Source organism: Zoogloea sp., assembly GCF_041908905.1.
Classification (GTDB): domain Bacteria; phylum Pseudomonadota; class Gammaproteobacteria; order Burkholderiales; family Rhodocyclaceae; genus Zoogloea.
Genome location: NZ_JAYREK010000024.1, coordinates 1 through 54,417, shown reverse-complemented (window position 1 = coordinate 54,417; position 54,417 = coordinate 1). Strand labels below are relative to the sequence as shown.

At 69.1% G+C, this 54,417-nt stretch carries 51 protein-coding genes, 4 tRNA genes and 1 pseudogene; 34 read left to right on the top strand and 22 right to left on the bottom strand.

Translation table 11 applies throughout. The annotated features are described in order from the left end of the window. Window positions 1–190: 190 nt before the first annotated feature. The 3 genes from infA to ACE3OU_RS13170 all read right to left on the bottom strand — a co-directional run bounded on the left by infA (window position 191) and on the right by ACE3OU_RS13170 (window position 1,764). Window positions 191–454, bottom strand: a complete 264-nt coding sequence (infA, locus tag ACE3OU_RS13180; RefSeq protein ID WP_374242014.1) for a translation initiation factor IF-1 — start codon at window positions 452–454, stop codon at window positions 191–193. Between the two features lie 180 nt (window positions 455–634). Beyond that, window positions 635–709: transfer RNA gene (locus ACE3OU_RS13175), tRNA-Thr, on the bottom strand. A 239-nt stretch (window positions 710–948) separates the two neighbouring features. Then, entirely contained in the window at window positions 949–1,764 is an 816-nt protein-coding gene (locus ACE3OU_RS13170; protein ID WP_374242013.1) for a class I SAM-dependent methyltransferase, read from the bottom strand. A 364-nt stretch (window positions 1,765–2,128) separates the two neighbouring features. Here ACE3OU_RS13170 and ACE3OU_RS13165 point away from each other — a divergent pair, with 364 nt between their 5' ends. The 4 genes from ACE3OU_RS13165 to ACE3OU_RS13150 are packed head-to-tail and all read left to right on the top strand — an operon-like array spanning window position 2,129 to window position 10,341. Then, on the top strand, window positions 2,129–3,097 hold the full coding sequence (locus ACE3OU_RS13165) for a filamentous hemagglutinin N-terminal domain-containing protein (protein ID WP_374242012.1): 969 nt from the start codon (window positions 2,129–2,131) through the stop codon (window positions 3,095–3,097). Between the two features lie 20 nt (window positions 3,098–3,117). Then, window positions 3,118–7,698, top strand: a complete 4,581-nt coding sequence (locus tag ACE3OU_RS13160; protein WP_374242011.1) for a beta strand repeat-containing protein — start codon at window positions 3,118–3,120, stop codon at window positions 7,696–7,698. An 8-nt stretch (window positions 7,699–7,706) separates the two neighbouring features. Beyond that, window positions 7,707–9,350: a ShlB/FhaC/HecB family hemolysin secretion/activation protein gene (locus ACE3OU_RS13155; protein ID WP_374242010.1), complete on the top strand. Its 1,644-nt coding sequence runs from the start codon at window positions 7,707–7,709 to the stop codon at window positions 9,348–9,350. Between the two features lie 58 nt (window positions 9,351–9,408). Next, window positions 9,409–10,341, top strand: coding sequence for a LysR family transcriptional regulator (locus ACE3OU_RS13150; protein WP_374242009.1), 933 nt, complete (start codon window positions 9,409–9,411; stop codon window positions 10,339–10,341). 9 nt (window positions 10,342–10,350) lie between these two features. Here ACE3OU_RS13150 and ACE3OU_RS13145 read toward each other — a convergent pair whose 3' ends face one another. Continuing rightward, on the bottom strand, window positions 10,351–12,003 hold the full coding sequence (locus tag ACE3OU_RS13145) for a thiamine pyrophosphate-binding protein (protein WP_374242008.1): 1,653 nt from the start codon (window positions 12,001–12,003) through the stop codon (window positions 10,351–10,353). A gap of 708 nt (window positions 12,004–12,711) precedes the next feature. Here ACE3OU_RS13145 and ACE3OU_RS13140 point away from each other — a divergent pair. The 3 genes and pseudogenes from ACE3OU_RS13140 to ACE3OU_RS13130 all read left to right on the top strand — a co-directional run. Next, window positions 12,712–12,966, top strand: coding sequence for a type II toxin-antitoxin system Phd/YefM family antitoxin (locus ACE3OU_RS13140; RefSeq protein ID WP_374242007.1), 255 nt, complete (start codon window positions 12,712–12,714; stop codon window positions 12,964–12,966). Then, on the top strand, window positions 12,966–13,373 hold the full coding sequence (locus ACE3OU_RS13135) for a type II toxin-antitoxin system VapC family toxin (RefSeq protein WP_374242006.1): 408 nt from the start codon (window positions 12,966–12,968) through the stop codon (window positions 13,371–13,373). Before ACE3OU_RS13140 ends, ACE3OU_RS13135 begins: the two co-directional genes overlap by 1 nt. A gap of 214 nt (window positions 13,374–13,587) precedes the next feature. Continuing rightward, window positions 13,588–13,905: pseudogene (locus ACE3OU_RS13130) on the top strand (transposase); the annotation flags it as partial. A gap of 233 nt (window positions 13,906–14,138) precedes the next feature. Here ACE3OU_RS13130 and ACE3OU_RS13125 read toward each other — a convergent pair. The 13 genes from ACE3OU_RS13125 to ybgC form a co-directional block, all read right to left on the bottom strand. Then, window positions 14,139–14,214 (bottom strand) — tRNA-Lys (locus ACE3OU_RS13125). Window positions 14,215–14,270: 56 nt separating this feature from the next. Beyond that, window positions 14,271–14,346, bottom strand: a tRNA-Lys gene (locus ACE3OU_RS13120). Window positions 14,347–14,353: 7 nt separating this feature from the next. Further along, a tRNA-Lys gene (locus ACE3OU_RS13115) sits at window positions 14,354–14,429 on the bottom strand. Between the two features lie 41 nt (window positions 14,430–14,470). Further along, window positions 14,471–15,562: a YeeE/YedE family protein gene (locus ACE3OU_RS13110; protein ID WP_374242005.1), complete on the bottom strand. Its 1,092-nt coding sequence runs from the start codon at window positions 15,560–15,562 to the stop codon at window positions 14,471–14,473. 14 nt (window positions 15,563–15,576) lie between these two features. Beyond that, window positions 15,577–16,254 (bottom strand): 7-cyano-7-deazaguanine synthase QueC, encoded by a 678-nt coding sequence (gene queC, locus ACE3OU_RS13105; RefSeq protein WP_374242004.1) that lies wholly within the window; start codon window positions 16,252–16,254, stop codon window positions 15,577–15,579. A 31-nt stretch (window positions 16,255–16,285) separates the two neighbouring features. Beyond that, complete coding sequence (queE, locus tag ACE3OU_RS13100) at window positions 16,286–16,945, bottom strand: 7-carboxy-7-deazaguanine synthase QueE (RefSeq protein ID WP_374242003.1); 660 nt, start codon at window positions 16,943–16,945, stop codon at window positions 16,286–16,288. A 74-nt stretch (window positions 16,946–17,019) separates the two neighbouring features. Next, window positions 17,020–17,817 (bottom strand): tol-pal system protein YbgF, encoded by a 798-nt coding sequence (gene ybgF, locus ACE3OU_RS13095; protein WP_374242002.1) that lies wholly within the window; start codon window positions 17,815–17,817, stop codon window positions 17,020–17,022. Beyond that, window positions 17,817–18,368 carry a peptidoglycan-associated lipoprotein Pal gene (gene pal, locus ACE3OU_RS13090; protein ID WP_374242001.1) on the bottom strand — a complete coding sequence of 184 codons (552 nt, stop codon included), beginning with the start codon at window positions 18,366–18,368 and terminating at the stop codon, window positions 17,817–17,819. The genes ybgF and pal overlap by 1 nt, the downstream gene beginning before the upstream one ends. Before the next feature lie 63 nt (window positions 18,369–18,431). Continuing rightward, window positions 18,432–19,715, bottom strand: coding sequence for a Tol-Pal system beta propeller repeat protein TolB (tolB, locus tag ACE3OU_RS13085; RefSeq protein ID WP_374242000.1), 1,284 nt, complete (start codon window positions 19,713–19,715; stop codon window positions 18,432–18,434). A gap of 20 nt (window positions 19,716–19,735) precedes the next feature. Then, window positions 19,736–20,785, bottom strand: coding sequence for an energy transducer TonB (locus tag ACE3OU_RS13080; RefSeq protein ID WP_374241999.1), 1,050 nt, complete (start codon window positions 20,783–20,785; stop codon window positions 19,736–19,738). After that, on the bottom strand, window positions 20,782–21,195 hold the full coding sequence (gene tolR / locus ACE3OU_RS13075; protein WP_374241998.1) for a protein TolR: 414 nt from the start codon (window positions 21,193–21,195) through the stop codon (window positions 20,782–20,784). Before tolR ends, ACE3OU_RS13080 begins: the two co-directional genes overlap by 4 nt. Window positions 21,196–21,211: 16 nt before the next feature. Beyond that, window positions 21,212–21,886 carry a protein TolQ gene (gene tolQ / locus ACE3OU_RS13070; RefSeq protein WP_374241997.1) on the bottom strand — a complete coding sequence of 225 codons (675 nt, stop codon included), beginning with the start codon at window positions 21,884–21,886 and terminating at the stop codon, window positions 21,212–21,214. A 4-nt stretch (window positions 21,887–21,890) separates the two neighbouring features. Next, a complete protein-coding gene (gene ybgC / locus ACE3OU_RS13065) occupies window positions 21,891–22,331 on the bottom strand; it encodes a tol-pal system-associated acyl-CoA thioesterase (protein ID WP_374241996.1) in 441 nt (146 codons plus the stop codon). A gap of 309 nt (window positions 22,332–22,640) precedes the next feature. Here ybgC and dksA point away from each other — a divergent pair, with 309 nt between their 5' ends. From dksA to ACE3OU_RS13010, 11 genes are all read left to right on the top strand, one after another. Further along, window positions 22,641–23,072 carry an RNA polymerase-binding protein DksA gene (gene dksA, locus ACE3OU_RS13060; protein WP_374241995.1) on the top strand — a complete coding sequence of 144 codons (432 nt, stop codon included), beginning with the start codon at window positions 22,641–22,643 and terminating at the stop codon, window positions 23,070–23,072. Window positions 23,073–23,107: 35 nt separating this feature from the next. Further along, entirely contained in the window at window positions 23,108–24,187 is a 1,080-nt protein-coding gene (locus ACE3OU_RS13055; RefSeq protein WP_374241994.1) for a GTP-binding protein, read from the top strand. Continuing rightward, the gene (locus ACE3OU_RS13050) at window positions 24,184–24,543 is read left to right on the top strand and encodes a hypothetical protein (protein ID WP_374241993.1); all 360 of its coding nucleotides are present in this window, start codon (window positions 24,184–24,186) and stop codon (window positions 24,541–24,543) included. The genes ACE3OU_RS13055 and ACE3OU_RS13050 overlap by 4 nt, the downstream gene beginning before the upstream one ends. 84 nt (window positions 24,544–24,627) lie before the next feature. After that, window positions 24,628–26,073 (top strand): TonB-dependent receptor, encoded by a 1,446-nt coding sequence (locus ACE3OU_RS13045; protein ID WP_374241992.1) that lies wholly within the window; start codon window positions 24,628–24,630, stop codon window positions 26,071–26,073. A 10-nt stretch (window positions 26,074–26,083) separates the two neighbouring features. After that, window positions 26,084–26,992 (top strand): metal ABC transporter substrate-binding protein, encoded by a 909-nt coding sequence (locus ACE3OU_RS13040; RefSeq protein WP_374241991.1) that lies wholly within the window; start codon window positions 26,084–26,086, stop codon window positions 26,990–26,992. Between the two features lie 3 nt (window positions 26,993–26,995). Beyond that, a complete protein-coding gene (locus ACE3OU_RS13035) occupies window positions 26,996–27,565 on the top strand; it encodes an ATP-binding cassette domain-containing protein (protein WP_374241990.1) in 570 nt (189 codons plus the stop codon). Then, complete coding sequence (locus ACE3OU_RS13030) at window positions 27,562–28,353, top strand: metal ABC transporter permease (RefSeq protein WP_374241989.1); 792 nt, start codon at window positions 27,562–27,564, stop codon at window positions 28,351–28,353. Before ACE3OU_RS13035 ends, ACE3OU_RS13030 begins: the two co-directional genes overlap by 4 nt. Before the next feature lie 181 nt (window positions 28,354–28,534). Further along, window positions 28,535–29,620 (top strand): STAS domain-containing protein, encoded by a 1,086-nt coding sequence (locus ACE3OU_RS13025; protein ID WP_374241988.1) that lies wholly within the window; start codon window positions 28,535–28,537, stop codon window positions 29,618–29,620. 160 nt (window positions 29,621–29,780) lie between these two features. Then, window positions 29,781–30,320, top strand: a complete 540-nt coding sequence (gene hslV / locus ACE3OU_RS13020; RefSeq protein WP_374241987.1) for an ATP-dependent protease subunit HslV — start codon at window positions 29,781–29,783, stop codon at window positions 30,318–30,320. Further along, a complete protein-coding gene (gene hslU / locus ACE3OU_RS13015) occupies window positions 30,317–31,654 on the top strand; it encodes an ATP-dependent protease ATPase subunit HslU (protein WP_374241986.1) in 1,338 nt (445 codons plus the stop codon). Before hslV ends, hslU begins: the two co-directional genes overlap by 4 nt. A 143-nt stretch (window positions 31,655–31,797) precedes the next feature. Then, a complete protein-coding gene (locus ACE3OU_RS13010; RefSeq protein ID WP_374242015.1) occupies window positions 31,798–32,670 on the top strand; it encodes an AEC family transporter in 873 nt (290 codons plus the stop codon). 6 nt (window positions 32,671–32,676) lie between these two features. Here the strand turns inward: ACE3OU_RS13010 and ACE3OU_RS13005 are convergent, their stop codons facing one another. From ACE3OU_RS13005 to ACE3OU_RS12995, 3 genes are read right to left on the bottom strand one after another with little or no spacing between them, the layout of a single operon-like run. Next, window positions 32,677–33,081: an RNA-binding S4 domain-containing protein gene (locus ACE3OU_RS13005; RefSeq protein WP_374241985.1), complete on the bottom strand. Its 405-nt coding sequence runs from the start codon at window positions 33,079–33,081 to the stop codon at window positions 32,677–32,679. Next, on the bottom strand, window positions 33,078–33,620 hold the full coding sequence (locus ACE3OU_RS13000) for a response regulator transcription factor (RefSeq protein WP_374241984.1): 543 nt from the start codon (window positions 33,618–33,620) through the stop codon (window positions 33,078–33,080). Before ACE3OU_RS13000 ends, ACE3OU_RS13005 begins: the two co-directional genes overlap by 4 nt. Continuing rightward, window positions 33,617–34,876 (bottom strand): ATP-binding protein, encoded by a 1,260-nt coding sequence (locus tag ACE3OU_RS12995; protein ID WP_374241983.1) that lies wholly within the window; start codon window positions 34,874–34,876, stop codon window positions 33,617–33,619. The genes ACE3OU_RS13000 and ACE3OU_RS12995 overlap by 4 nt, the downstream gene beginning before the upstream one ends. Before the next feature lie 364 nt (window positions 34,877–35,240). Between ACE3OU_RS12995 and ACE3OU_RS12990 the strand changes: the two genes are divergently transcribed. Next, complete coding sequence (locus ACE3OU_RS12990; RefSeq protein WP_374241982.1) at window positions 35,241–35,447, top strand: cold-shock protein; 207 nt, start codon at window positions 35,241–35,243, stop codon at window positions 35,445–35,447. A gap of 183 nt (window positions 35,448–35,630) precedes the next feature. Here ACE3OU_RS12990 and ACE3OU_RS12985 read toward each other — a convergent pair whose 3' ends face one another. Continuing rightward, window positions 35,631–36,290 carry a DVUA0089 family protein gene (locus ACE3OU_RS12985; protein ID WP_374241981.1) on the bottom strand — a complete coding sequence of 220 codons (660 nt, stop codon included), beginning with the start codon at window positions 36,288–36,290 and terminating at the stop codon, window positions 35,631–35,633. A gap of 266 nt (window positions 36,291–36,556) precedes the next feature. Here ACE3OU_RS12985 and ACE3OU_RS12980 point away from each other — a divergent pair, with 266 nt between their 5' ends. From ACE3OU_RS12980 to ACE3OU_RS12955, 6 genes are all read left to right on the top strand, one after another. Continuing rightward, entirely contained in the window at window positions 36,557–37,024 is a 468-nt protein-coding gene (locus ACE3OU_RS12980) for a copper chaperone PCu(A)C (protein WP_374241980.1), read from the top strand. Window positions 37,025–37,198: 174 nt separating this feature from the next. Then, the gene (locus tag ACE3OU_RS12975) at window positions 37,199–39,424 is read left to right on the top strand and encodes an EAL domain-containing protein (protein ID WP_374241979.1); all 2,226 of its coding nucleotides are present in this window, start codon (window positions 37,199–37,201) and stop codon (window positions 39,422–39,424) included. Further along, window positions 39,421–40,515 carry an ABC transporter substrate-binding protein gene (locus tag ACE3OU_RS12970; protein WP_374241978.1) on the top strand — a complete coding sequence of 365 codons (1,095 nt, stop codon included), beginning with the start codon at window positions 39,421–39,423 and terminating at the stop codon, window positions 40,513–40,515. Before ACE3OU_RS12975 ends, ACE3OU_RS12970 begins: the two co-directional genes overlap by 4 nt. After that, window positions 40,515–41,813, top strand: a complete 1,299-nt coding sequence (locus ACE3OU_RS12965) for a PAS domain-containing protein (protein WP_374241977.1) — start codon at window positions 40,515–40,517, stop codon at window positions 41,811–41,813. Before ACE3OU_RS12970 ends, ACE3OU_RS12965 begins: the two co-directional genes overlap by 1 nt. 145 nt (window positions 41,814–41,958) lie before the next feature. Next, on the top strand, window positions 41,959–42,903 hold the full coding sequence (locus ACE3OU_RS12960) for a sensor histidine kinase (protein ID WP_374241976.1): 945 nt from the start codon (window positions 41,959–41,961) through the stop codon (window positions 42,901–42,903). A gap of 45 nt (window positions 42,904–42,948) precedes the next feature. Continuing rightward, window positions 42,949–43,845 (top strand): DMT family transporter, encoded by an 897-nt coding sequence (locus ACE3OU_RS12955; RefSeq protein ID WP_374241975.1) that lies wholly within the window; start codon window positions 42,949–42,951, stop codon window positions 43,843–43,845. Between the two features lie 4 nt (window positions 43,846–43,849). Here ACE3OU_RS12955 and ACE3OU_RS12950 read toward each other — a convergent pair whose 3' ends face one another. Continuing rightward, entirely contained in the window at window positions 43,850–44,233 is a 384-nt protein-coding gene (locus ACE3OU_RS12950) for a hypothetical protein (RefSeq protein WP_374241974.1), read from the bottom strand. Between the two features lie 189 nt (window positions 44,234–44,422). Between ACE3OU_RS12950 and ACE3OU_RS12945 the strand changes: the two genes are divergently transcribed. The 9 genes from ACE3OU_RS12945 (at window position 44,423) to ACE3OU_RS12905 (ending at window position 54,296) form a co-directional block, all read left to right on the top strand. Then, the gene (locus ACE3OU_RS12945; RefSeq protein ID WP_374241973.1) at window positions 44,423–44,722 is read left to right on the top strand and encodes a DUF2818 family protein; all 300 of its coding nucleotides are present in this window, start codon (window positions 44,423–44,425) and stop codon (window positions 44,720–44,722) included. Between the two features lie 320 nt (window positions 44,723–45,042). Continuing rightward, window positions 45,043–47,013, top strand: a complete 1,971-nt coding sequence (locus ACE3OU_RS12940) for a long-chain fatty acid--CoA ligase (protein ID WP_374241972.1) — start codon at window positions 45,043–45,045, stop codon at window positions 47,011–47,013. A gap of 13 nt (window positions 47,014–47,026) precedes the next feature. Beyond that, the gene (locus tag ACE3OU_RS12935) at window positions 47,027–47,809 is read left to right on the top strand and encodes an ABC transporter ATP-binding protein (RefSeq protein ID WP_374241971.1); all 783 of its coding nucleotides are present in this window, start codon (window positions 47,027–47,029) and stop codon (window positions 47,807–47,809) included. Window positions 47,810–47,824: 15 nt separating this feature from the next. After that, window positions 47,825–48,751, top strand: a complete 927-nt coding sequence (locus ACE3OU_RS12930; protein WP_374241970.1) for a branched-chain amino acid ABC transporter permease — start codon at window positions 47,825–47,827, stop codon at window positions 48,749–48,751. 86 nt (window positions 48,752–48,837) lie between these two features. Next, on the top strand, window positions 48,838–49,905 hold the full coding sequence (locus ACE3OU_RS12925) for a branched-chain amino acid ABC transporter permease (protein WP_374241969.1): 1,068 nt from the start codon (window positions 48,838–48,840) through the stop codon (window positions 49,903–49,905). A 79-nt stretch (window positions 49,906–49,984) separates the two neighbouring features. Further along, window positions 49,985–51,307, top strand: coding sequence for an ABC transporter substrate-binding protein (locus ACE3OU_RS12920; RefSeq protein ID WP_374241968.1), 1,323 nt, complete (start codon window positions 49,985–49,987; stop codon window positions 51,305–51,307). Window positions 51,308–51,420: 113 nt separating this feature from the next. Beyond that, complete coding sequence (locus tag ACE3OU_RS12915) at window positions 51,421–52,221, top strand: ABC transporter ATP-binding protein (protein ID WP_374241967.1); 801 nt, start codon at window positions 51,421–51,423, stop codon at window positions 52,219–52,221. Window positions 52,222–52,381: 160 nt separating this feature from the next. Further along, complete coding sequence (locus tag ACE3OU_RS12910; protein ID WP_374241966.1) at window positions 52,382–53,617, top strand: phenylacetate--CoA ligase family protein; 1,236 nt, start codon at window positions 52,382–52,384, stop codon at window positions 53,615–53,617. Window positions 53,618–53,729: 112 nt separating this feature from the next. Beyond that, the gene (locus ACE3OU_RS12905) at window positions 53,730–54,296 is read left to right on the top strand and encodes a DUF3455 domain-containing protein (protein ID WP_374241965.1); all 567 of its coding nucleotides are present in this window, start codon (window positions 53,730–53,732) and stop codon (window positions 54,294–54,296) included. Window positions 54,297–54,417: the final 121 nt, after the last annotated feature.

The window sequence follows — 54,417 nt, the reverse complement described above, 5'->3', positions numbered from 1 at the left end:
CACCAGCGATTGCAGGATATGTTTGAAATCAAGCGGTTTCATCGCCACCCTCCTGATTGCAGCAAAACTGTATATTCAGACAGATTGCAGGGGGTACGGTTCCACAGGCAACGGTGACATAGCCAAACAAAAGGCCCTTGCCGATGGCAAGGGCCTGGTGTCGCGTGGCGGGCGTCGGCGCTGGCCTGGCTCAGTAGCGGCGGGCGGGCGGCGGCGGCATGTTGGACGACTTGGCCGGCAGGTGGCGGAAGGTGATCCGGCCCTTGGTCAGGTCGTAGGGGGACATCTCGAGGGTCACCTCGTCGCCCGCGATGATGCGGATGTGGTTCTTCTTGAGCTTGCCGCCGGCGTAGGCGATCAGGTTGTGGCCGTTTTCCAGGGTGACGCGGTAGCGGCCGTCCGGCAGCACTTCCGTGACGCTGCCGTGCATTTCGATGAGTTCTTCCTTGGCCATGTTCGGGCTCCTTGAGGATGGCCGCGATGTCCCGGATGGTTCGGGAGGGGGACGGCCGAGGCCCGCCACCGCCTTGGTGGGCCAGGTTTCACTGCGGCTGGAGCCGCGGTGATCGGGTTACTGCGCTGGAATTGGCGGACCTGCGCGCTGCCCGCGACGTGGCGCAGACATATTGGAAAGTGGTGCTCATGGGCAGGATTGAACTGCCGACCTCTCCCTTACCAAGGGAGTGCTCTGCCACTGAGCTACATGAGCGAAAACCGTTTGCCGTTTTCCCGGCCCCGCGGCGTGGCGCCGCAACGCTGACCAAGAACATCGAGCCGATTGAGGCAGACCCAAGTCTTGAAATCCGGGTGGCTGTCGAGACGCTGCCGGTGCTGACCGCAGCATTTCTGGGCGACCAAAAGCAAATGCCGGCGCGCATTGTGGGCGAGCCGGCGGCGCAAGTCAAGGGGAAACGCGGGTGCGCCTTGCGGATTGTCGCCCCGGAGGGCTCAGCGGGGTGCAATCTTTACAAATTTGAGGGTGAACTTGTCGCTTTCGCCGATCGCCAGGTAGCGCGCCCGGTCCACGTCCTTCAGCCGCAGGCTGGGCGGGAGCGTCCACACGCCCTGGGGGTGGTCCTTGGTGTCCCGGGGGTTGGCGGCGATCTCGGCACGGGCCACCAGCCGGAAGCCGGCCTTCTCGAACAGGGCGATCACGTCGTCCTCGCGCAGGTAGCCGGCCTTGAGCTGCTCGGCGGCCGGGCGGTCGGGGTCGGCGCGGTGGTCCACCACCCCGAGCACGCCGCCGGGTTTGAGCACCTTGTGGAACTCGGCGATCACCGCGTCGGCGTTGCCGTCGGTGACCCAGTTGTGCAGGTTCATGAAGGTCAGCAGCAGGTCGGCCGAGTCGGGCGCGAGGGTGTCCGGCAGGCCGGGGCTGTGGGCGATGCGGACCTTGCCGTAGAGCTCGGGCTGGCGGGCGATGCGCCCCTCGATGGCCTCGTGCTCGGCCCGGGCGGCCGGCGGGTTGTGGGCGCCGGCATGCAGGGCGCCGATGTACTGCCCCCGGTCGCGCAGGTAGGGGGCGAGGATCTCGAACCACCAGGCGCCGACGCTGGGCCAGATCTCGATCACCGTCAGCTCGGGGCGCAGGCCGAAGAAGGCCAGCGTCTCGGCCGGCTTGCGCGCCGCGTCGCGGGCGCGGTTGGCTTCGCTGCGCTGGGGGCCGTCCAGCCAGCGCTGCAGCTCGCCGTCGGCGGCACGGACGGGCCCGACGAGGGGCAGGCACAGGAGGGCGGGGAGGAGGAGGCGGGTGAGGATGCGCACGGTTCGTTTTTCGTCATGAAGGCGGCGGGGCCGGGGCCGCTAATTGTAGTGCGCCGTCGTGCGGGCTGCGGGCCTTCCGCCGAGTGCGGCGGCGGCGGAATCTTAAAGTTCTCGAAGCACTGTTCGTTAATGACGTAACAAATTGTGTTTATGGGGCCGCCTCTTCATGCGGCCCTGCTGTTGTGTCGAGTCATCGCATCGCAAAATCGAATTTAATAAATTTATTAAATTTTTTATGAGATGTGCCGATTCAGCTCAAGAAAATTTTTTGAGTGATGGGTCGGTGCGTTTCGCGCATCCCCGGATTTGACGGGCAGGAACCCTAACGGCTGCGGCAACGCATTGTTTTAAAAGAGGTAATTTCGTGAATCATATTTATCGCGTCGTCTGGAATTCGGCCGTCGGGGCCTGGCAGGCCGTAGCGGAGTGTGCCCGCGGCCGTGGCAAGAGCAAGTCCGCGAAGCCGTTGCTCGTTGTCGCGACCCTCGCGCTGGCCGGCGCTGGCCAGAGTTGGGCGGCAGGCACCCTCCCGACGGGGGGCAGCATCGTCGCCGGCAACGGCAGCATCAGCCAGAGCGGCAGCGCCATGACCATCAACCAGGCCTCGAACAGGCTGGCGATCGACTGGCAGGGCTTCTCGGTGGGCAAGGGCAACACGGTGAACTTCGTCCAGCCGGGCGCCAGCGCCGTCGCGCTCAACCGCGTGCTCGGTTCCGACGTGTCGGTCATCCAGGGCGCGATCACGGCCAACGGCCAGATCTTCCTGATCAACCCGAACGGGGTGCTGTTCTCGCCGACCAGCCAGGTGAATGTCGGCAGCCTCGTGGCCTCGACGCTCAACATGCGCACCGCCGACTTCATGGCCGGCCGTTATACGTTCGAGGGTGCCGGCAGCAACGCGGTGGTCAACCAGGGCAACATCACCGCCGTCGGTGAAGGCGGCAAGGGCGGCAGCATCGCGCTGATCGCCGCCCGGGTCAGCAACGAAGGCAGCCTGAACGCCAATGCCGGCAATGTGCTCCTGGCTGCGGGCGGCGGCGTGACCCTCGATCTCGGCGGCCCGGTCAAGCTGCAGGTCAGCCAGGGGGCGCTCGACGCGCAGGTGGACAACGGCGGCGCCATCAAGGCCGACGGAGGCCTGGTCTACCTGACGGCCCGGGCCGTCAATGAACTGACCCGCGCGACGGTCAACAATACCGGCACCATCCGGGCGCAAACCCTGGCCAGCGGTGAAACGGGCGAGATCCGCCTGATCGCCGACATGCAGCATGGCGTGCTGAACGCCGGCGGCAGCCTCGATGCCAGCGCGCCCAAGGGGGTGACGGGGGCCTGATCGAGACCTCCGGGGCGCGGGTGAACACCCTGCCCGATCTCCGGGTTAACGCCGGCGCGGCCACCGGCAAGGGCGGCGAGTGGCTGATCGACCCGTACGACTACACCATCGGGGCATCCCAGGCGAGCACCATCGTCGATGCGCTCAACAACGGCTCCAGCGTCACCGTGTCGACGGAGACGCCTAGCGGGATCGCCGGTTACACCGCGCCCGCGGGCTCGGGCGACATCACCGTCAGCAGCGCGATCGCCAAGACGGCGGGCGGCAATGCCTCCCTGACCCTGCGCGCCGATCGCAACATCCTGGTCAACCAGAACATCACCTCTAGCAGCGGTGCCCTCAACCTGACCCTGAGCGCCGCCAACAGCGCCACCGGCACGCTGGGCGGCATCAAGCTCGCCGATGGGGTGACCCTCAACTCGAACGGTGGCACTGTCCTGCTCGGCGGGGCGGGCGGCAGCGTTGCCGGCGCCAAGACCAGCGTTCATGGCATCGCCTATGCCCTGAACGCCTCGAGCATCCTGCCTGCCATCTCCATCGGTGCCGGCTCGAAGATCCTGTCGCGCGGTGGTGACATCACCATCAACGGCTATTCGACCCAGCCCGTCTCGGGCAGCAATGATACCAGTGGCATACTTTTCGCCGCAGGGGCCCTCGTCGACAGCGGTTACTATGCACCCGGCGCCAGCTACGCGTCCTCCGGTGGCTACATCAACATCACGGGCAAGTACGTCGGCGGCGTCGGCGGCAACACCAACAAGGTGTTCGGGGTGTTCGTCGATTACCCGAGCGGCGGAGCCGGGCAGACGACCTTCTCGGCCTCGACCACCTCGGGCGGCATCCGCATCGACGGCAGCAGCACCTACGACGCGGGTGGCGCCTACGCCCTGAGCATGGCGACCGGCGGCCTGGCCGGCAACATCTACTTCAATGCGTATTCGGTTGCCGACCTCATCTTCGTCCTGAACGGGGGTCTCAAGGGGGTCACGTTCACCTACAGTCCGCCCAACTCGGGTTGTCGCACCGGGTATCCCAACTGTGGCACGCTGATGGTGAATGCGGGCGCGAACAGCTCTTACCTGTGGGGCACCTACAACGCGGTGAACATGGCGACCCTGCCGATCTACGTCTCGGCCACCATCACCGGCTCCAAGACCTACGACAGCACCAACACCGCCTCCAACCTCACCTTCAGCGGCATCACCATTCTCGATCCCGGCGCGTCGGGCTACACCAGTTCCAGCGTCACCTCGGCCACCTACATCACGCCCAGCGCCAACGTCGGCGATTACTCGAATCTGAGCGCCAATTCGCTCTCGCGCAACTACACTGCCGGCGGCAAGAACTACGTGGTGGGCTACAACTTCTCGGTCTCCCCCGCCTACCAGATCTCGCCCGCCGTGGCATCGCTGGCGGCCGTCAAGACCTATGATGGGGACGCCACCTTCACCAGCGACCGGATCACCGTGTCCGGCGTTAACGGCGAGACCCTCTCGCTCGCTGGAGCCGGCACGGCAACCGCAAACTCCCTCAACGTCGAGAGCAACGGCGCCAACTACCTGACCTCCCTGGGCGGCCTGACCCTCGCCAACGGCGTGTCCGGTACGCAGGGGCTGGCCAGCAACTACGTGCTGCCGTCCTTCACCGCCCGCAGTGTCAACAACGTCGTCACCATCAACCCCTTCGGTCTCACCGTGCTGGGCGTCGGAGGCAGCCGCGCCTATGACGGCACGACCCTTTTCTCCGCCGGCAACCTCAGCCTGGGTGCGGGTGTGGTCGATGGTGATCAGGTCCTGTTGTCGGGCAGCGCCAACGTGGCGAGCAAGAATGTCGGCACCTACACCGAGTGGGCCTCCTCCAGCCTGACGCTGGGCGGTAGCGGCGCATCGAACTACACGCTGACGGGCGGCGCGGTCCTGGCACAGATCACGCCCGCTCCGCTGGGCGTCGCGCTCAGCGCGGTCTACAACGGCACCACCCGCTTCACCAGCACCGGTGGCGCCACCAACGCCGCGGCGGGCAGCCTCACCACCGGCGGCAGCCTCCAGGTCGCCGGCCTGATGGGCAGCGAGCGGCTCACCGAAGTCACCGTCTCCGACGCCAACGCCGACGTGGTCACCGCCGGCAAGTCCGTGACGGCGGCCGCCGGCAGCAACGGCTTCGTCGCCAGCAACTACGCGCTCCGCGTCGGCGCGAACAGCAGCGTTGCAGGCGGCGCCATCACCAGCGCCAACAACACCGTCGCGATCACCCCGGCCCCGCTGGGCGTGGCCGCTGCGCCGACCTACAACGGCTCGACCGACTTCACCGCCACCGCGGGCGTCGCCAGCGGCACCACCGGCAGCCTCACCACCGGCGGCAGCGTCAGCGTGGCGGGGCTGGTCAATGGCCAGACCCTGGGCGGCTTCAGCCTTGACAGCGCCAACGTGGTCGGCGCCAGCAAGGTCACCGGTGTCAGCCTCACCGGCGGCATCGACGCCCGCAACTACGTGCTGAACGGCAGCGCCTTCGGCTCCGCCGCATCGGTGACCGCCGGCGCCAACCCGGACGGCACGGCCGCCACCAACGTGGCCGCGGTGGCCGCGGCGCCGCTGGGCGTCGCGCTCGACGCGGTCTACAACGGCACCACCCGCTTCACCAGCACCGGCGGCGCCACCAACGCCGCGGCGGGCACGGTCAGCACCGGCGGCAGCCTCCAGGTCGCCGGCCTGATGGGCAGCGAGCGGCTCACCGAAGTCACCGTCTCCGACGCCAACGCCGACGTGGTCACCGGCGGCAAGTCCGTGACGGCGGCCGCCGGCAGCAACGGCTTCGTTGCCAGCAACTATGCGCTCCGCGTCGGCGCGAACTCCAGCGTCGCAGGCGGCGCCATCACCAGCGCCAACAACACCGTCGCGATCACCCCGGCCCCGCTGGGCGTGGCGGCGGCGCCGACCTACAACGGCTCGACCGACTTCACCGCGACGGCCGGGGTTGCCCACGGCACCACCGGCAGCCTCACCACCGGCGGCAGCGTCAGCGTGGCGGGTCTGGTCAATGGCCAGACCCTGGGCGGCTTCAGCCTCGACAGCGCCAACGTGGTCGGCGCCAGCAAGGTCACCGGGGTCAGCCTCACGGGCGGCATCGACGCCCGCAACTACGTGCTGAACGGCAGCGCCTTCGGCTCCGCCGCGGCGGTGACCGCCGGCGCCAACCCGGACGGCACGGCCGCCACCAACGTGGCCGCCATCGCAGCGGCGCCGCTGGGCGTCGCCCTCGACGCGGTCTACAACGGCACCACCCGCTTCACCAGCACCGGCGGCGCCACCAACGCCGCGGCGGGCACGGTCAGCACCGGCGGCAGCCTCCAGGTCGCCGGCCTGATGGGCAGCGAGCGGCTCACCGAAGTCACCGTCTCCGACGCCAACGTAGACGCCGTCACCGGCGGCAAGTATGTGACGGCCGCCGCCGGCAGCAACGGCTTCGTCGCCAGCAACTACGCGCTCCGCGTCGGCGCCAACAGCAGTGTCGCAGGCGGCGCCATCACCAGCGCCAACAACACCGTCGCGATCACCCCGGCCCCGCTGGGCGTGGCGGTGACCGGCACCTATGACGGCTCGACGACTTACAGCCTCGGCCAGGGCGACACGCGGATCGCCGCGTTTGGTCTGGTGGGCCGGGACGCCAGCGTGCAGCTGACGACCGCGACCCTGGCGTCCAGAAACGCGGGCACCAACCGGGTGGTGTCGATCGCCGGTCCGGCGGGCTTCAACCCGGCCAACTACGTGCTCAACGGCTCGCTCAACATCACGCCGGAGACGGCGGGCACGGCGGCCGATGGTTCCGGCGCGACCAACGCGGCGGTCATCGCGCAGCGCAGGATCACCGTTCTGGCGGACGACAAGTCGAAGACCTTCGGGCGGCCTGATCCCGAGTTCACCTATCGGGTGAGCGAAGGCTCGCTGGTGGCCGGCGACAGCCTGAGCGGCGAACTTTCGCGGACACCGGGTGAAGCCCTCGGCACCCGCCCGATCTCCGCCGCCGGGCTGACCAACGGCAACTACGCCATCACGGCACTCGACGGCCAGCTGACCATCGTCGCGCCGGTCCAGCCGCCGCCTCCGCCGACGCCGATCATCGTCCCGGCCTTCATCGACAACGGCTCGTCGGTGCTCGGCAGCGCTGTCCAGCCGCCTTCCTTCGGCGGGCTGAATTATGTCCGTGAAGGCGGAAGCCAGGGGGGCGCGCCGATCGCCCCGCAAGGCGCGCGGCCGAACGCCGGCGCCGAGCAGACGCCCGGGGGGCGCTCGTCGCTCAATTTCGTCTCCGGCGCGCCGGCAGACGCGGACGGCCCGGACAACCGGGCCGGTGCTGCCGCGCCCGGTGCGGCGGGTGGCGAGCAGACCGGCACGGGCCGGTCGACGCTGAACTTCGTCTCGAGCAGTTCGACCGAGAACGCGCCGGCCACCGGCGGCGAAGGCGGCAAGCGCAAGGCCGCCCAGGAACTCAACGTCAATAACGTGACCGTTCCGAGTTCGAGCGGCCCGCTCGACGTGTTCGTGATCGATTCCGGCATCAACGCCAGCGGCGTGGGCACCCTCAACTCGCTGAATACCCAATAGGAAGTTTCATGAAGACGAACGTACTCAGTCGCTGTCTGGCGCTGGCCCTCGGCGCCTTTGCGGTCCAGGCGAACGCCCAGGGCCAGGCCTTGCAGGGGCCGCTGCCCCCGCAGCCGCAACCCTCGGATGCCGCGGTGCTGCCGGCCATTCCGGCGGCCCCTCCGGCCCAGCCGGTCCGCAGCGGGCCCAGCGTGGTGCTCAAGGCGGTGGAGATTTCCGGCAACACGCTCGTCGACAGCGACAGCCTGCTCGCCGAGCTCGGCGAAGTTGCCGGCAAGTCCTTCGACATGGCCGGCCTCAACGCGCTGACCGACCGCATCGAGGCGCGCTACCGTCTTGCCGGCTACCCCTTCACCCAGGCTTTCCTGCCGCCCCAGGACCTGAAGGAGGGCGTGCTGCGGATCGCGGTCATCGAAGGCCGCTTCGGCGCGGTCCGCGCGGTGGGCAAGGGCGCGCTGCCGGCCGGCGCCCAGCCCTTCCTGGATCACGCCCTCAAGCCGGGCGAGCCCATCGCCAACAAGATCCTCGAGCGCACCCTGCTGATCCTCGACGACCAGCCGGGGATGAAGGTCCGGCCCCTGATCCGGCCCGGCGCCAGGCAGGGCGAGGCCGATCTGGAGGTGAATGTCGAGCGCGTGTCCTACGTGAGCGGCGAGTTCGGCCTCGACAACACCGGCGCCCGCAGCACCGGCGAATACCGGGCGCGGACCGCGGTGTTCATCAACAGCCCCTTCCAGTATGGCGACAAGATTTCGCTGAATGCCCTGTACACCAACGAGGACATGTGGCTGGGTTCGGTGGACTACGAGACCCCGCTCGGGGCCTCCGGCCTGCGCGGCCAGATCGGCCTGGCCCACACCAACTACCAGCTCGGGGCGCAGTTCTCATCCCTCGACGCCAAGGGCTACGCCGACATCGCCACCGCCCGCCTGAGCTACCCCCTGGTGCGCTCCCTGGCGACCAACGTGCTGCTCTCGGTGGCCTATCAGCACAAGGAACTCGAGGACCGTTATGCCAGCACCGGCACGATCCGCAAGAAGCGCAGCGAAGGGGTGCCCGTGGCGATCCAGTTCGACCGGCGCGACACCTTCTTCGGCGGCGGCGTCACCTATGGTTCGCTGACCTGGCTGCCCGGCTACATGAACCTCGATGGCGACACGGCGGCGCTGGACCGCATCACCGCCCGCACCGAGGGGCGTTTCAACAAGACCAACCTCGACATCGCCCGCATCCAGGATCTCTCCGGCCCGCTCACCGCCTACGTGCGCTACTCCGGCCAGTGGACGACCAAGAACCTGGACTCCTCCGAGAAGTTCAACCTCGGTGGTTTCTACGGCGTACGCGCCTATCCGCTGGGCGAGGGCGTCGGCGATACCGGCTGGTTCGCCCAGCTCGAGCTGCGCTACGCCGTGGGGGCGGTGACCCCCTTCGTCTTCCACGACCTGGGCCGCTCGGACATCAACGCCAACCCGTGGGATGCCCGCTCCAGCGCCCGGCGCAAGATCGCCGGCACCGGTGTCGGGGTGCGCTCCTATGTGGATCAGTGGAGCTTCGACGCAACCATCGCCTGGGCGTCCCAGGGTGGGCAGGCCACCTCTGAAGACGTCGATCGCAATCCGCGCATTTTCGCTATGCTTGGCCGGCGTTTCTGACCCGGCACTGCGGGGCTCCGGGTGAGGAGCCTGGGCCGGCTGGCCATGGGCTCCTCACATGAACTCGGACGATCTCGACCTCTTTGCCCGCATCGTCAAGGCGGGCAGCATCTCCCGGGCGGCCATCGAAATGGGCGTCGATCAGTCCACCCTCAGCCGCCGCCTCGGCCAGCTCGAGGCCGGGCTGGGGACACGCCTGTTGCACCGCAGCGGGCGGGGCGTGGCGGCCACCGAGCGCGGCCAGCGACTGCTGGAATACGCGGCCACCGTCGCCGGCCTGCTCGCCGAGGCAGAGCAGTCTCTGCAGGCGGGCGCCGACCAGGGGCCGGCCCAGCTCCACATCGCCGCCCAGCCGACCCTCGCCCGGATGCTCTTCGCGCCGCTGGCGCAGGCGCTGCGGCAGCGTTACCCCCGCGTCCGGCTGCGCCTCGTCGAGGGGCTGGCCAGCCAGCTCCTCGAGCAACTCTCCGACGGCGGGCTCGATCTCGCCATCCTCTACGTGCCGGAGCACCCCGGCCCGCTGCGCTTCGACCCGCTGCTGAGCGAAGGCGTGCGCCTGATCGCCCCCGCCGACTGCCCGCTGCCGGGGAGCACCGTGGCGGTGGGCGGGCTGGGCGGCATCCCGCTGATCCTGCCCAGCACCCACCACGGCCTGCGGGTGCTCGCCGAGGCGCTGGCGGCCCGCCACGGCTTCGGCCTCGATGTGGCCCTCGAATGCGACGGCTCGATCGCCCTGACCCGGCGCCTGGTGATGGACGGCTGCGGGTGCACCCTGCTGCCCCTGGCGGCGGTTGCCGACGAGGTGGCCGCCGGGCGCCTCAAGGCTTACCGGCTGGTCGAGCCGGAGGTGCGGCGCAGCGTGGGGCTGGTGCTCGGTCGCACCCGCACCCCGCCTGCCGCCCTGTGGGAGGCGGCGCGGCTGGTGCGGGCGCAGGCGGCCGCGTTGGTGCAGTCCGGCGCCTGGCCCGACGCGCGCCTTGCCGATGGCTGAGCCGGGCCGTCAGATTTCGCGGAGCCGCGCCTGGGGCGTGATCTGGCGCGGGTCGACGCGCAGCTCGATCAGCGCCGGGACGCCGACAGCGGTGGCCCGCGCGAAGGCCGCCGGGAAGTCCTCGCTGCGCTCGACCCGCTCGGCGTGGGCGCCGAAGGCCTGCGCGAGGGCGACGAAGTCGGGGTTGAGCAGGGGCGTCGCGGCGACCCGGCCGGGGAACTCCCGCTCCTGGTGCATCCGGATGGTCCCCAGCATGCCGTTGTTCACCACGATCACCACCACCGGCGCGCCGAACTGCATGGCGGTGGCCAGCTCCTGGGGGTACATCATGAAGCAGCCGTCGCCGGCAAAGCACACCACGGTGCGCTCCGGATGCTCGAGCTTGGCGCAGATCGCCGCCGGCAGGCCGTAGCCCATCGCGCCGTTGGTCGGGGCGAGCTCGGTGGCGGGCTGCCGGTAGCGGTAGAAGCGATGCACCCACACGGTGTAGTTGCCGGCGCCGTTGGCAATGATGGCGTCGTCGGGCAGCACCGTGTCGAGGTGGCCCATGACCCGGGCGAAGTCCACGCCGGAGAGCGCCGGATGGCTGGCGGGCGGCGTCGAGTGGTCCAGGTAATCGGTGCGGGCCTCGGCGGTCCATGCCCGCCAGGCCGGGTCGGCGACGGGCGGCAGCGCGGCCAGGGCCTCGGCGGCGCAGGCCGGGCTGGCGTTGATCGGCAGGGTGGCCGGGTAGACCCGCCCCAGCTCGTCGGGGTCGGCGTGGATGTGGATCAGCGGCTGCCCGCCAAACAGGCTGTAGCCCGACGAGGTGGCCTCGGCCAGCCGGCTGCCGACCACCAGCAGCAGGTCGGCCTGGCGTACCCGCTCGGCGAGGCGCGGCGAGACGCCGAGGCCGAGCTGGCCGACGTAGTGCTCGTCCCGGTTGTCGAACAGGTCCTGGCGGCGGAAGGAGGCCGCCACCGGCAGCCCGTTGGCGTGGACGAAGCGCTTCAGCGTGGCGACCGCAGCGGCGTCCCAGCCGCTGCCGCCAGCGATCAGCAGCGGCCGTTGGGCAGCGGCCAGCAGGGTGCGAAGCTGCACCATCGCAGCAGCCGGTGGCGCGGCCCGGGCCGGCCGCGGCGGGGGCAGGTCGGCGGCCTCCCCGGCGCCGAACAGCACATCCTCCGGCAGCGCCACCACCACCGGCCCGGGCCGGCCGGCCACCGCGACGGCGAAGGCGCGGGCGACGATCTCGGGGAGGCGCTCGAGGCGGTCCGCCTGGGCCACCCACTTGGCCATGCCGCCGAACATCTGTTGATAGTCCACCTCCTGGAAGGCGCCGCGGCCGAGGAAGCCGCTGTCCACCTGGCCGATGAAGAGGATCATCGGCGTGGAGTCCTCGCTGGCGGTGTGCACCCCGTTTGCGGCGTGGGTGGCGCCGGGGCCGCGGGTGACGAAGCAGATGCCCGGGCGGCCGGTGAGCTTGCCGTAGGCGTCGGCCATGTTGGCGGCGGCGCCCTCGTGGCGGGTGACGATGGTGCGGATGTCCGGCGTGGCGTGCAGCGCGTCGAGCACCGGCAGGTAGCTCTCGCCGGGGACGCAGAAGACCTTGTCGACGCCGTTGCGGCGCAGGGCCTCGACGAGGATCTGTCCGCCGTTGCGGACGGGGCTGGGAGCTGACATGGGCGGGTCTCCGGGTGGGCCGTGGGGCAATGCCGCCAGTATGACCAGGATCCCGCCCCGGCCCATGGCGCCGGATGCATGGCTGCTATGGGCTGCGGGCCCGATGAAAAAATCCACCGGGAGAAGACCGGCCGGGGATGGTCCGAACCACGGACCAAAGGTCCACGCAAAAAGACTCAGGCCACCCGAAGGTGGCCTGAGTCTTTGCGATGCTGGTGGGTTGTGAGTGGCTCGAACACTCGGCCTACGGATTAAGAGTCCGAAAACTTCGTTTCGGACCGGGTGTCGCGGGGTTTGAACGCCGTTCCAGGCGTCATGCAAGGCGGGCTGCGTGGGGCGTCCCGGGCATGGACTCTATCTCCAGGCCGAATTCGCCGCGCCGCTATAAGTATCTGTCCCCGCGAGGTTTTTTGTGATGGGTGTGATGCGCAATGACGTCGCACATTCCCTGATTCGACCCCCGATGGATCGGGGAAGGACCGGGCATTCCCCGGTCCGATGCCGGGCGTCTCCGGTTGGGAGAGAACGCCCGATCGGATTTTGCGGAGCCAGTTCTGGCGCGGGTTTCCCCCCGGTTCGGACCGGGTAATGACCGGGGAGTCCGGAACGGTGTCGGTACGACGACCGAAAAGTCCTTAGTTCAGGATGGGCCTCATGGTCGGCGCCCGGCCTATAATCTAGCTAACCAACTCCGTCAGGATTCCCGCGATGAAAACCGTTCCCGTCTACGAGGCTAAAACCCGGCTCTCCGAGTTGCTGGCCGCCGTCGAACTTGGCGAGGAGGTCACCATCACCCGGCGCGGCCGGCCCGTTGCCCGGATCGTTGCGGCGGTGGAGTCTCCCGAGGCTGCCCTGACCCAGCAGGCGCGGGTCGCCGGCACCTTTGCGCGCCTGCGAGAGATGCGCCAGGGGCGGACGCTGGGCGTGAGCCTCCGTGAAGCCATGGAGGATGGCCGCGACTGATGCGTTTTGTCCTCGATAACTCGGTGGTCGTTGGGTGGTTTCTGGAGGACCAAGCCACCCCTTACACCGATGTGGTCAGCGTTCTGCTCGAACAGGATCAAGCCGTCGTGCCCGCCTTGTGGGAACTGGAGTTTGCAAACGTGCTCCGGACGGCATGCCGCAAGGAGCGGCTTACGGCGGATGAGGCGCATCAGATCATTGAGCAGATCTGCGCATTGCCCATTCTGATCGACCGGGAAACGCCCGGTCCCGCGGAATTGCTGGCCTTGGCGCTGCGCTACAACCTGAGCAGTTACGACGCGGCCTACCTGGAACTCGCGCTGCGGCTCCAGATTCGCATTGCCACCAAGGACGAGCCCTTGCGGGCTGCAGCCGAAGCCGCGGGTGTCGGGGTCGTGCGCTGCTGAGAATAGGGATTGTTAGTACTATCCTGTGATGCCATTTGCGGCAAATAAATAGTTGGATAGCGCCAGCGCGCTGCATACCCAAATCACATACTTCGCCAAGAGCCACGGTATGTAGGTGATTCCCTGACCGCTAGCAACTTCGTCGAATCTTCGTTGTGGAGCCTGTCAGAATTTTTGTGTTTGAGGCATAACGTAAGTCCCGAAAGGAAGAGTTATGCCAAGGAAGAAACCGAAACAGCCCCTGCCGCCCGTTGCGGCGTTGCCTGAGGGCGCGCAGGAGTGGCTCGATCAGGTGGTGACCGGACCGATGACGGCGGGTGCTGTCGAGGACGTGATGCGCGGGATCAAGAAGGCCTTGATCGAGCGGGCGCTGCAGGCCGAGCTGAGCCATCACCTGGGCTACGCAGCGGGCGGGGAGAAGCCCGAAGCGAGCACCAACCAGAGGAACGGCACGAGCGGCAAGACCGTGCTCACCGACGACGGGCCGCTGCGCATCGACGTGCCGCGGGACCGGGCCGGGCAGTTCGAACCGTCTCCACCGATGCGCTCTCCGGCGGCAACAACCGGGCTACTGCTTTGTCCTTGAATGCTTGTCCGTATCTCGCCACTTCGTTCTTCCGTTATCGCCCTCGGGTTTCAGATTCTATCGAGGCGACAACTATTCTGACCCAGAGGGGCCTCGTCCGGGAATGGACCGAACCGCTGACTGAAAACCCGTCAGGCAAAACAAAGGCCACCCGAAGGTGGCCTGAGTCTTTGCGATGCTGGTGGGTTGTGAGTGGCTCGAACACTCGACCTACGGATTAAGAGTCCGCTGCTCTACCAACTGAGCTAACAACCCGGATACTGCAAAACTTTTGCTGCACCGGAAGCGCATGCGCTACCGTCGTGAATTCTTGGTGGGTTGTGAGTGGCTCGAACACTCGACCTACGGATTAAGAGTCCGCTGCTCTACCAACTGAGCTAACAACCCATTTCGATGGTAGGTCGGGGGAGGCTCGAACTCCCGACCAACGGATTAAAAGTCCGCTGCTCTACCGACTGAGCTACCGACCCATCAAAACGAAGCGCGCATTTTAGCGGTTTCGACGGGGATGTCAAGCGTTGCGCAGCTCGATCTTGAGGGTGAGCGTTGCCCCGGCGATGATGCCTGTCACGGTGAGCGCGGCGCCCGCCGACAGGGTGGACAGGCCGCTGAGGCCCTGGCCGATGGTGCAGCCGAGGGCGGTGACGCCACCGAAGCCCATCAGGGTGGCGCCGGCCAGGTGGCGGACGAGGTCGGCGGTGTCGCGGAAGCCTTCGAGGCGGAAGCTGCCGCTGGCGACGGCGGCGAGGGCCGCACCGGCGATGACGCCGGCGGTGGTGGCGATGCCGATGCTGACGTGGCGGCTGGCGTCGGTCCACAGCATCAGCAGCTCGAGGCTGTAGGCGTAGGGGGCGACGAAGCTGAGGGATTCCATGCGCCCGCTGTTGGTGGCGAGGAAGGCGGGGGCGAGGGTCTCGGGGTCTTCGGCGACGAAGGCGAGCTGGCCGCTGAGGTACCAGCCGGCGACCACGCACAGGCCGATGGCGAGGCCGCCGAGGAGCGGGCCGGGCTGCCAGCTGTCGCGGCTGGAGAGGGCGAACAGGGCGAGGCTGCCGGCGCCCACGCCGGCGCAGGCGAGCAGCGCGCTGTCGGTGGCCAGGCCGGAATGGGCGGCGATCAGGGAGGGCAGATCCTGGGGCGCAGGCAGCTGGAGCGCCACGGCGCCGAGCAGCCCACGGGGGCCGGCGAGGATGCCGCGCAGGCTCATGTAGGCCGCGAGGCCGAGGACGATGAAGACGACCAGCGACTTGAGGTTGCCGCCGCCGAGGCGGACCAGGGTCTTGGCGCCACAGCCGGAAGCCAGGACCATGCCGACGCCGAACAGCAGGCCGCCCGCCAGGTGGCCCAGCCATTGCAGGCGCTGGCCGGTGTAGATGGACTCATGCACGTCGATCAGGCCGGCGAGCTGCAGCCCGCTGGTGCCGGCGATGGCGACCGCCGCGGCGAGGGCCCACATGCGCAGCCGGGTCCAGTCGCCCATCAGCACGATGTCGGCGACTGCGCCCATGGTGCAGAAGTTGCTGCGCTGGGCGGCCGCGCCGAACGCGGCGCCGATCGCGAAGGCGACCCAGGCGATGGCCGGCAGGGCGAGGGGCGTGTCCATGGCGGGGGCCGGGCTCAGCGGTAGCGGGTGGGATCGGCCAGGCCGGCGGCCTCGAAGCCGGCGCGGCGCAGGCGGCAGGCGTCGCACAGGCCGCAGGCGTGACCGTCGTCGCTGGCCTGGTAGCAGGACACGGTGAGGCCGTAGTCGACGCCGAGTTCGGTGCCGCGCTGGATGATCTGGGCCTTGCTGAGGTCGATCAGCGGCGCGTGGATGGTCAGGCGTTGCCCCTCGACGCCGGCCTTGGTGGCGAGGTTGGCCATGGTCTCGAAGGCTTCGATGAAGGCCGGCCGGCAGTCCGGGTAGCCGGAGTAGTCGACGGCATTGACGCCCACGTAGATGTGCTGGGCGCCCAGCACCTCGGCCCAGGCCATCGCGATGGACAGCATGATGGTGTTGCGGGCCGGCACGTAGGTGATCGGGATGCTGCCGTCCACGCCGCCGGTGGGCACTTCGAGGCTGGGGTCGGTGAGGGCCGAGCCGCCGAACTGGCCGAGGTCCACGTGGGCGACCCGGTGGGCGACGGCGCCGAGGGCGGCGGCCACGCGCTTGGCGGCGGCCAGCTCGGCGGCGTGGCGCTGGCCGTATTCGACCGACAGGGCGTAGGTTTCGAAGCCGGCGTCGCGGGCGATGGCGAGGCAGGTGGCGGAGTCGAGCCCGCCCGACAGCAGGACGAGGGCGCGCGGTGTGGTCATGGCGATTCCTGTGGTTCGACGGGGTGCGGGCCTAGCGCCCGGGCTCGTTGCCCCAGATGACTTTGTGCAGCTGCACCTGCATGCGCACCGGCAGCCGGTCGCGGAGGATCCAGGCGGCCAGGTCGGCGGGCTTGAGCTGGCCCTGGACGGGTGCCAGCAGCACCGGGCAGCGTTCGGTGAGGTGGTATTCGGCGATCCTGGCTTTGGCCCACTCGTAGTCGGCTTCGCTGGCGAGCACCAGCTTGAGCTCGTCGCGCAGGGTGAGCAGCGGGATGTTGGAGAGCAGGTTGCGGGCTTCCTCGCCGGAGCCGGGGGCCTTGAGGTCGACGATCCGCGAGACGCGCGGGTCGACATCGGCGATGTCGAGGGCGCCGCTGGTCTCGAGGGACACCGAGTAGCCAGCGTCGCAGAGGGCGGTGAGCAGCGCCAGGCAACCCTTCTGGGCGAGGGGCTCGCCGCCGGTGACGCAGACGGTGGGGCAGTGGTAGCCGGCGACTTCGGCGAGGATGTCGTCGAGCGCCCGCGTGGTGCCGCCGGTGAAGGAATACTCGGTGTCGCACCAGCTGCAGCGCAGGGGGCAGCCGGTGAGGCGGATGAAGACGGTGGGCAGCCCGGTGCGCGAGGTCTCACCCTGCAGGGAGTGGAAGATCTCGGTGATGCGGAGGCTGACGGGGCGGCCGGAGTGGGTCATGGCGGGAGCTGCGTGGGTGGCGGGGCAATGGCGCCGCCGCCCCGGCAGAAACCCTGCGGGGCGGCCGGGGCCGCTTACTTCTTGAGGCGCTGCCGGGCGATCTGCGCGGCGGAGCTGCTGGGGTACTTGGCGACCAGGCGCTCAAGGCTGCGGGTGGCCGCCTTGGCGTCGCCCTGGGCCTGCTGGGCGCTGGCGAGGCCGAGCAGGGCGTCGGGGGCGCGGTTGTCGTCGGGCCACTGGTTGGCGACCTTGGCGTAGTACTCGGCGGCCCCGGTGTTGTCCTTCAGCTGATACAGCGAGCTGGCGGCCCAGAAGTGGGCGCTGGGCTGGAAGCTGCTGCCCGGGTGGCGCCGGATGAAGCCGATGAAGCCGGTGGCGGCTTCCTTGTACTTGCCGCCGCGCAGCTGGGTGAGGGCGGCTTCGTAGTCGCGGCTCTCGGCGGCGGGGTCGGCGGCGGTCACCGGCGGCGCTGCCGCCGGAGCCGGGGCAGCGGCCTGGGCCGGCGCGGCGGCCGGCGGGGCCCCCGCGGCCGGGGCCGCTTCGGCGTGGGGCTCGAGCTTCCGCAGGCGGTTGTCGAGATCCACGTAAAAATCCTTCTGCCGCTTGATGGCGTTGGCCAGGTCGTTGCTGAGGACTTCGTTCTCGCCGCGCAGGCGGGCGATCTCGGTCTTCAGCTGCTCGATCTGGTCGGCGAGTTCGAGCTGGGCGCGGGCGCCGGCTTCGAGCTTGCTGACGCGGCCGTTGAACTCGTTGCGCATCTCGTTGATGCGCATGCGGGCTTCCTCGTCGTCAAACAGGCCGGCGTGGGCCTGGCCGGCGGCAAGGCCGACGAACAGGCTGGCCATCAGGGCGGGCAGAAGGCGGGGGAACATCAGAATTCACCCGAGTAGAGCATGTCGCCGCGGCGGTTGGCGGCCCAGCAGCTTTCGCTGGCGTCGGAGCAGCTGGGCTTCTCTTCGCCGAGGCTGACCGATTCGAGCTGGCCTTCGGAGGCGCCCAGCAGGGTGAGAGCCTTCTTGACGGCGTCGGCGCGCTTCTGGCCGAGGGCCAGGTTGTATTCGCGGCTGCCGCGCTCGTCGGTGTTGCCCTGGATCAGCATCTTGACCTTCGGGTGGGACACCAGGAACTTGGCGTGGGCCTCGACCAGCGGGCGGTACTGGTCCTTGATCACGTAGCTGTCGTAGTCGAACAGCACGCTGCGCTTGGAGAGGATGTTCTTGGGGTCCTTCAGCTCGGGGTAGGCGGCGCCGGGGGTGCTGCCGTCGGCATTGACGGTGGTGACGCCGCTGCCGCCGATGCCGGAGCTGGCGGCGCCGCTGGAGCGGTCTTCGACGGCGGCCTGGCCGTCGGTGCTGGGGGCGGAGCTGCAGGCCGCCAGCAGGGCGGTGGCGATCAAGGACAGGGTGAGGCGGGTGTACTTCATGTTTTCACTCCGTGAGCGGCCGGGTGGTCGCAATGAATTGTGCGGGATGGGCCTTTTTAGAGGTCAGTTGCGCGGCTGCGGACCCCACGCCGGCTCGCGTACATCGCCCGATTGTACCGACAGACGTTGCTTGACACGACCGTCCGACGACACCGCCGCCAGCACCCCGCGCCCGCCGATCTCGGTGGCGTAGAGGACCATGCGGCCATTGGGGGCGAAGCTGGGCGACTCGTCCTTGGACGAATCGGTGAGGATCTGGGTCTGGCGGGAGGCGAGGTCGAGCAGGGTCACCTGGAAGCGCCCGCCGTTGCGGGACACGTACACCAGGCTCTTGCCGTCGGGGGAGGGGCGCGGGCTGACGTTGTAGCTGCCTTCAAAGGTGACCCGCTGCGCCTCGCCGCCGCCGGCGGGGACGCGGTAGATCTGCGGGCTGCCGCCGCGGTCGGAGGTGAAGTAGATCATGCCGTCGGGCGACCAGGCGGGCTCGGTGTCGATGCCTGCCGAGGAGGCCAGGCGCTGCACGCCGGAGCCGTCGGCATTGACTGAGTAAAGCTGGGACTGGCCGTCCTTGGTGAGCACCACCGCCAGCCGGCGGCCGTCCGGCGACCAGGCGGGGGCGGAGTTGGAGCCCTTGAAGTTGGCGGCCACGTTGCGCTGGCCGCTGGCCAGGGAGTGCACATACACCACCGGCTTCTTGGCCTCGAAGGAGACGTAGGCCAGGCGGGTGCCGTCGGGCGACCAGGCCGGCGAGATGATCGGCTCGCGGGAGACCAGCGCGGTCTGGGCGTTGCTGCCGTCGGCGTCGGCGATCTGCAGCTCGTAGCGGGGGCCGGACTTGACCACGTAGGCGATGCGGGTGGAGAACACGCCGGGTTCGCCGGTGAGCTTCTCGTAGATGAAGTCGGCGATGCGGTGCCCGGTGGTGCGGTACTGGTTGGGCGCCATGGTCATGGCCTGGCTGCCGAGGCTGAGCTGCTTGGGGGTGTCGAGCAGGCGCACCGTCACCTGGTAGCGGCCGCCACCGGCCGGTGCGATGGTGCCTACCGCGAGCGAGTCGGCGCCGCGGGAGCGGGCACGGGCCAGGTCGGGGTTGTCGGCGCCCATCGGCGCGGGGCCGAGCTCGACGAGCTTGAAGAGGCCGCTGCGTTCGAGGTCGGCGCGGACCACGTCGGTGATGGCGCGGGGCAGGGCGCTTTCGCCTTCGAAGGCGGCCACGGCCACCGGCATGCGGTTGCTGCCGGCGCCGCTCACCTCGACGGTCAGCTGGGCGTGGGCGAAGGCGCTGGCCAGGACCAGGACGCTGGCCGGCACGGCGCTGCGCAGGAGGGACAGGATGCGGAGGTTCATGGGCTTGGACTCGGGAGGGGTTAGTCGCGGAGCGGGTAGAACTCGAAATTGAGGGTGCGCTGGAACAGCTCGGCCCGGTCGGGCTTGGGCAGCGGGCTGGACTTCTGGATCGCGCGCTCGATGGCGGCGTCGAGCTGGGCGTTGCCGGTGGAGCGCTTGAGGCGAACCTCGATCACCGAGCCGTCGGGCAGCTGGTCGACATAGAAGACGCCCACCGGATTGCCGGACACGCCGGGTGGCAGGATGATGTTGCCCCGCACCTTGGCGGCGATCTTGTCGGCGTAGGCCTTGAGGGCGCGGCTGTCGCTGGCCTTGGCCTTCTCGTTGGCGATGCGGGCGAGTTCCTTCTGGATCTCGCCGGACTGCTTGGCGTGCTCGCTGTCGTGGGCCATCAGCTCGCGCATGCGCCGCTCCTCGAGGGCGCGGCTGCGCTCGGCGGCGACCTTGGCGTCCCGGGCTTCCTTGTCGGCCCGGATCTTGTCGAGACGCGCCTGCTCGGCGCGGGCCTGGGCCTCGGCCCTGGCGGCTTCGCGGGGGTCGGGCTTCTTCGGTTCGGGCTTGGGCTCGGGTTTCTTAGGCTCCGGCCTGGGCTCGGGTTTCGGCTCCGGCTTCTTGGGCTCGGGGCGGGGTTCCGGCTTGCGGGGTTCGGGCTTGGGCTCCGGTTTCCGGGGTTCGGGTTTCGGTTCGGGCCTGGGTTCAGGCTTTTTGGGCTCCGGCCGGACGAGCTCCTTCTCAGGCTTGGGCGGCTGCTTCCTGGGCTCGGGGGCCTTGATCGCGATGTCGGGCCGCTTGCGGGGCGGCGGCTCGGGCTCGTCGTCGGGCTCCGGCTTGGGGGGCGGAGGCGGCGGCGCCGGGCGGGCAGGGGCGGGCGGCGCCGGGGGCGGCGGCGGGGCGACCTGCGCCGCGGCGGGCGGCGGTGGGCTCACCAGCTCGACCTCGACCGGGTCGGGCAGCCGGTTCTGCCAGCGGATGCCGTAGAACAGGAACAGGCCGAGCATCACGTGGACCAGGACGGCGAGCAGCGCCGAGGCCCATTTGCCGCGATCGTTGCCGGGCAGCGCCGGGTTCATCGGGCCGCTTTGCCGACCTGCGTCTGCAGGCCGACCTTGTTGACGCCCGCGTTGCGCAGGTCGTTGAGGATGTTCATGACCTGCTCGTACTTGACGCTCTTGTCGGCGGCGATGACCACGGACTGGCCCGGGTTGGCCGACACGGCGGCCTGCAGCTCGCTGATGAGGTCGCGGCGGCTGTAGTCCTTCTCGGGGGCCTGGCTGGTGGCGCGGAGGGTGAGCCCACCGTCGGGCTTGACGGTGACGATCATCGCGTCGGTGGGCGGCGCGGGGACCTTGTCGACGCTGGGCAGGTTCACCGAGCCGGACTGGATCATCGGGGCGGTGACCATGAAGATGACGAGCAGCACCAGCATCACGTCGATGTAGGGCACGACGTTGATCTGGTTCATGAGGCGGCGTTGACGCATGGCGGCGGGGCTCCGGTCAGCGCAGCTGGCGCTGGAGGATGTTCAGGAACTCCTCGGTGAAACTCTCGAAGCGGATCGCGATGCGGTCGATGTCGTGGGCGAAGCGGTTGTAGGCGACCACCGCGGGGATCGCCGCGAACAGGCCGATGGCGGTGGCCACCAGCGCCTCGGCGATGCCCGGCGCCACGTGGGCGAGGGTGGCCGAGCCGACGTTGGAGAGGCCGCGGAAGGCGTTCATGATGCCCCACACGGTGCCGAACAGGCCGACGTAGGGCGACACCGAGCCGACCGAGGCGAGGAAGGCCAGGTGGGCCTCGAGATCGTCCACCTCGCGCTGGTAGGTGGCGCGCATGGCGCGGCGGGCGCCGTCCATAATGGCCCCGTGGTCGAGGCTCTTGCCGCGCAGCTTGGCGAACTCCCGGTAGCCGGCCTCGAAGATGCGCTCCATGCCGGCGGCCTCGTGGCGGCTGGTGGCGGCGCTCTGGTAGAGGGCGTTGAGGTCGCCGCCGCTCCAGAAGTCGCGCTCGAAGAGGTCGGTCTTCTTCTTGGCGTCGCGGATCTGGAACCACTTGCGGAAGATCCAGTACCAGGACATGAACGAGACGGTGCCGAGCAGGGCCATCACGAGCTTGACGAGCACGCTCGCGTTGGCGATCAGGGACAGGATGGAGAGGTCTTCGGTGACGGTCATCGGTTTAAACCAGGGAAGCGAGCTGTGCGCGCACAGCGGGGGGAATCGGGGTGGGGCGCATCGCGCCACTGGCGACGCAGGCGACGGTGACCCGGGCTTCGAAGAGCAGCTGCCCGTCGCGCCGGACCTGCTGGGCGAAATCGAGGCTGGCCCGGCCCAGCTTGTCGATCGTGGTGATCACCTCGAGCAGGTCGTCGAGGACCGCCGGGCGCAGGTAGTCTGCCGCGACGGAACGCACCACGAAAAGGATATTCTGCTCGGTGGCGAGCCGGTTCTGGACGACGCCCGTCGTCCGCAGCCATTCGGTGCGGGCGCGCTCGCAGAACTTCAGGTAGTTGGCGTAGTAAACCACGCCACCGGCATCGGTATCTTCGAAGTACACCCGGACCGGCAATGTAAAAGAGGCCCTGCCGGCATCCGGCGCGGGGTGAATCGTGACGTCCATCGCGATATTTTACCGTAGGACATGCTCTGAACCGAAGTAACGCGGTAGATTCACTGTTTCAGAATGTACAGGCGCGACGCCTGGGCCGTGCCGGAGCGTTGTAATTGGCGCGCTCCTGTGCCTAGAATCGCGCCCTTGATCAAAGTCGGGGGGCCACCAGCGGGTGGCGCCTCGCGGCGGCGGCGCCCCGGGGCGCCGGGTAACGATTGGCGGCACATGGGGCTGCCGATCCACAATGGGTCGCCAGACGGGCCACGTCCAGGCTTGCACGAGCCGGGCCCGACGGTCGATTCACGGGAGGAATGAGACATGGTTGCCACCACGAGCAAAGAACAGCTGCTGACCGAGGCCGAGATTCTGGCCATGCCGGAAGACGACTACATGAACCCGGCGCAACTGGCCTTCTTCCGGGATCGCCTCGCGAAGATGCGCGACGAGCTGCTCGAGAACGCCGCGAGCACCGGCGCCAATCTGCGCGAGAACGAGCTGGTCGCCGATCCGGCCGACCGGGCCACCGTCGAGGAGGAGCACGCCCTCGAACTCCGCGTCCGTGACCGCGAGCGCAAGCTGATCAAGAAGATCGAGGAAGCCCTGGGCCGCATCGAGGAAGGCGAGTACGGCTGGTGCGAGGAGACCGGCGACCCGATCGGGATCGGCCGCCTGCTGGCCCGCCCGACCGCGACGCTGTCCATCGACGCCCAGGAGCGCCGCGAGCGCACCCAGAAGCTGTACGGCGAATAAGCCGGGCTGCTGCCGCTGCGCCGGATGTCCCTACGATGAGCGCGCCGGCGCCGCGTATCCCCGTCACCCTGCTGACCGGCTTTCTCGGCGCGGGCAAGACGACCCTCCTCAACCACCTGCTGCGCCAGCCTGCGCTGGCCGGCACGGTGGTGCTGATGAACGAGTTCGGCGCGGTGCCGATCGATCATCTGCTGGTCGAGACGATCGCCGACGACGTCGTGCTGCTCGAGTCCGGCTGCATCTGCTGCACGGTGCGCGGCGAATTGTCGCGGGCCCTCAAGGATCTCTTCATGCGCCGCCTGCGCCGGCAGCTGCCGGCGCTCTCGCGGGTGGTCGTCGAAACCACCGGCCTCGCCGACCCGGCGCCGGTGATCTTCACCTTGATGCAGGATTTCTTCATCGCCGAGCGTTTCCGCCTCGATGGGGTCGTCACGGCCGTCGACGGCGTGTTCGGCGCCGCCCAGCTGCAGGCTCACCCCGAGGCCGTCAAGCAGGCGGCGATGGCCGATCGCCTGCTCATCACCAAGTGCGACCAGGCCGACCCGGCGGCCCTCGATGCGCTGGCGGCCCGGCTCGCGGCCCTCAACCCCGGCGCGCCGCAGGTCCGCGTGGCCGGCGGTGAGGTCGACCCGGCCGCGGTGCTCGACTGCGGCCTGTGGAACCCCCACACCCATTCCGCCGACGTGGCCCGCTGGCTGGCCGACGAGGCGGTGGCCGCCGCCGAGGCTGCGCGTCCGAATCCCTATGCGCCGCGCGGCACCGCCTCCGCCGCACCGGCCGCCGCCGCGCGCCACGACGCCCACACCCACGCCTTCGTGCTGCGTCTCGAAAACCCCGTCGCATGGGGCGATTTTTCCACCGCCCTCGATCTGCTGCAGAGCCTGCACGGCGAGCATCTGCTGCGGGTGAAGGGCATCGTGCAGGTGCGCGGCGAGGCCCAGCCGCGGGTCGTGCAGTGCGTGCACCACCTGCGCTACCCCGACGCCGCGCTGCCGGCCTGGCCGGATGCCGACCGGAGCACGCGGCTGGTCTTCATCGTGCGCGACCTCGACCGGGTGGTGGTCGAGCGCGCCTTCGCCAGCCTGTGCGGGCAACCGCCGGAGCTCGCCGCGTGAAGCGCCGTCAGCCCTCCGCCGCGCTGCGCAGCGTGCTCGCGCTGCTGCTCGTCTGCGCCCAGCTGTTTGCCGCGGTGCATGCGGTCGGCCACGTGGGCGAGCTGTCGGCGCTGGCGCGGCTCGGCGCGAGCGCCGCCCAGGCCGATTACGAGGGCGGCGTGCCCGATGCCGAGCGCCACGCCAGCTGCCTGCAATGTCTCGCCGCGGCCGACCTGTCCGCGGCGCTGCCGTCGACGCCACCCCTGCTGGCCGTCGCAGCCCTGCCGCCGGCGGCCGCCGGCGAACCGCTTCCTGCGCCCGTCTTCCGGCGCCTGCCCCGGCCCCACAGCCGCGGCCCGCCCCTCCACTCCGTCTGACCCCGTTTCCGTCGTGCCTGCCGGCGCTGCCTTGCGTGCGCCGGCGGCCTGCTTTTTTCCGGACCGATCCGACTGGAGTTTTTCATGTATTCCGTACGTCCTGCCGCGCTGTGCGTGGCCCTTGCCGCTGCTTTCCCGGGCGCGGCCTTTTCCGCCGGCGATGCCGACATCAAGCAGCTGCGCGAACAGCTCCGCGAGCTGCGCGCCACCTACCAGCAGCGCATCGACGACCTCGAGCGCCGCCTGGCCGAAACCGAGAAGAAGGCCGTCGCGGCCTCCAGCGTCGCCGCTGCCGCCGACAGCAGCGCCGGCGAGGCGGTGCGCTCGGTGGCCCGGGTCGAGGCGGTCGCTGCCGAAACCCGCGCCGCCGCCAGCCAGCCGGCCGGCGAGAGCGCCTTCAACCCGGCGGTGTCGCTGATCATCGACAGCAAGTTCACCCGCCTCCAGCGCGACCCGTCGGCCTACCGCATCGACGGCTTCATCCCGTCGGGCGGCGAGGTCGGCCCCCCGCGCAAGGGCTTCTCGCTGGGTGAGTCCGAGCTGGCCTTCTCGGCCAACGTGGATCACCTGTTCCGCGGCAACGCGCGCTTCTCGCTGGCCGAGGACGACGGCGCCGGCGTCGTCGAGGTCGAAGAGGTGAACGTCGAGACCCTGGCCCTGCCCACCGGCTTCAAGCTGAAGGCCGGCCGCTATCTGTCGGGGATCGGCTACCTCAACCAGCAGCACCCCCACGAGTGGGACTTCAGCGACGCGCCGCTGGCCTACAAGGCCTTCTTCGGCTACCGGCTGCAGAACGACGGCTTGCAGCTGCGCTGGGTGGCACCGACCGATCTGTTCCTGGAGTTCGGCGCCGAGGCGGCCAACGGCGGCAAGTTCCCGGGGGCCGAACGCAAGGCCAACGGCGCCGGGTTGTGGACGGCCTTCGCCCACCTGGGCGGCGACATCGGCGATTCGTCGGCCTGGCGGGTGGGGCTGTCCCACGTGCGCGCCCAGCCGCGGGAGCGGGGCTTCGAGGCCGAGAACGGCACGGGTAGCCTGGTCAACAACGCCTTCTCCGGTCGCAGCCAGACCTGGGTCGCCGACTTCATCTACAAGTGGGCGCCCAACGGCAACGCTAAGGAGCGCTACCTGAAGCTGCAGGGCGAGTACCTGTGGCGGCGCGAGAGCGGGGAACTGGCGTATAACATCACGGATGCGGGGGCGGAGACGACGTCGGATGCCCGCTTCCGCCAGTCCGGCGGCTACCTGCAGGCGGTGTATCAGTTCATGCCCCACTGGCGCGTCGGCGTGCGCGGCGACTGGCTGCGCTCGGGCACGGCCAGCCTGGGTACGCTCGGCAGCGCCGAGCTGCCGATCCTGGCTGCCTACAATCCGACCCGCCAGACGGCGATGGTCGACTGGTCGCCGTCGGAGTTCTCGCGCCTGCGCCTGCAACTCGCCCGCGACAAGTCGCGGAGTGGCGAGGCCGACAACCAGCTGTGGCTGCAGTACATCATGAGTCTCGGCGCCCACGGCGCCCACAAGTTCTGAGGAGGCGGCGATGTTTCGCAAGCTGATCTGGCGCCTGGTGGCGCTGCTGTTCGTGCTGGCCGCGGCACCCGCCTCGGCCGCCTTCAACGTCTTCGCCTCGGTCCCCGAATGGGCCGCGCTGGCGAGGGAGATCGGTGGTGAGCGGGTGAATGTGTCCGCCGCCACCAACGCGCTGCAGGACCCCCACCGGGTCGATGCCAAGCCCTCGCTGATCGCCCGGGCCCGCAGCGCCCAGCTGGTGATCGCCACCGGCGCCGGGCTGGAGGTGGGCTGGCTGCCGGTGGTGCTGCGGGAGTCCGGCAATGCCGGCATCCAGCCCGGCCAGCCGGGCTACCTGGAGGCGGCCGGGCTGGTGCGCCTGCTCGAGGTGCCGGCCCGGCTGGACCGCGCCGACGGCGACGTGCATCCCGGCGGCAACCCGCACCTGCACCTCGATCCGCGCAACATCCAGAAGGTCGCCGACGCGCTGGCGGCCCGCCTGGCCCAGCTCGACCCGGCCGGCGCGGCCGTCTACAAGGCCAACCATGCCCGCTTCAGCGAGCGCTGGAAAGCCGCGATGGCGCGCTGGGAGCAGGCCGCGGCGCCGCTCAAGGGCGTGCCGGTGTGGGTGCAGCACCGTTCCTTCCCGTACCTGGCCGACTGGCTGGGCTTCCGGGAGCTGGGGGCCCTCGAGCCGAAGCCGGGCGTCGAGCCGGGCAGCAGCCATCTGGCCGCCCTGCTCGAACGCCAGCGGGCCCAGCCGGCGCGGATGATCCTGCGTCCGGCCTACACCCGGGCGACGGCCTCCGACTGGCTCGGCGAGCGGGCGCAGATCCCGGTGGTGGTGCTGCCCTTCACGGTCGGGGGCTCGGCCGAGGCGGGCGACCTCTTTGGCCTCTTCGACGACACGGTGCGGCGCCTCCTCGCCGGCCTTAAGTAAGCCGTGGCCGGCGAGCTGCTGCTGCGCGTCGCGGGGCTCCGGGCCGGCTATGCCGGTCCGGTGGCCGGCCCGCTCGACTTCGAGCTGCGGCGCGGCGAGGTCGTCGGGCTGGCCGGCCCCAACGGCGCCGGCAAGTCCACGCTGCTGAAGGCCCTGTGGGGCGGCGTGCGGGTGTTCGGCGGCGAGGTATGCAAGGCGCCGGGGCTGGCGATCTCGCACCAGGCACAGGGCTTCGACGATCTGCGCGGGGTGCCCCTCAGCGGGCGCGACCTGCTCGGCCTCACCGGCGCCGATGCGGCCGGCCTGCCGCCGTGGCTCGCCGGGCGCCTCGACGAGCGCCTCGACCGCCTGTCGGGCGGGCAGCTGCAGTTCCTGCGCCTGTGGGCCTGCCTCGCCGCGCCGGCCGACCTGGTGCTCCTCGACGAGCCCACCAATAACCTCGACCGGGCCGGTGTGGCCCATCTGGCGGACTGGCTCGGCCGCGCCCACGGCGGGCAGGGCATCGTGCTGGTGTCCCACGACCATGGTTTCATCGACCAGGTGTGCACGCGGGTGGTGGAGGTGGGCGGATGAGCCTCGAGCTGTTGTTCGACCCCCTGTTCCGGGTGCCCTTTGCCACCGGCCTGCTGCTGGCCGCCTTGTTGCCGCTGATCGGGATGTACCTGCGCCTGCGCAACGAGTGGCTGGCGGCGCTGGCCTTCGCCCAGATGGCCTCGGCCGGCGCCCTGGTGGCGATGGTGCTGGGCGCGCCGATGCTCGTCGGCGGAGTGCTGGCGGCCCTGCTGGCGGCGCTGCTCAAGGGCCTGCTGGCCCGGGCCGGTGCCAGCGCCTACGCGCTGATGATGTTGTTCGCCTGGGGCGGCGGGGTGCTGCTGGTGGCCAACCACCCGCTGGCTGAGCAGGCCGGCCACGCCCTCTTCGACGGGCAGCTGTATTTCACCGGCGAGGGCCACCTGCTGGCGGCGGCGCTGGCCGCGCTGGTGCTGCTGCCCGCGCTGGCCCGGCTGTCGCGGCCGCTGCTGCTGGCGCGCTTCTTCCCCGAGTTCTACCGCGCCCGGGGGCAGGACGAGCGGCCGCGGCTGCTGCTGTTCGACCTGCTGGCGGGGCTGGCGGTGGCGCTGGCGACGGTGAGCCTCGGGGTGATGGCCGCCTTCGCCCTGGTGTTCGCGCCGCCGCTCCTCGCCTGGCGGTTTGCGCGGGGCTGGAGGTCGGCGCTGGCGCTTGCGGCGCTGATCGGCGTGGGGGGCTACACCCTGGCTTTTGCCTTGTCCCTCGGGCTCGATCAGCCCTTCGGCCCGGTATGCGCTTTACTTCTGGTTATGCTCAATGTGAGTGCCGGCGTGAAATTCGACAGGATGTAAATCACGTAGCACGTGCGCGCCGGAGTGCTATCCTATTTAATCGTAAAAAACCATTCAGGAGGGGCGGCGCGTGGTGCTTTCGTTTTTCGGCAAGAAGCCGTTACCTGCCGGAAGTTCCGCGTCCCGAAACCGGGCTGCGTCCGGTGGGGCGGCGGGCGCCGCTGCGCCGGCTTCTCCGCGCGTGGTGCGCGGCGAGCCCACGAATCTCGAATTCACCATCGCCGGCGGTGATCTCAACCGGGTGCTCGCCCAGTGTGCCGAAAAGGTGCACGTGGAGGAGGGCATCGACGAGATGGCGCCCCCGGCCGAAGAAGCGGCCATCCTCTACGCCAACGGGGCCTGCGACGAAGCCCGCATCGTGCTGGAGCAGGCCCTCGACGTCACCGTCGAGACCGAGGCCCGCTTCGACCTGTGGGTGATGCTCCTCGACCTGCTGCGCCTCACCGGCCAGCGGGACAACTTCGAGGCGCTCAGCCTGATGTTCGCCACCGAGTTCGAGCGTTCGCCCTCGGCGTGGCAGGACCTGTCGGTCCAGGATCAGCGCTCGGGCGAGCCCAAGGTGCAGACGGTCAACCTCTCCGGCCATCTGGGTGGGCAGGCGGCGGCCCAGTTCGCCCAGCTGATCCAGATCGGCATGCGCAACGGCGCCCTGCGCATCGACCTCAGCCGCCTGCGCAGCGTCGACAACGCCGGGGCGGGCCTGCTGCTTCGCGCCGTGCGGGGCCTGCGCCGGGCCAAGATCAAGCTGGCGCTCAGCGGCGCGGCCGACCTGGCCAACCTGCTGGCCGGCCAGCTCAAGCCCGGGGTTCGCGACGGCCAGACGTCCTGGCTGCTGCTCCTCGAGATCCTGCAATACACCGAGCAACAGGCGCGCTTCGACGATCTCGCGGTGGATTACGCGATGACCTTCGAAGAGTCCCCCCCGTCCTGGGAGCCGCCGCCCATCCTCACCACCAGCCAGTCGGAGGGCAACGTGCTCGACCCGAACCTCGGCCAGGTGTATGTGCTCGAGGGCGAGATCGTCGGCCCCAACACCGACGTGCTGCGCAAGATCCCCCGTTTCGCCAGCGACCGCACCAAGGTGGAGGTCGATTGCGGCCGCCTGCGCCGCATGGATTTCGTGTCGGCCGGGACGCTCTTCAACATCGTCTCCCAGCTCCACACCCAGGGGCGGCTGGTGGTGTTCAAGAACGTCAACTCGATGGTGGCCGCCCTGATGCAGGTGATGGGCCTCCATCAGGTCGCGCGCATCGAGCTGCGCAACTGAGCCCGCTGCCGGCCGGAGCCCACCACCGGGCAGCCCGCCGAGCGCCGCTCCGCCCGACCAATCCATCTGCGCAAGCCTGGTCTTTCCGGTGCGTTCCGCCACGCGATCCGTGCCGGCTCGTGCGTCTTGTAATCCGCTTTCCAGCCCCCATATCCAAGCGATGGAACAATATCACGGCACCACCATCCTCTCGGTCCGTCGGGGCCGCCACGTCGCCCTGGGCGGCGATGGCCAGGTCACCCTCGGCCACATCGTCATCAAGGCCAGCGCCCGCAAGGTCCGCAAGCTGTACCAGGACCGCATCCTGGCCGGTTTCGCGGGCGGCACCGCTGACGCCTTCACGCTGTTCGAGCGCTTTGAGGCCAAGCTCGAGAAGCACCAGGGCAATCTGGTGCGCAGCGCCGTCGAGCTCGCCAAGGACTGGCGCAGCGACCGCGCGCTGCGCCGCCTCGAGGCCATGCTGGCGGTGGCCGACCTCGACAACTCGCTGATCATCACCGGCAACGGCGACGTGCTGGAGCCCGAGCAGGGCATCGTGGCGATCGGCAGCGGCGGCGCCTATGCCCAGTCGGCGGCCCGGGCGCTGATCGAGAACACCGAGCTGTCGCCCGAAGAGGTGATCAAGAAGTCCCTCACCATCGCCGGCGACCTGTGCATCTACACCAACCAGTGCCACACCATCGAAGTGCTGAAGCCATGACCCAGATGACGCCCCCGGAGATCGTCTCCGAACTCGACAAGCACATCGTCGGCCAGGCCCGCGCCAAGAAGGCCGTGGCCGTGGCGCTGCGCAACCGCTGGCGGCGCTCCCAGGTGGCCGAGCCGCTGAAGAGCGAGATCACCCCCAAGAACATCCTGATGATCGGCCCCACCGGCGTCGGCAAGACCGAGATCGCCCGCCGCCTGGCGCGCCTTGCCAACGCGCCCTTCATCAAGATCGAGGCCACCAAGTTCACCGAGGTGGGCTACGTGGGGCGCGATGTGGACACGATCATCCGCGATCTGGTGGAGATCGCCATCAAGTCGCACCGCGAGCAGGCCATGAAGAAGGTCCGCGACCGGGCCGCCGATGCCGCCGAAGACCGCGTGCTCGACATCCTGCTGCCGCCGGCCCGCCCGACCATCGGCTTCGGCGACGAGACGCCCGCCGTCGAGGACAACGCCACCCGCCAGAAATTCCGCAAGAAGCTCCGCGAGGGCGACCTCGACGACAAGGAGATCGAGATCGAGGTGTCGGTGCCGGGCATGAGCGCCGAGATCCTCGCGCCGCCGGGCATGGAGGAGCTCACCGGCCAGCTCCAGAGCATGTTCCAGAACATCGGCGGCGGCAAGAAGAAGTCCCGCAAGCTCAAGATTTCCGAGGCGATGAAGCTCCTCACCGACGAGGAGGCCGCCAAGATGGTCAATGAGGAAGAGCTCAAGCTCGAGGCGCTGCGGATGGTCGAGCAGAATGGCATCGTGTTCCTCGACGAGATCGACAAGATCGCCACCCGCTCCGACAGCCACGGCGCCGACGTGTCCCGCCAGGGCGTCCAGCGCGACCTGTTGCCGCTGGTCGAGGGCACCACGATCAGCACCAAGTACGGGATGATCAAGACCGATCACATCCTGTTCATCGCCAGCGGCGCCTTCCATCTGTCGCGCCCGAGCGACCTGATCCCCGAACTGCAGGGCCGCTTCCCGATCCGGGTCGAGCTGGAATCCCTGTCGGTGGAGGATTTCGAGCGCATCCTCACCCAGACCGACGCCTGCCTGACCCGCCAGTACGAGGCCCTGCTGGCCACCGACGGCGTGAGCCTGGAGTTCGCGCCGGAGGGCATCCGCCGCCTCGCCGAGATCGCCTTCCAGGTAAACGAGAAGACCGAGAACATCGGCGCCCGGCGCCTGTACACGGTGATGGAGAAGCTCCTCGAGGAGCTCGCCTTCGAGGCCGGCAAGGCTGGCACCCAGAAGGTGCTGGTCGACGCCGCCTACGTGGATGACCGCCTCCAGATGGTCGCCCAGCGCGAAGACCTGGCGCGCTACGTACTCTGATCCCGAGCGTTCCCGCGTCCGACGGAAGAGGGCCATCAGGCCCTCTTCTGCTTTCCGTGCCTGCCGACTTCCAATAAGCTTCCCCGTTGCGCCGCCGGTCGAGCCTGGTGGCGCGGCTCCGTCATCACTCCGCCTGCCTCCCCATGCTGCTGCGCATCGTCGCCATCCTCTTTCCGCTGTTCGCCATCGCCTCGGTGGGTTTCATCGTCGGCCGGCGCCTGCGCCCGGACCTGTCCCAGGCCAACAAGCTGAACATGGACGTCTTCGTGCCGGCGCTGATCTTCGGGGCGCTGGCCAACAAGTCCTTCCAGATCATGGAATACCTGCCCCTCCTCGGGGCGACGGTGGTGGCGGTGTTCGGCTCGGGCCTGCTGGGCTGGGGCGTGGCGCGGGCGCTCGGGGTGGCGCCGCGCACCTTCGTGCCGCCGATGATGTTCAACAACTGCGGCAACCTGGGCCTGCCGCTGGCAGTGCTGGCCTTCGGCGACGCGGCGCTGGCGCCGGCGGTGGTGATGTTCATGGTGTCGAACCTGACCCACTTCACCTTCGGCGCCTGGCTGCTCGACCACAACATCAAGCTGTCGGGCGTGTGGCGCATCCCCACGGTGATCGCCACCTTCGGCGGCCTGGCGGTGAGCCTGGCCGGGGTCGAGCTGTGGCAGCCGGCGATGCTGGCGATCAAGATGCTCGGCGACATCTCGATCCCGCTGATGCTGTTCGCCCTCGGCGTGCGCATCAGCGAGTCGCGCATCGGGGCGATCCGCCTCGGCCTGATCGGTGCGGTGGCGCGGCCACTGCTCGGGATGGCCCTGTCGTTCGCGCTGGTGTGGCTGATCCCGCTGCCCGAGCGGGAGCGGGCGCTGCTGATCGTCTTCGGCGCGCTGCCGCCGGCGGTGCTCAACTACATGTTCGCCGAGCGTTACAACCAGGAGCCCGAGAAGGTGGCCTCGATGGTGCTGCTCGGCAACGTGCTGGCGGTGCTGTTCCTGCCCCTGGCGCTGGCGATCAGCCTGTAGCGGGCCTCAGCCCTCGCCGGTGAAGCGGCCGATCTGGCGCCGGTCCCGCTTGGTCGGGCGGCCGTGCAGGTCGGCGCCGGGCGTGGCGGCCAGCCGGCGCTCCTCGCGCCCGGCCTCGCGGGCGGCGACGCTGTCGGGCGTCTCTTCATACAGGCCCTGGGCGATGGTGGCGCTGCCGCGCTTCTCGGCGATGCCCCGCACGATCACCGTGTAGCGGGTGTCGGCGATCTGGATGTCCACCCGGTCGCCGGGCTTCACGTCCTTTGCCGGCTTCACGCGGATGCCGTTGAGCTGGACCTTGCCGCCATCGACGGCCTCGGTGGCCAGGCTGCGGTGCTTGAAGAAGCGCGCGGCCCACAGCCATTTGTCGAGCCGGACGCGGTCGGTGTCGTGTTGGGTGGGGTTCTTCATTCCTTGACGGGGCGTTTGGACAGTTTGCGTTGCAGGGTGCGCCGGTGCATCTTGAGGGCGCGGGCGGTGGCCGAGATGTTGCCATCGTTTTCGGAGAGCACGCGCTGGATGTGTTCCCACTCGAGCCGATCCACCGACATCGGCCCGGCGCTCACCTCGTCCTCGATCACCACGTCGGTGGCGCTCAAGGCCTTCAGGATGCTGTCCACGTCGGCCGGCTTGGCGAGGTACTGGGTGGCCCCGAGCTTGATCGCGTCCACGGTGGTGGCGATGCTGGCGTAGCCGGTCAGCACCAGGATGCGGCAGTCCGGGTTGGCCGCCAGCAGTGGTTCGATCAGGCGCAGGCCCGAGCTGCCGCCGATGTTGAGGTCGAGCACCACGTACTCGGGTTCGTGCTGGCCGGCCAGCGCGAGGGCGCTCTCGGGGTCGGTGGCGCCGAATACGGTGAAGCCGCGCTGGCCGAGGGCGCGGGTGAGCACCCGGTTGAAGGCGGGGTTGTCGTCGATGATGAGGATGTGGGGAGCGTCCTGGGGAGTCATGGCTGCAGGGAGGCGAGGGGGAGGGTCAGGGTGGCGATGGTGCCGCCGCCGGGGCGGGGGCTGAAGGCGATGTGCCCGCCGCAGCGCTCGACGGCGCCCGAGGCGAGCAGCAAGCCGATGCCGAGCCCCTTGTGGGCCGCGTCGGCGGCGCGCCCGGCCGTCGGGGCGAAGCCCTCGGGCAGCCCGGGGCCGCGGTCGAGGACGCGCACCACCAGCGCGTCGCTGGCGATGCCGGCCTCGCACTCGATGCCTTCGGGGCTGGCGTCGGCGGCGTTGTTGATGAGGTTGTGGATGGCCTGTTCCAGCGTCGTGTCGGCCACCAGCCGGGGTGCCGGGGCGCCGCAGTCGATGCGGGTGGTGAGCGGGACGTGGGGCCGCAGGCGGCGCCAGCGGTCGGCGATGCCCTGCAGCCAGCTGTCGGCGGGCAGCGCCTCGCCGCCTTCGGCGCGCAGGCTGCCGGCCCGCAGGGTGAGGCTGCCGAGGATCTGCTTGCAGTGGGCGAGCTGTTCGAGCAGCAGCTCGGCATCGGCCCGCACGCTGTCGCCGAGCTGGCGGTCGCGGGCCATCTCGCCGGCAATGATCGCCATCGTGCCCAGCGGGGTGCCCAGCTCGTGGGCGGCCCCGGCGGCGAGGTTGCCGAGGGCGACGATGCGCTCGTTGCGCAGGCGGGTCTCGCGGGCTTCGGCCAGGGCCTGGTCGCGGCTGCGCAGGGCGGCGGTCATGCGCACCACGTACCACACGATGACCCCCGCCGAGACGGCGAAGGTGAGCCACATGCCCGCCAGGTGCCAGTGCACGGCGAGGCCGGAGTCGTAGATGTCGAGCTGCTCGTTGAAGTCCCACAGCACCGAGTAGGCGGCCACCGCCAGCCCCGCCAGGGCCCAGGCGTAGGGCGCGCCGAGGGTGGCCGCGCCGATCGCGACGAGGGGCAGCAGCAGCGAGATCAGCGGGTTGGTGGCGCCGCCGGTGAAGTACAGGAAGGCGCTCCAGGCCGCCAGTTCGATGCACAGCTGGCCGAACAGCTCGGCGGCGTGGATCTCGGCCAGGTGGCGCAGGCGCAGCATCGAGAGCCCGTTGGCCACCAGGAGCGCGGCCAGCACGGGCAGCAGGGATTCTCCGGGCAGCCGGATGTCGAGCAGCCACGGCACGCACAGCAGCACGCCGCCCATCGCCACGATGGACAGCCAGCGCAGGCTGATCAGGCGACGCAGGGCGTCGACGGGGCTCGGTTGGGGAGGGTGAGGGCCGGCGGGCATGGGTGCATTATCCCCGAAGCGACAGGTGCTGCGATGGGCCCCCGGCGCTGTGGGAGGGGGGCGGAGCGGGTGACGGTGCGCGAATCTAGCCCCGCCCGGCGGGGGGCGGAATGTGGCCGATTGCCGCACGCACGCTGGGCCGGGCCCCGCCGGCATCGAAATTTCGGGGCTTTTGACAAATAATGTTTGCATTGCCCGCGAATACAGTGCACAGTCCTGTCTCGCGATCTTCAAGTAGTGTTGTTGTTGTCTGGTTCGGTCCCCGCTGTCCTGCGGAAGTCTTTCCCTGAACACCCTGCCGTCTTGAGTTTCGCCCTCCCCAGGGGCTGTCCCTGTTTTTTTCTAGTTTTAAAGGATATTCAAAATGGCAAACGGTACCGTCAAGTGGTTCAATGATTCCAAGGGCTTCGGCTTCATCACCCCGGAAAACGGTGGTGACGACCTGTTCGCCCACTTCTCCGCCATTCAGGGCAACGGCTTCAAGACCCTGGCCGAAGGCCAGCGCGTCACCTTCGACGTGACCACCGGCCCGAAGGGTCAGCAAGCCTCCAACATCCGCAAGGTCGACTAAGCCATTGCAGATGTCTGCCCGGCCTTGAGCCGGTCGGAGCACAGGCGGGGTTCAGCCCTGTCTGCATTAGAGCCCGGTTGATGCCGGGCTTTTTTCATTTTGGGCGCCGTCGCGGAGCGCGGCCCGCCCATGAAAAACGGCGACCGCAGTCGCCGTTGTGGCTTGCCGGAAGTGGCCGGGGGGTCAGGGCTTCCTGCGGCCGCGCAGCGCGAAGCCGGCGATGCCGGCCAGGCCGAGGAGGCCCAGGGGCGCGGGCTCCGGGATCTTGCCGCTCACACTCACGTTCTGGCTGAAATTGACGCGATAGGCGCCGTGCTCCGAGGCCGTCGCGCTCTGCAGGCAGTCGGTGCTGGTGATGTCGCAACGGAGCGGGTAGAAGGTGTCCTGGTTCTCGCGCTGCATCGCCTCGTTGAGGCCCAGCGCGTAGGCGCCGATCGCCAGCAGGTAGTTGCCGGCGGCCAGGTTCTGCTCGAGGTAGGAGTCGGTGCTCCAGATCGAGCCGTCGCCGTAGGTGTGGTCGCTGTCGTCGTTGTGGGCGATGTAGTCCGAGCTGTCGAGGCTGCCATCGTCCCGGAACAGGTAGATGTAGGTGTCCAGGAAGGTGATTTCGCCATCGCCGTTCAGGTCGATGGGGGCGCCGCTCAGGGGGTCGCTTTCCCAGGACAGGATGTCGATTTTGACAGTTCCGGCGGTGTCGACGGTGAAGCGGATATGGTCGACGGTGCTGCCGATCTGGCTGCCCGTGTGGTCGTAAACGGCGTGGATCTGTCCATCCACGCTGGCTGCGGTGGCCGAGAGGGCACTGAGGCAAAGCCCGGCGCTGAGGAGTGCTTTCTTGATCATGGGGTCGGATTTTTCAAAATTACCAAATGACCTTTGTTAGCACTTTTTGTGCCGAATTTGTTTTTTTAATAAAAACAAGCCCTTGTGTTTGTCGAATTTATCGTTTGTGATCTTTGTGTAAATTTTCCCGACGCAGCAGGTCGGTCCTGGACGCTGCGCCTGCCGGTGCCTGGCGCTGCGGCAAATGGTCGCATTCCTGCACGCTGTCCAGACGCGGAAGGCCCGGCGCGTTAAAGTCGGATCACGTCAATCAAGGAGATCCGATCATGAACGTTTCCATCAAGTCCCTCGGCGTGGTGCTGGCCGGCCTGCTGTCGGCCGGAGCCGTGGCGGCGGCCGACCTGGAGGTGGCCAACCCGTGGGTGCGCGGCACCGTCCCGGCCCAGAAGGCCACCGGCGCCTTCATGCAGCTCAGCAGCAAGGGGGGCGTCAGCCTGGTGGGGGTCGCGAGCCCCGCCGCGAAGGTCGTCGAGATCCACGAGATGGTGATGGACAACAACGTGATGAAGATGCGGCCCGTGCCCAGGCTCGAGGTGGCGGCCGGCAAGGCGCTCGAGTTGAAGCCGGGCAGCTACCACGTGATGCTGATCGATTTGAACAAGCCCCTCGCCAAGGGCGAGATCGTGCCGATCACCCTGAAGGTGGAAGGCAAGGACAAGAAGGTGGAGGCCGTCGAGGTGAAGGCGGAGGTCCGCGAGCTGACCGCGCCCGCGCCCATGGAGCATCGGCACTGAGCCTGGCCGGCGTCGCCGTTTGTCCTAAAGCTTGGGGCAGGCGATCCGATATCTTCTCTCTGGATATCCCGTCGTGGAGCTGATTGCTCCCTGACGCATCGGGGGTGGGCGCCCTCCCGCGGCGGGTGCGCATGAACCAGGGGAGACCGGCGGGATGGGGGTGCAACGATGAGCATGTCGGACGATCCGCTCGTCTTTCAGGATGAAGAGGACGAGGTCGCCGGTCCGTCGGCCGACTTTGCCCCGCCGTGGCGGATCCTCGTCGTCGATGACGACGCCGACGTGCACGAGACCAGCCGCTTTGCCATGGCCGGCCTCCGCATCCTCGGCCGCCCCCTGGCGCTGCTGCACGCCATGTCCGGCAGGGAGGCGCTGGAGATCCTGCGCAGCGAGGGCAACATCGCGGTGATCCTGCTCGACGTGGTGATGGAGAGCGAGGATGCCGGGCTGCGCCTCGTGGACATCATCCGCAGCGACCTCAAGCTCCTCAACACGCGCATCATCCTGCGCACCGGGCAGCCCGGCCACGCCCCCGAGTGCGAGACGATCGCCCGTTACGACATCAACGACTACAAGACGAAAAGCGAGCTGACCCAGGAGAAGCTGTTTGCGTCGTTGACGGCGGCGATCCGCTCCTACGACCAGTTGCTCAGGCTCGATGCCAACCGGCGCGGCCTCGAGAAGATCGTCGCGGCGAGCAACCAGTTCATCGCCGACCAGGGCCTGCAGGCCTTCGCCGAGGGTGTCATCACCCAGATCGCCGGCCTGCTGGGCGTCGAGCCCGAGGGGCTGGTGTGCGCCGCCGCCGAGGACAGCCGCGGCGACGCGCCGCGGGAATACCGGGTGATCGCCGCGGCGGGGCATTTCAGCCACCTGATCCAGCAGCGCCTGTCGGAGCTCGACGATCCGTGGATCGCCTCCCAGCTGGTCGCCGCCCTGCGCGACCGCAGCAGCGCGGTGCACCCGCGCAGCATGGCCCTGTATTTCCGCAAGAGCGATGACGAAGGCTTCGCGGCCTTCATCGACTCGGCCAAGCCGATCCGCGAGGTGGACCGGGAGCTGCTCGAGGTCTTCTGCACCAATATCGCCCTGTGCGCCAAGAACGTCGATCTGGTGTCCGAGCTGCGCCGGGACGCCTTCATCGATCGCCAGATGGGCCTGCCCAACCGCACCGCGCTGGTCTGCGAGCTCAACGCCCGCCTGCGCGCCGGTGGGCCCGGCGGAGCCCTGGCGATCGTCGATGTGGACCAGTTCGCCTCCGCCAACGACGTGCTTGGCCACGACTACGGCGACGCCCTGCTGCGCCAGACCGCCCAGCGCCTGGCCGGGGCGCTGCCGGGCGAGGTCTTCCTGGCCCGGCTGGCGGGCGACGCCTTCGCGGTGCTGGGGGATGCGGCGGTCGTCGATGGCCCCAACATCCAGGCCTGCTTCCGCGAGCCCTTCGTGATCGAGGAGGTGCGTCACCCGGTGTCGGTGTGCGCGGGGGGCGTGCGGCTGACCGGCGATCATCGCTCCGGCATCGAATACCTCAAGGACCGCTACCTGGCCCTCAAGCGGGCCAAGGCCCAGGGGCTCGGCCAGACGGTCGTGTATTCCCGCGAGCTGGGCAGCGAGGCACGGGAGCGGGCGCAGCTGCTGCGCGACCTGCGGCTGGCCTTCGACCAGGCGCGGCTGTTCCTCGTCTATCAGCCCCAGGTCGATCTCGCCACCGGGCGGGTGGTCGGCGTCGAGGCGTTGCTGCGCTGGGCGCGGGACGACGCCACCGAGATCTCCCCCAACTGCTTCATCCCGATCGCCGAGCAGTCCGGGCTGATCGTCGGGATGGGCAACTGGCTGCTGCAGATTGCGCTGCTGGCCCTGCAGCGTTTCCGGGCCCAGGGCTTCCCACGGCTACGGATGGCCGTCAATGTGTCGCCGATCCAGCTGAGACAGGCGGATTTCCTGGCCCAGGTCCAGGAGGCGCTCGCCGAGACCGGGGTGGCGGCCGACGGGCTGGAGCTGGAGGTCACCGAGTCGATCGCCGTCGGCGGGCTCGAGTCGGCGGTGGAGCTGCTCGGCAACCTGCGGGCGATGGGGATCACGGTGGCCATCGATGATTTCGGCACCGGCTACTCGTCGCTGTCCTACCTCGAGCGCCTGCCTGCCGACCGCCTGAAGATCGACCGCAGCTTCATGCGCTCCCTTGCGAGCGGCACGGCTGGCGGGCGCATCGCGCGGACGATCATCGTGCTGGGCCGGGAGCTGGGGCTCAAGGTGCTCGCCGAAGGGGTCGAGAACGAGGCCGTCGCCGCCGAGGTGGCGGCCCTCGGTTGTGCCGAGGCCCAGGGCTACCACTACGCCCGGCCGATGCCCGAGGAGGCCTTTGTGGCCTGGCTGCGGGCCCGCCAGGACGCGCCATGAAGGCTGCTCGTCTGCTCGTCGCGGGTGTCGCGCTGCTCCTGGCGGCCTGCGGGGCGCCGGAGCCGGTGCGCGTCGGTTTCATCGCCGAACTCACCGGCCGCTCGGCTGACCTCGGCGAGGCCGGCCGCAACGCAATGATGATGGTGGCCGACGAGTTCCGCGAGCAGGGCCGCTTCGGCGGCCGCCCCGTGGAGATCATCGTCCGCGACATCGGCGCCAGCGCCGACACCGCCCGGCGCTCGGCCGAGGAGCTTGTGGCGGCCGGGGTCGAGGTGATCGTCGGGCCGATGACCAGCGCCAGCATCGACGCAATCATGCCGGTGACCGAGGCGGCGGGGGTGCTGCTGGTCTCGCCGACCGCCTCGGCGGTCAAGTTCTACGGCCAGGACGACCACCTGTTCCGCATCAACGCCACCACCCGCGACAACGGGCGCAATTACGCGGAGCACTACTTCGCCCGCGGCATCCGGCGCATCGCGGTGGCGGTCAATCACGACAACCAGGCTTTCTCCGCGAGCTGGCTGGCCGAGTTCCGGCGCGCCTACGAGGCCGTCGGCGGCAGGGTGCTGGCTGCCCCCTTCTTCGACTCCAGCGCCCCCAGCTACGAACCCGTCGTGCACGAGCTGCTGGCCGGGCGGCCGGACGGCCTGCTCTTCATCGCCAACGCGGTGGATTCGGCCCGGCTGGCCCAGCAGGTGCACAAGCTCCGGCCCGGCATGCCGATGATCGTCGCCGAATGGGGCGGCACCTCCCAGCTGATCGTGCTCGGCGGCCGGGCGGTGGAGGGCATGATGCTCCTCCAGAACTACAACCAGGAGGACGACTCTCCCCGCTACCGGGCCTTCGAGCAGGCCTACCGGCAGCGCTTCGGCAAGCCGCCGGCCTTCGGCAGCGTGCTCGCCTACGATGCGGGCATCGCCGTGCTGACGGCCCTGGCCCGGCGGGAGCGGGGCGTGAAGGTGAAGGACGCGCTGATCCGCTTCGGGCCCTACGAAGGGCTGCAGCAGGAGGTCCGCTTCGATGCCAACGGGGACGCCAGCCGGGTCGCCCACTTCATGATGGTGAAGGACGGACGTTTCGTCCGCGAGTGATGGCCGGCGCCCGCCAATGGCACCTCCGCTCCTGGCTGATCTTGCTGTTGTGCGTCAGCTCGGTGGTCAGTTTCCTGGTCATCGGGGCGCTGCTGTTCCTCGTCCGGGTTCCGCAGATCTCCAGTGAAACCCGCGCCGGCCTGCAGGTCGAGGCGGCCGAGCTGGCGCGCCGCAGCGAGCTGATCCTCGGCACGCTGCAGACCCAGCTCGAGCTGCTCGGCGCGCTGCTGGCCGACAACCCGGGGGCCGACGTGCAGGTGGCGCTCCAGCGGGCAGTGGCCGAGGGCGGGGCCTTTGCCGCGGTGTATCAGGTGGGCCCCGACGGCGCCATCGTGCGGGCGGCGGTGACGCCGGCGGCGGGGCGGGGCCGGCGCGAGGAGGTCATCGGCAACGATCTGTCCCACGACCCCCTGTTCCTTCGGGTCAGCCGCCGCCGCGACGCGGCCTGGAGCGACAAGTACATCTCGCCGGTCAGCGGCGCGGTGATGGTGGGGGTCGGGGTCGTCGCCGGCAAGAGCGTGCTCGTCGGCGAGGTGCCCCTCGACTACATCCTCAAGACCCTGTGGACCGCCAGCGGGCGCGGCATGCTGAGGGTGTCCGTCCTCGACCGGCGGGGCGAGGTGCTGGCGGACAGCGACAGCCCGGCCCGGGTCGGCACCCTCAACCTGGTCGGCGAGGAGATCTTCCGGCGGGCCCTCGAGGTGGACCTGCCGGTGGGTACCCTGCGGCTCGAAGGCCATGAGTTCGACGCGACGATGGCCCACTCGAAGCAGCTCGACTGGTTCTTCCTCGTGCGCACCCCCAGCGGCATCGAGAACCCGCGCATCGCCTCGACCCTCGACCTGGGCATCGCGGCGCTGGTCGGTTCGCTGGTGCTCGGCCTGCTGCTGGCGCCGGTGTGGGCGACCGGCGTGGCGCGCCCGATCGGCATCATCACCGAGCGGGCCCGCCAGGTGGCGGACGGCGAGCCGCCGGGCGAGTGGCCGCAGCTGCACAGCGTCGAGCTCAATGACCTGTCGGCCGACCTCTCGCGCATGTCGTCGGTGCTGCGGGCCCGGGAGCAGGAGCTGCAGGCCATCTTCGACGCCTCGCCGGTGGGGATCGCGCTGCTCGATCCCCGGGCCGATTACGCCTTCGTCAAGGCCAACCAGGCGGTCGGCCAGCTGCTGGGCCACCCCGTGGACGAACTGATCGGCAAGGCCGGGCCGCAGCCCGGCCTGTGGGGGGACCCCGAGGCCCGCGCCGGGCTGTACGCCACCCTCGAGCGCGAGGGGCGGGCGGCTTGGCCGAGGCCCTGAGCTACGCCGCGCCCACGCCACCCTCGAGCGCGAGGGGCGGGCCCAGGTCGAGGCCTGGCTCAACCGCGGCGACGGCCGCCGCTTCCTGGCTGCCCTCAGCGCCCGCAGCCTGTCCATCATCGGCCAGCCGCGTACCATCTGGGTCGTGGCCGACATCACCGCGCAGCGCCGCATCGAGCAGGAAATCCCCGAGCTCAATGCCGAGCTGGAGCAGCGTGTGCAGCGACGCACCGACGAACTCAACCAGGCCAACGCCGAGCTGTCGTCCACCGTCCAGCGGCTCCAGCTGACCCTCGACGAGCTGGTGCGGGCCGAGAAGCTCGCCTCGCTCGGTTCGATGGTGGCGGGCATCGCCCACGAGCTGAACACGCCCCTGGGCAACGGGGTGATGGCGGTGTCCTCGCTGCGCGGCGCCATCGCCACCTTCCGCCTGCAGAGCGAGCAGGGCCTGCGGCGCTCGATGCTCAACCAGCTGCTCGAGACGATGACCACCGGCACCGACATCGCCGCCCGCAACCTGGCCCGGGCCGCCGAGCTGGTGTCGAGTTTCAAGCAGGTGGCGGCCGACCAGGCCAGCTCCCAGCGGCGCAGCTTTGCGCTCCACGAGGTGACCGGCGAGATCGTCCTCACCCTGCGCCCGCTCCTCAAGCGCAGCGAGGTGGAGATCGACGTGAAGGTGCCCCGCGACCTCTTCTTCGACAGCTATCCGGGGCCCCTCGGTCAGGTGCTCACCAACATGGTCTCGAATGCCGTGGCCCACGCCTTCGAGGGGCGCAGCGACCGGCGCATCGTCATCGGGGCCGAGGTGCTGGCGCCGGGGCGGGTCGGCATCCGGGTGTCCGACAACGGCTGCGGCATCCCGCCCGATCTGTTGCCACGGATCTTCGACCCCTTCGTCACCACCCGCATGGGCCGCGGCGGCACCGGGCTCGGCCTGCACATCGCCCACAACCTGGTGGTTCAGGTGCTCGGCGGCAGCATCGCCGTCGACAGCCGGCCGGGCGAGGGCACCCGCTTCACCATCGAGCTGCCCTGCAAGGCGCCCGTCGCGGCCACCGTCGCCGACACCGGCGCCGGGCGGACGGGCTAAACTCCGGGCTGCCCCTCCCGTCCTTCTTCCCTCCTGCGTATCGCCATGAGCCAGTCCGGCAACCGTCTCGGGCTCACCTTCGCCGTTCTCGGCGCGGTGGGCTTCTCCTTCAAGGCCATCCTGATCAAGCTGGCCTATCCTTACGGCGTGGACGCGGTGACGCTGCTGGCCCTGCGCATGGGGCTCTCGCTGCCTTTCTTCCTGGCCCTCGGCTGGGCCGACCGGCGGCGGCGCCAGCCGGTGCCGCTGACCGGGCGCGACTGGGGGCTGATGCTGGGCCTCGGCGTCACCGGCTACTACCTGGCGAGCTACCTGGATTTCCTTGGCCTGCAATACATCTCGGCGGCGCTGGAGCGGCTGATCCTGTTCGCCTACCCGACCCTGGTGGTGCTGTTCTCGGCGCTGTTCCTGGGCAAGCCGATCACCCGCCGGGCGGCGGGGTCGATCGCCCTGTGCTATGCCGGCATCGCCCTCGCGGTGGCCCATGACCTCGACCTGGGCGGCGACGCCCACGAGGTGTGGCTGGGCGGGGCGCTGGTCTTCGGCAGCGCCGTCTCCTACGCGCTCTACCTGATGGGCAACGGGCAGGCCGTCGGGCGGCTGGGGGCGGCCCGGGTGACGGCCGCGGCCAGCACCATCGCCTGCGTGCTGTGCCTGGTCCACTTTGCGGCGACGCGACCCCTCGGCCTGCTCGTCCAGCCCGCGCCGGTGATGGGGCTGGCGGTGGCGATGGCGCTGTTCTCGACGGTGCTGCCGGTGTGGATGGTCTCCGAGGCGATCCGCCGCCTGGGCGCCGGCCCGGTGTCGCTGATCGGCACCCTCGGCCCGGTGGTCACGCTCTTCCTGGGCTGGCTGATCCTCGCCGAGCCGATCGGCGTCTACCAGCTGGTCGGCGGGGCGCTGGTGATCGCCGGCGTGCTGCTGGTGGGGAGCAAGCGCTGAGGCCTCAGGGCGCGTCTGCGGCGTCGGGCGTGTCGAGCAGGCGCTCGCACTCGGCCATCAGCGACTGGGCCAGCTCCGACTGGTGGTTCGGGTCGAGGGCCTCGTTCATCTCGTGGCTGATGAAGAGCCCCGCCTCCCGCGACACCGAGCCTTCCACCTGGCGGGCCAGTTGGTCGCTGAGGGCCGCCAGCCGGCGTCGCGCCTCGACCGGCAGCTGGCGCTTCGAGCGGGCCAGCCAGTCGGCGGCGAGGCTGGCCGCCTGGGCGTCGGTGAGCCACTTGCCGTGCTCGTAGAACACGCTGAGCCGCTCGGCGGCGAGGGCGAAGATCAGGGCCACGCGGATGCCGCGTTCGGTGGTGGTCGGGGGGAGGGGGCGGTCGAAGGACATGGGGCGGGGGCCGGCCGCGGCGCGGCGCAGCGGGGGACGAGTTGGCGAGCCTGCGCGAGTCGCGTATCGTGACGGGCCTGCCCATCGGGGGCAAGCTGTGTGTTTGCCCAGGGCCGGCGGCCCGGCCCGCCGGGCACAGGCATGTTGATCGCGCCATCCGCTGTGGCGCGGGGTTTCGGGGTTGCTCACGTGAGTCTTGGTTTCGTCGTCGTCCTCATCGCTCTGCTGCTGGTCGCCAATGCGTTCTTCGTCAGCGAGCGTTTCCTGTTCGCGCTGCCGCTGAAGGGGCCCAAGAGTCTCTTCCTGCGTTTCGTCGAGCTCGCGCTGCTGTATGGCGCCAGCCTCCTCGCCGCCCGCCTGGCCGAGGGGCGCCTGCACGGCGCGCCCTATCCCCAGGGCTGGGAGTTCTACGTGATCTGCATCTGCCTGATCCTCGTCGCGGCCTTTCCCGGCTTCATCTACCGCTACATGTGGCGCAAGGACGGCTGACCCGCCTTACCACCCGGTGCCGTTGCGGCGGCATGGGGGGATTCACGGGGCGATTCCCGCCCGCCGTCGTCCCGTGCGCTGCTGACGCAGGGGCTTCATTCTCCTGGCGTTTTCCCGCTCTTTCACGGAATTCGCCGCGTCCTTGTCCCCGCCGTTCAGGCCATCACAATTCCGTACATTTGAAAAACAGTTGCGCAAACATGGTTTGCGAGACTGGCCTCCTGACAAGCGATCATCCGCGGACACCGTAGCGCCCCTTCCGGCGCCCATCGGCAGAAGCCGCGGAGGCGCGACCGAGAGACAACCGGAGGAGGAGTGGGATGGCCGACGCCCGAGGAAGCGCCGCGGATGCCGCGAGCCTGGATACCTTTCCGCGGCTGCTGATGCAGCACGCCCGCCAGCGGCCGACACGGCCGGCGATGCGCGAAAAAGCCTACGGCATCTGGCAGACCTATAGCTGGGCCGAAGTGGCCGAGAAGGTCCGCGCGATCGCCGGTGGCCTGGCCGAGCTGGGCTTCCGCCGCGGCGACCGGCTGGCCGTGGTGGGGGACAACCGGCCGCGCCTGTATTGGTCGGTGGCCGCCTGCCAGTGCCTGGGCGGCATCCCGGTGATGATGTACCAGGACGCCGTGGCCCAGGAGATGTCCTACGTGATGCAGGACGCGGAGATCCGCTTCGCCTGCGTCGAGGACCAGGAGCAGGTGGACAAGATGCTCGAGATCCACGGCGGCCTGCCGCACCTCGAGCACGTGATCTACGACGACGCCCGCGGCCTGCGCCACTACGATCAGCCCTTCCTGCACAGCCTCGACGCGGTGCTGGAGCGGGGCGCCGCCCACGCCCGGGCCAACCCCGGGTTCATCGACCGGGAGATCGACAAGGGCAGCCCCGACGACGTCTCGGTGATGCTGTACACCTCCGGCACCACCGGCAAGCCGAAGGGCGTCTGCCAGAGCCACGCGGCCTTCATCGCCGCGGCGCGGGGCGGCTGCAGCTTTGACAAGCTCTCCGACCAGGAGGACATCCTCTCTTACCTGCCGATGGCCTGGGTCGGCGATCACCTGTTCTCCTACGCCCAGGCGCTGGTGGCGGGCTTCACCATCAACTGCCCGGAGTCGGGCGACACGGTGATGAACGACCTGCGGGAGATCGGGCCCACCTACTACTTCGCGCCGCCGCGGGTGTTCGAGAACCTGCTCACCCAGGTGATGATCCGCATGGAGGACGCCAGCAGCCTCAAGCGCCGGCTGTTCCAGCACTTCATGGACGTGGCCAGGCGCTGCGGCGCCGACATCCTCGACGGCAAGGACGTCTCGGGTGGCGACCGCCTGCAGTACTGGCTGGGCAAGCTGTTCATCTACGGCCCGCTGAAGAACGTGCTCGGCCTCAGCCGGGTGCGGGTGGCCTACACCGCCGGCGCGGCGATCGGGCCCGACCTGTTCCGCTTCTACCGCTCGATCGGCATCAACCTCAAGCAGCTCTACGGCCAGACCGAGACCTGCGCCTACGTGTGCCTGCAGCCCGACGGCCAGATCAAGCTCGACTCGGTGGGCACCCCGGCGCCCAACGTGGAGGTCAAGCTGGCCGACAACGGCGAGATCCTGGTGCGTGGCCCGATGCTGCTGAAGGCCTATTACAAGCGCCCCGACGCCACCGCCGAGTCGATCAACGCCGAGGGCTACTTCATGACCGGCGACGCGGGCTACTTCGACGCCGACGGCCACCTCAAGATCATCGACCGGGCCAAGGACGTGGGCAAGCTCACCGGCGGCGGCATGTTTGCCCCCAACTACATCGAGAACAAGCTCAAGTTCTTCCAGCACATCAAGGAGGTGGTGTGCTTCGGCAACCAGCGCGACTACGTCACCGCCTTCGTGAACATCGACCTCGAAGCCGTCGGCAACTGGGCCGAGCGCCGTGGCATGGCCTACTCGGGCTATACCGACCTGGCCAGCCAGCCCCAGGTGTACGAGCTGATCCGTGAGTGCATCGAGCAGGTCAATGCCGACCTCGCCGCCGACCCCAACATGAGTGAATCCCAGATCAAGCGTTTCCTGGTGCTGCACAAGGAACTCGACGCCGACGACGGCGAGCTCACCCGCACCCGCAAGGTGCGCCGCAATTTCGTCGCCGAGAAGTACGCGGTGCTGATCGACGCCCTGTATGGCGGCAAGACCAGCCAGTACATCGAGACCCAGGTGACCTACGAGGATGGCCGCACCAACAAGGTGTCCGCCGAGCTCACCATCGCCGACGCCAAGACCTTCCCGCCCGCGCGGAAGGCCGCCTGAGGAGACCGACACCATGGCCAGACAGATCGGCGACGTGATCGTCGACCTCCAGAACATCTCGCTGCGCTTCGGCGGCGTGAAGGCACTCACCGACATCAGCTTCAACGTGAAGGAGCACGAGATCCGCTCCATCATCGGCCCCAACGGCGCCGGCAAGAGCTCGATGCTCAACGTGATCAACGGCGTGTATCACCCGCAGGAAGGGCAGATCTACTTCAAGGGCGCGCTGCGCAAGAAGATGGAGCCCCACGAGGCGGCCGAGCAGGGCATCGCCCGCACCTTCCAGAACATCGCGCTGTTCAAGGGCATGACGGTGCTCGACAACATCATGACCGGGCGCAACCTCAAGATGAAGTGCAACTTCCTGCAGCACGCCCTCTACTGGGGCGCCGCGCAGAAGGAAGAAATTGCCCACCGCATCAAGGTGGAGGAGGTCATCGAGTTCCTCGAGATCCAGGACATCCGCAAGACCCCGGTCGGGCGCCTGCCCTACGGCCTGCAGAAGCGGGTCGAGCTGGCCCGCGCGCTGGCCGCCGAGCCCCACATCCTGCTCCTCGACGAGCCGATGGCGGGCATGAACGTGGAGGAGAAGCAGGACATGTGCCGCTTCATCCTCGACGTGAATGACCACTACGGCACCACCATCGTGCTGATCGAGCACGACATGGGCGTGGTGATGGACATCTCCGACCGGGTGGTGGTGCTCGACTACGGCAAGAAGATCGGCGACGGGGAGCCGGACGAAGTCAAGAACAACCCCGAGGTCATCAAGGCTTATCTCGGGACATCCCATTAAGGGCGGGGGCAGACCATGCAATTCTTCATCGAGGTTCTGATCGGCGGCCTGCTGTCCGGCGTGATGTATGCGCTGGTGGCGCTGGGTTTCGTGCTGATCTACAAGGCGTCCGGGGTGTTCAACTTCGCCCAGGGGGCGATGGTGTTCTTCGCGGCGCTCACCTTCGTCGGTTTCCAGGAGGTGCTGCCCGGCTGGCTCGGGCTGGAGGCCGGCGGGAGCGCGGTGTTCTGGCTGGCCTTTCTGCTGGCCTTCGTGGCGATGGTGCTGCTGGGCATCGCCACCGAGCGCATCGTGCTGCGGCCGCTGGTCAACCAGCCCCACATCACCCTCTTCATGGCCACCATCGGCCTCACCTACCTGGTCGAGGGCCTGGCCCAGATGGTGTGGGGCGCCAACGTGCGCGGCCTCGACCTGGGCATCGTCGATGAGCCGATCGCCTGGCTGATGGACAACTACGAGATCGGCGTCTCCAAGTTCGACCTCTTCGCCGCCGGCGTGGCGGCCTCGCTGGTGGCCCTGCTGGCGCTGCTCTTCCAATACACCAAGGTCGGCCGCGCCCTGCGGGCGGTGGCGGACGACCACCAAGCGGCCCTGTCGATCGGCATCCCGCTGCAGACGATCTGGCGCGTGGTGTGGGCGGTGGCGGGCTTCGTCGCGCTGGTGGCCGGGATGATCTGGGGCGCCCGCAACGGCGTGCAGTTCGCCCTCACCTTCACCGCCCTCAAGGCGTTGCCGGTGCTGATCCTGGGCGGCTTCACCTCGGTGCCGGGGGCGATCGTCGGCGGCCTGATCATCGGCGCCTCCGAGAAGCTGGCCGAGGTCTATGTGGGCCCGATGGTGGGCGGCGGCATCGAAGGCTGGTTCCCCTACATGCTGGCGCTGGCCTTCCTGCTGGTGCGGCCGGAAGGCTTGTTCGGCGAGAAGCACATCGACCGCGTGTGAGATTGCTGGGCGAGGCGTGGGGCGGGGGCGCAGTGCTTTCCCGGCCCCCATGCCTTGCGCTGCCCCGTGAATAAGGAGCAACAACGATGTTTTACCGTGAAGCCGGCCAGTTCAAGGCCAGTTATGCCGAAGATAGCCGCATCTTCCCGATCCGCCAGGACCGCATCGGGTTCTGGCTGCTGATGCTGGTCTTCGGTGTCGCCGTGCCCCTCCTCACCAACGAATACTGGCTGAAGGCGATCCTGATCCCGGTGCTGATCTTCTCGCTGGCGGCGCTGGGCCTCAACATCCTCACCGGCTACGCCGGCCAGCTGTCGCTGGGCTCGGCGGCCTTCATGGCGGTGGGAGCCTTCGCCGCCTACAACTTCATGCTGCGCATCGACGGCATGCCCTTCCTGGTGGCGCTGGTGCTGGCCGGCCTCACCGCCGCGGCGGTGGGCATCCTGTTCGGCCTGCCCAGCCTGCGCATCAAGGGCTTCTACCTGGCGGTGGCGACCCTGGCGGCCCAGTTCTTCATCGTGTGGGCGCTGGTGAAGTTTCCGTGGTTCTCCAACAACTCGTCGTCCGGCGTGGTGACCGCCCAGGATGTGACCATCCTCGGCTACACCTTCGCCTCGCCCGAGGCCAAGTACGTGCTCACCTTCCTGATCGTCACCGTGATGGCCCTGCTGGCCAAGAACATGGTGCGCTCCTCCACCGGCCGGGCCTGGATGGCGGTGCGCGACATGGACGTGGCGGCCCAGGTGATCGGCTTCCGGCTGATGCGCACCAAGCTGCTGGCCTTCGCGGTGAGCAGCTTCTACTGCGGCGTGGCGGGCGCGCTGTATGCCTACACCTACATCGGCACCGTCGAGCCCGAGGGCTTCAACCTGGATCTGTCCTTCAAGATCCTGTTCATGATCATCATCGGCGGGGTCGGCTCGATCATGGGGTCCTTCCTCGGCGCGGCCTTCATCGTGCTGCTGCCGATCCTGCTGGACAACGTGGTGCCGGCCCTCTTCGGCGATGCGCTGGGGGCGGGCTTCGTGTCCAACTTCCAGCTCATCATCTTCGGCGGCCTGATCATCTTCTTCCTGATCGTCGAGCCCCACGGCCTCGCCCGGCTGTGGCAGATCGCCAAGGAGAAGCTGCGCCTGTGGCCCTTCCCCCATTGACGTTCATGCCGCTTCCGTCACGCACGTCTGGAAAACCGTTTTCGTCGTAGCACCCAAACCAAAAAAGAGGAGACACACCATGAAACTCAAGCACACCGTTCTGCTGGGTGCTGCCGTTGCCGGGCTGCTGGGCAGCGCCGTGGCGAGCGCCGACGAACAGTTCATCGGCCTGCCGAGCTATCGGGTCGGCCCCTACGCCTCGGGTGGTTCGGGGCTGTTCGGCGGCTGGATCGACTACATGCAGCTCATCAACGAGCGTGACGGCGGCATCAACGGCGTCAAGCTCACCTGGGAAGAGTGTGAGACCGAATACAACAACGCCCGCGGCGTCGAGTGCTACGAGCGCCTCAAGAAGAAGGGCAGCACCGGCAACACGGTGTTCCAGCCGGTGTCCACCGGCATCACCTACTCGGTGCTCGACAAGGTGGTGCAGGACAAGATCCCGATGGTCACCATCGGCTACGGCCGCACCGACGCCGCCGACGGGCGCGTCTTCCCGTGGGTCTTCCCGATGATCACCACCTACTGGTCCCAGGCCTCGGCCATCGTGAACTTCATGGGCCAGAAGGAAGGCGGGATGGACAAGCTGAAGGGCAAGAAGATCGGCCTGCTCTACCACGACTCCGCCTACGGCAAGGAGTCCCACGCGATCATGGACAAGCTGGCCGCCAAGCACGGCTTCGAGGTCATCAAGATCGCCGTGGCCCACCCGGGCAACGAGCAGCAGTCCCAGTGGCTGCAGATCCGCCAGGCCAAGCCCGACTACGTGGTGCTGTGGGGCTGGGGCGTGATGAACCCGACCGCCATCAAGGCCGCCGCCAAGACCGGCTTCCCGCGCGAGAAGCTGATCGGCGTGTGGTGGTCCGGCGCCGAGGAGGACACCATTCCGGCCGGCCCCGCCGCGAAGGGCTTCATTGCCGCCGGCTTCAACGTGGCCGGCGCCAACTACCCGGTGGTGGCCGACATCAAGAAGCACGTGTACGGCAAGAACAAGGGCAACATGGAAGACAAGACCCGGGTCGGCTCGGTGTATTACAACCGCGGCGTGGTGCACGGGATCATCACCGTCGAGGCGATCCGCAAGGCCCAGGAGAAGTACGGCAAGGGCAAGGCCCTCACCGGCGAGCAGGTGCGCTGGGGCTTCGAGAACCTCAACCTCGACGAGGCCCGCCTGAAGGCCCTCGGCGCCACCGGCTTCATGCCGCCGCTGAAGCTCAGCTGCGCCGACCACGAAGGCCCGGGCAAGGTGAAGTTCCAGCAGTGGGACGGCGCCCAGTGGAAGGTCATCACCGACTGGGTCGACTCCGACCGTCCGCTGGTGCGCGGCATGATCGAGGAGTCCGCCGCCGCCTACGCCAAGGAAAAGGGCATCAAGCCGCGTGACTGCTCGAAGGAGAGCTGACGAGCGGCAAAGTTCCGTAGGTCGGGTGACGCCCTCGGGCTGACCCGACCCGCAGCGAACCAGAATGATCGAGGGCGGCCCACGCCGCCCCGTACAGGAGGATGGCCGACGCCATGTCTTACCTCAGCATCAACAACATCGAGGTCATTTACGACCACGTGATCCTCGTGCTCAAGGGCGTCTCGCTCCAGGTGCCCCAGGGCAAGATCGTCGCGCTGCTCGGCGCCAACGGCGCGGGCAAGAGCACCACCCTCAAGTCGATCTCCAACCTGCTGCGGGCCGAGCGGGGGGACGTGACCAAGGGCAGCGTCGAGTTCAAGGGGCAGCGCATCGACCAGCTCACGCCGGCCGACCTCGTGAAGAAGGGCGTGATCCAGGTGATGGAGGGGCGCCACTGCTTCGGCCACCTGTCCATCGAGGAGAACCTCCTCACCGGCGCCTACACCCGCAGCCAGAGCCGCGCCGAGCTCCGCGAGAGCCTCGAGAAGGTGTACGCCTACTTTCCGCGCCTCAAGACGCGGCGCACCTCCCAGGCCGGCTACACGTCGGGCGGCGAGCAGCAGATGTGCGCCATCGGCCGCGCCCTGATGGCCAAGCCCGAGATGATCCTGCTCGACGAGCCGTCGATGGGCCTCGCCCCGCAGATCGTCGAGGAGATCTTCGAGATCGTGAAGGACCTCAACAGCAAGGAAAACGTGAGCTTCCTGCTGGCCGAGCAGAACACCATGGTCGCGCTGCGCTATGCCGACTTCGGCTACATCCTCGAGAACGGCCGCGTCGTGATGGAAGGCGAGGCCGCCGACCTGCGCACCAACGAGGACGTGAAGGAGTTCTACCTCGGGCTGTCGTCGGAGGGGCGGAAGAGCTTCCGGGAGGTAAAGCATTACCGGCGAAGGAAGAGGTGGTTGTCGTAGGGGTGGGGCTGTGCCTGCGTTTGTGCAGCCGCTTGGTTGCTGGTCTCCGTCAGCGAACCGTAATTAACCCGTGCCAACGGAACGCCACCCAATTGAAACCCGCCGCTCTCCGGCACAAAGAAGCCCCGCGCAAAGCGCCCCCACGTACTGCGGAGACACCATGAAATACTACGACGCCCGTGAAACCCGCGACCCCGCTGTCCGGGAGCAGGAGCTGCTGGCCCGGCTGCCGCGGCAGGTCGCCCACGCCAAGGCCCATGCTCCGGCCTTCGCGGCGCTGCTGCAGGATGTGGACCCGGCCGCCGTCACCAGCCGCGAGGCGCTGGCCCGGCTGCCGGTGCTGCGCAAGTCCGATCTCCTCGAGCGGCAGAAGGCGGCGCGGCCCTTCGGCGGCTTTGCGGCCACCGGCTGGGGCACGGGCTGTGCGCGGGTGTTCGCGTCGCCCGGGCCGATCTACGAACCGGAGGGCGCGCGCCGGGATTACTGGCGCCTGGCGCGGGCCTTCCACGCGGCGGGCTTCCGGGCCGGCGACCTGGTGCACAACACCTTCTCGTACCACTTCACGCCGGCCGGCTCGATGATGGAGACGGCGGCCCACGCGCTGGGTTGCACGGTCTTTCCGGCCGGGGTGGGACAGACCGAGCAGCAGCTGGCGGCGATGCTCGACCTGCGCCCCGACGCCTACGCCGGCACCCCGTCCTTCCTGCGCATCCTGCTCGACAAGGCAGCCGAGGCCGGCCTGCGCCTCGACAGCCTGAAGAAGGCCTTCGTCTCGGGCGAGGCCTTTCCGCCCAGCCAGCGCGAGGCCCTCGCCGCCGCCGGCATCCAGGCCTACCAGGCCTACGCCACCGCCGACATCGGCCTGATCGCCTTCGAGACGCCGGCCCTGGAGGGCATGGTGCTCGACGAGGACGTGCTGCTCGAGATCGTCCGCCCTGGCACCGGCGACCCGGTGGCCCCCGGCGAGGTGGGGGAGGTGGTGGTGACCACCTTCAACCCCGACTATCCGCTGATCCGCTTCGGCACCGGCGACCTGTCGGCGGTGCTGCCCGGGCTGTCGCCCTGCGGGCGCACCAACACGCGCATCCGCGGCTGGCTCGGGCGGGCCGACCAGACCACCAAGGTGCGCGGGATGTTCGTGCACCCGGGGCAGGTGGTTGCCGTGCTCAAGCGTCACCCGGAACTCGGCCGCGGCCGGCTGGTGGTGGACAACCCCGACCACACCGACCGCATGACCCTCCACTGCGAGGTGGCGGCGCCCCCGGCGGGCCTCGCCGAGGCGGTCGCCGGCTCGGTCCGCGAGCTCACCAAGCTGCGCGCCGAGGTGCATTTCTGCGCCCTCGGCAGCCTCGCCAACGACGGCAAGGTGATCGACGACATCCGGCGCTACGACTGACCGAAAAAATATTTTCGGTGGGGTGCATCCAGATGCGGGGCTGGCGGGTAGTGGAAGAGACGGCGCAAGAAAGCGTCGCTTCCCAACCCCCGATCCCGACTGGAGAAATATCATGCAAGCCACCCTCACCCCCATCGCCGCCCGCCTGTCCCTGATCGCCGCCACCGGCCTCTTGGCCGCCTGTTCCAGCATGGGCCCCGCGCCGGCGCCCGTCAGCCAGGACAGCCTGCCCGACCCCATCAAGGTGCCCGCCGGCAACCGCCTGGCCTGGGAGACCACCACCGTCGGCGGCGAGATCACCTACGAGTGCCGCGACAAGGCCGCCGCGCCGGGGCAGACCGAGTGGGTGTTCGTCGGCCCGAAGGCCGAGCTGAAGGATCGCGCCGGCAAGACCGTCGGCCGCTACTACGGCCCCCCCGCCACCTGGGAAGCCCTCGACGGCTCCAGGCTGACCGCCACCCAGCTGGCCGTCGCGCCGTCCGGCGCCGGCAATCTGCCCTACCAGCTGGTCAAGGCCAACCCGGCCACCGGCAGCGGCGCCCTGAGCGGCGTGACCTACATCCAGCGCGTCGCGCTGAAGGGCGGCGTGGCGCCGGCGGCCGAGTGCGGCACCGCCAACCGCGGCCAGCGTGCGACGGTCGGCTACCAGGCGGACTACCTGTTCTGGAAAGCCCTCTGAGCACCCCAACCCCGCGCACGGGCCAGGTGTCCCTGAAGAAACGACGATGCGTTACAAGGTGAACGGCAGTGCCGAGATGACCGACACGTCATTGGTGCGAGCGCGCGGCGTTAGCCGACGC

Coding starts and splice junctions, on each gene's coding strand:
- hslV (WP_374241987.1), top strand. CDS start 29,781: ATGGAACAATATCACGGCACCACCATCCTCTCGGTCCGTCGGGGCCGC.
- ACE3OU_RS13155 (WP_374242010.1), top strand. CDS start 7,707: ATGAAGACGAACGTACTCAGTCGCTGTCTGGCGCTGGCCCTCGGCGCC.
- ACE3OU_RS12975 (WP_374241979.1), top strand. CDS start 37,199: ATGTCGGACGATCCGCTCGTCTTTCAGGATGAAGAGGACGAGGTCGCC.
- ybgF (WP_374242002.1), bottom strand. CDS start 17,817: ATGTTCCCCCGCCTTCTGCCCGCCCTGATGGCCAGCCTGTTCGTCGGC.
- ACE3OU_RS13005 (WP_374241985.1), bottom strand. CDS start 33,081: ATGAAGAACCCCACCCAACACGACACCGACCGCGTCCGGCTCGACAAA.
- queE (WP_374242003.1), bottom strand. CDS start 16,945: ATGACCCACTCCGGCCGCCCCGTCAGCCTCCGCATCACCGAGATCTTC.
- ACE3OU_RS12915 (WP_374241967.1), top strand. CDS start 51,421: ATGTCTTACCTCAGCATCAACAACATCGAGGTCATTTACGACCACGTG.
- ACE3OU_RS12925 (WP_374241969.1), top strand. CDS start 48,838: ATGTTTTACCGTGAAGCCGGCCAGTTCAAGGCCAGTTATGCCGAAGAT.
- ACE3OU_RS13010 (WP_374242015.1), top strand. CDS start 31,798: ATGCTGCTGCGCATCGTCGCCATCCTCTTTCCGCTGTTCGCCATCGCC.
- tolR (WP_374241998.1), bottom strand. CDS start 21,195: ATGCGTCAACGCCGCCTCATGAACCAGATCAACGTCGTGCCCTACATC.
- ACE3OU_RS12980 (WP_374241980.1), top strand. CDS start 36,557: ATGAACGTTTCCATCAAGTCCCTCGGCGTGGTGCTGGCCGGCCTGCTG.
- ACE3OU_RS12905 (WP_374241965.1), top strand. CDS start 53,730: ATGCAAGCCACCCTCACCCCCATCGCCGCCCGCCTGTCCCTGATCGCC.
- tolQ (WP_374241997.1), bottom strand. CDS start 21,886: ATGACCGTCACCGAAGACCTCTCCATCCTGTCCCTGATCGCCAACGCG.
- ACE3OU_RS12920 (WP_374241968.1), top strand. CDS start 49,985: ATGAAACTCAAGCACACCGTTCTGCTGGGTGCTGCCGTTGCCGGGCTG.
- ACE3OU_RS13080 (WP_374241999.1), bottom strand. CDS start 20,785: ATGAACCCGGCGCTGCCCGGCAACGATCGCGGCAAATGGGCCTCGGCG.
- ACE3OU_RS12935 (WP_374241971.1), top strand. CDS start 47,027: ATGGCCAGACAGATCGGCGACGTGATCGTCGACCTCCAGAACATCTCG.
- pal (WP_374242001.1), bottom strand. CDS start 18,368: ATGAAGTACACCCGCCTCACCCTGTCCTTGATCGCCACCGCCCTGCTG.
- ACE3OU_RS12970 (WP_374241978.1), top strand. CDS start 39,421: ATGAAGGCTGCTCGTCTGCTCGTCGCGGGTGTCGCGCTGCTCCTGGCG.
- ACE3OU_RS12910 (WP_374241966.1), top strand. CDS start 52,382: ATGAAATACTACGACGCCCGTGAAACCCGCGACCCCGCTGTCCGGGAG.
- hslU (WP_374241986.1), top strand. CDS start 30,317: ATGACCCAGATGACGCCCCCGGAGATCGTCTCCGAACTCGACAAGCAC.
- ACE3OU_RS13000 (WP_374241984.1), bottom strand. CDS start 33,620: ATGACTCCCCAGGACGCTCCCCACATCCTCATCATCGACGACAACCCC.
- ACE3OU_RS13045 (WP_374241992.1), top strand. CDS start 24,628: ATGTATTCCGTACGTCCTGCCGCGCTGTGCGTGGCCCTTGCCGCTGCT.
- ACE3OU_RS12950 (WP_374241974.1), bottom strand. CDS start 44,233: ATGTCCTTCGACCGCCCCCTCCCCCCGACCACCACCGAACGCGGCATC.
- dksA (WP_374241995.1), top strand. CDS start 22,641: ATGGTTGCCACCACGAGCAAAGAACAGCTGCTGACCGAGGCCGAGATT.
- ybgC (WP_374241996.1), bottom strand. CDS start 22,331: ATGGACGTCACGATTCACCCCGCGCCGGATGCCGGCAGGGCCTCTTTT.
- ACE3OU_RS12990 (WP_374241982.1), top strand. CDS start 35,241: ATGGCAAACGGTACCGTCAAGTGGTTCAATGATTCCAAGGGCTTCGGC.
- ACE3OU_RS12955 (WP_374241975.1), top strand. CDS start 42,949: ATGAGCCAGTCCGGCAACCGTCTCGGGCTCACCTTCGCCGTTCTCGGC.
- ACE3OU_RS12930 (WP_374241970.1), top strand. CDS start 47,825: ATGCAATTCTTCATCGAGGTTCTGATCGGCGGCCTGCTGTCCGGCGTG.
- tolB (WP_374242000.1), bottom strand. CDS start 19,715: ATGAACCTCCGCATCCTGTCCCTCCTGCGCAGCGCCGTGCCGGCCAGC.
- ACE3OU_RS13055 (WP_374241994.1), top strand. CDS start 23,108: ATGAGCGCGCCGGCGCCGCGTATCCCCGTCACCCTGCTGACCGGCTTT.
- ACE3OU_RS13040 (WP_374241991.1), top strand. CDS start 26,084: ATGTTTCGCAAGCTGATCTGGCGCCTGGTGGCGCTGCTGTTCGTGCTG.
- infA (WP_374242014.1), bottom strand. CDS start 454: ATGGCCAAGGAAGAACTCATCGAAATGCACGGCAGCGTCACGGAAGTG.
- ACE3OU_RS13135 (WP_374242006.1), top strand. CDS start 12,966: ATGCGTTTTGTCCTCGATAACTCGGTGGTCGTTGGGTGGTTTCTGGAG.
- queC (WP_374242004.1), bottom strand. CDS start 16,254: ATGACCACACCGCGCGCCCTCGTCCTGCTGTCGGGCGGGCTCGACTCC.
- ACE3OU_RS13110 (WP_374242005.1), bottom strand. CDS start 15,562: ATGGACACGCCCCTCGCCCTGCCGGCCATCGCCTGGGTCGCCTTCGCG.
- ACE3OU_RS13140 (WP_374242007.1), top strand. CDS start 12,712: ATGAAAACCGTTCCCGTCTACGAGGCTAAAACCCGGCTCTCCGAGTTG.
- ACE3OU_RS12965 (WP_374241977.1), top strand. CDS start 40,515: ATGGCCGGCGCCCGCCAATGGCACCTCCGCTCCTGGCTGATCTTGCTG.
- ACE3OU_RS13150 (WP_374242009.1), top strand. CDS start 9,409: ATGAACTCGGACGATCTCGACCTCTTTGCCCGCATCGTCAAGGCGGGC.
- ACE3OU_RS13145 (WP_374242008.1), bottom strand. CDS start 12,003: ATGTCAGCTCCCAGCCCCGTCCGCAACGGCGGACAGATCCTCGTCGAG.
- ACE3OU_RS12940 (WP_374241972.1), top strand. CDS start 45,043: ATGGCCGACGCCCGAGGAAGCGCCGCGGATGCCGCGAGCCTGGATACC.
- ACE3OU_RS13030 (WP_374241989.1), top strand. CDS start 27,562: ATGAGCCTCGAGCTGTTGTTCGACCCCCTGTTCCGGGTGCCCTTTGCC.
- ACE3OU_RS12985 (WP_374241981.1), bottom strand. CDS start 36,290: ATGATCAAGAAAGCACTCCTCAGCGCCGGGCTTTGCCTCAGTGCCCTC.
- ACE3OU_RS12995 (WP_374241983.1), bottom strand. CDS start 34,876: ATGCCCGCCGGCCCTCACCCTCCCCAACCGAGCCCCGTCGACGCCCTG.